At 67.7% G+C, this 57,122-nt stretch carries 55 protein-coding genes (2 of these 55 only partly in view); 31 read left to right on the top strand and 24 right to left on the bottom strand.

The features are described 5' to 3' along the window. The 4 genes from JNB_RS01420 to JNB_RS01435 form a co-directional block, all read right to left on the bottom strand. A protein-coding gene (locus tag JNB_RS01420; RefSeq protein ID WP_009774604.1) for a ubiquinol-cytochrome c reductase cytochrome b subunit crosses the window boundary here: on the bottom strand, nt 1–467 show its 5' end (the start). The gene continues 1,333 nt to the left of window position 1, outside the view; 467 of the gene's 1,800 nt are visible here — the first part of the coding sequence; its start codon is at nt 465–467; the stop codon falls past the left edge of the window. Beyond that, entirely contained in the window at nt 464–1,594 is a 1,131-nt protein-coding gene (locus JNB_RS01425; RefSeq protein ID WP_009774605.1) for a ubiquinol-cytochrome c reductase iron-sulfur subunit, read from the bottom strand. Before JNB_RS01425 ends, JNB_RS01420 begins: the two co-directional genes overlap by 4 nt. Nucleotides 1,595–1,643: 49 nt before the next feature. After that, complete coding sequence (locus JNB_RS01430; RefSeq protein ID WP_009774606.1) at nt 1,644–2,447, bottom strand: c-type cytochrome; 804 nt, start codon at nt 2,445–2,447, stop codon at nt 1,644–1,646. A gap of 75 nt (nt 2,448–2,522) precedes the next feature. After that, entirely contained in the window at nt 2,523–3,191 is a 669-nt protein-coding gene (locus tag JNB_RS01435) for a heme-copper oxidase subunit III (RefSeq protein WP_009774607.1), read from the bottom strand. Nucleotides 3,192–3,299: 108 nt separating this feature from the next. Here JNB_RS01435 and JNB_RS01440 point away from each other — a divergent pair, with 108 nt between their 5' ends. Both JNB_RS01440 and trpD read left to right on the top strand, forming a co-directional pair. Beyond that, the gene (locus JNB_RS01440) at nt 3,300–3,758 is read left to right on the top strand and encodes a response regulator transcription factor (RefSeq protein ID WP_009774608.1); all 459 of its coding nucleotides are present in this window, start codon (nt 3,300–3,302) and stop codon (nt 3,756–3,758) included. 10 nt (nt 3,759–3,768) lie between these two features. Next, nucleotides 3,769–4,833 carry an anthranilate phosphoribosyltransferase gene (gene trpD, locus JNB_RS01445; protein ID WP_009774609.1) on the top strand — a complete coding sequence of 355 codons (1,065 nt, stop codon included), beginning with the start codon at nt 3,769–3,771 and terminating at the stop codon, nt 4,831–4,833. A 25-nt stretch (nt 4,834–4,858) separates the two neighbouring features. On the opposite strand, the gene JNB_RS01450 is transcribed toward trpD, so the two are convergent. Then, nucleotides 4,859–5,137 (bottom strand): Lrp/AsnC family transcriptional regulator, encoded by a 279-nt coding sequence (locus JNB_RS01450; protein ID WP_009774610.1) that lies wholly within the window; start codon nt 5,135–5,137, stop codon nt 4,859–4,861. Between the two features lie 251 nt (nt 5,138–5,388). On the opposite strand from JNB_RS01450, the gene JNB_RS01455 reads away from it, so the two are divergent. Beyond that, nucleotides 5,389–6,342 carry a hypothetical protein gene (locus tag JNB_RS01455; RefSeq protein WP_009774611.1) on the top strand — a complete coding sequence of 318 codons (954 nt, stop codon included), beginning with the start codon at nt 5,389–5,391 and terminating at the stop codon, nt 6,340–6,342. A 1-nt stretch (nt 6,343) separates the two neighbouring features. On the opposite strand, the gene JNB_RS01460 is transcribed toward JNB_RS01455, so the two are convergent. After that, a complete protein-coding gene (locus JNB_RS01460; RefSeq protein ID WP_009774612.1) occupies nt 6,344–8,062 on the bottom strand; it encodes a DEDD exonuclease domain-containing protein in 1,719 nt (572 codons plus the stop codon). Nucleotides 8,063–8,197: 135 nt separating this feature from the next. On the opposite strand from JNB_RS01460, the gene JNB_RS01465 reads away from it, so the two are divergent. Together JNB_RS01465 and JNB_RS01470 are read left to right on the top strand one after the other, a co-directional pair. After that, nucleotides 8,198–8,455: a hypothetical protein gene (locus tag JNB_RS01465; RefSeq protein ID WP_009774613.1), complete on the top strand. Its 258-nt coding sequence runs from the start codon at nt 8,198–8,200 to the stop codon at nt 8,453–8,455. Between the two features lie 24 nt (nt 8,456–8,479). Further along, nucleotides 8,480–9,493, top strand: coding sequence for a hypothetical protein (locus JNB_RS01470; RefSeq protein WP_148232271.1), 1,014 nt, complete (start codon nt 8,480–8,482; stop codon nt 9,491–9,493). Nucleotides 9,494–9,556: 63 nt separating this feature from the next. Here JNB_RS01470 and JNB_RS01475 read toward each other — a convergent pair whose 3' ends face one another. Further along, nucleotides 9,557–10,978 (bottom strand): hypothetical protein, encoded by a 1,422-nt coding sequence (locus JNB_RS01475; protein WP_009774615.1) that lies wholly within the window; start codon nt 10,976–10,978, stop codon nt 9,557–9,559. Then, a complete protein-coding gene (locus JNB_RS01480; RefSeq protein ID WP_009774616.1) occupies nt 10,959–12,749 on the bottom strand; it encodes a long-chain fatty acid--CoA ligase in 1,791 nt (596 codons plus the stop codon). The genes JNB_RS01475 and JNB_RS01480 overlap by 20 nt, the downstream gene beginning before the upstream one ends. 123 nt (nt 12,750–12,872) lie before the next feature. Here JNB_RS01480 and JNB_RS01485 point away from each other — a divergent pair, with 123 nt between their 5' ends. Genes JNB_RS01485 through JNB_RS01505 form a run of 5 tightly spaced genes read left to right on the top strand, consistent with a single transcriptional unit; the run spans nt 12,873 to nt 16,691 of the window. Further along, nucleotides 12,873–13,325, top strand: a complete 453-nt coding sequence (locus JNB_RS01485; RefSeq protein ID WP_040883465.1) for an SRPBCC family protein — start codon at nt 12,873–12,875, stop codon at nt 13,323–13,325. A 14-nt stretch (nt 13,326–13,339) separates the two neighbouring features. Further along, nucleotides 13,340–14,605 (top strand): ArsA family ATPase, encoded by a 1,266-nt coding sequence (locus tag JNB_RS01490; RefSeq protein WP_009774618.1) that lies wholly within the window; start codon nt 13,340–13,342, stop codon nt 14,603–14,605. Further along, a complete protein-coding gene (locus tag JNB_RS01495) occupies nt 14,595–15,032 on the top strand; it encodes a hypothetical protein (protein WP_009774619.1) in 438 nt (145 codons plus the stop codon). Before JNB_RS01490 ends, JNB_RS01495 begins: the two co-directional genes overlap by 11 nt. Then, nucleotides 15,029–15,991 (top strand): ROK family glucokinase, encoded by a 963-nt coding sequence (locus JNB_RS01500; protein WP_009774620.1) that lies wholly within the window; start codon nt 15,029–15,031, stop codon nt 15,989–15,991. Before JNB_RS01495 ends, JNB_RS01500 begins: the two co-directional genes overlap by 4 nt. A gap of 22 nt (nt 15,992–16,013) precedes the next feature. Then, nucleotides 16,014–16,691, top strand: a complete 678-nt coding sequence (locus tag JNB_RS01505) for an endonuclease/exonuclease/phosphatase family protein (RefSeq protein WP_009774621.1) — start codon at nt 16,014–16,016, stop codon at nt 16,689–16,691. Nucleotides 16,692–16,696: 5 nt separating this feature from the next. Here the strand turns inward: JNB_RS01505 and JNB_RS01510 are convergent, their stop codons facing one another. Continuing rightward, the gene (locus JNB_RS01510; RefSeq protein ID WP_009774622.1) at nt 16,697–17,218 is read right to left on the bottom strand and encodes a hypothetical protein; all 522 of its coding nucleotides are present in this window, start codon (nt 17,216–17,218) and stop codon (nt 16,697–16,699) included. A 163-nt stretch (nt 17,219–17,381) separates the two neighbouring features. Between JNB_RS01510 and JNB_RS01515 the strand changes: the two genes are divergently transcribed. The 5 genes from JNB_RS01515 to JNB_RS01535 all read left to right on the top strand — a co-directional run bounded on the left by JNB_RS01515 (nt 17,382) and on the right by JNB_RS01535 (nt 22,615). Continuing rightward, nucleotides 17,382–18,215: a 1-acyl-sn-glycerol-3-phosphate acyltransferase gene (locus JNB_RS01515; RefSeq protein WP_009774623.1), complete on the top strand. Its 834-nt coding sequence runs from the start codon at nt 17,382–17,384 to the stop codon at nt 18,213–18,215. A gap of 4 nt (nt 18,216–18,219) precedes the next feature. Then, a complete protein-coding gene (gene macS / locus JNB_RS01520; protein ID WP_148232272.1) occupies nt 18,220–19,392 on the top strand; it encodes a MacS family sensor histidine kinase in 1,173 nt (390 codons plus the stop codon). Nucleotides 19,393–19,400: 8 nt separating this feature from the next. Next, complete coding sequence (locus tag JNB_RS01525) at nt 19,401–20,099, top strand: response regulator transcription factor (protein WP_009774625.1); 699 nt, start codon at nt 19,401–19,403, stop codon at nt 20,097–20,099. Between the two features lie 79 nt (nt 20,100–20,178). After that, on the top strand, nt 20,179–21,525 hold the full coding sequence (locus JNB_RS01530; RefSeq protein ID WP_040883467.1) for a class II 3-deoxy-7-phosphoheptulonate synthase: 1,347 nt from the start codon (nt 20,179–20,181) through the stop codon (nt 21,523–21,525). A gap of 46 nt (nt 21,526–21,571) precedes the next feature. After that, entirely contained in the window at nt 21,572–22,615 is a 1,044-nt protein-coding gene (locus JNB_RS01535; RefSeq protein ID WP_009774627.1) for a low specificity L-threonine aldolase, read from the top strand. Between the two features lie 95 nt (nt 22,616–22,710). Here the strand turns inward: JNB_RS01535 and JNB_RS01540 are convergent, their stop codons facing one another. The 3 genes from JNB_RS01540 to JNB_RS01550 all read right to left on the bottom strand — a co-directional run bounded on the left by JNB_RS01540 (nt 22,711) and on the right by JNB_RS01550 (nt 26,772). After that, complete coding sequence (locus JNB_RS01540) at nt 22,711–23,646, bottom strand: DMT family transporter (RefSeq protein ID WP_009774628.1); 936 nt, start codon at nt 23,644–23,646, stop codon at nt 22,711–22,713. Between the two features lies 1 nt (nt 23,647). Then, nucleotides 23,648–25,594, bottom strand: coding sequence for a Stk1 family PASTA domain-containing Ser/Thr kinase (gene pknB, locus JNB_RS01545; RefSeq protein WP_009774629.1), 1,947 nt, complete (start codon nt 25,592–25,594; stop codon nt 23,648–23,650). A 62-nt stretch (nt 25,595–25,656) separates the two neighbouring features. Next, nucleotides 25,657–26,772, bottom strand: a complete 1,116-nt coding sequence (locus tag JNB_RS01550; RefSeq protein ID WP_158306111.1) for a LysM peptidoglycan-binding domain-containing protein — start codon at nt 26,770–26,772, stop codon at nt 25,657–25,659. A 125-nt stretch (nt 26,773–26,897) separates the two neighbouring features. Here JNB_RS01550 and JNB_RS01555 point away from each other — a divergent pair, with 125 nt between their 5' ends. From JNB_RS01555 to JNB_RS01575, 4 genes are all read left to right on the top strand, one after another. Then, nucleotides 26,898–27,287 carry an Rv2175c family DNA-binding protein gene (locus tag JNB_RS01555; RefSeq protein WP_009774631.1) on the top strand — a complete coding sequence of 130 codons (390 nt, stop codon included), beginning with the start codon at nt 26,898–26,900 and terminating at the stop codon, nt 27,285–27,287. A 405-nt stretch (nt 27,288–27,692) separates the two neighbouring features. Then, entirely contained in the window at nt 27,693–28,433 is a 741-nt protein-coding gene (locus JNB_RS01560) for an AbiH family protein (RefSeq protein ID WP_009774633.1), read from the top strand. A 44-nt stretch (nt 28,434–28,477) separates the two neighbouring features. After that, a protein-coding gene (locus JNB_RS01570; protein ID WP_237700583.1) for an IS3 family transposase occupies nt 28,478–29,670 on the top strand; the annotation gives its coding sequence in 2 pieces (ribosomal slippage) (nt 28,478–28,756 and nt 28,759–29,670; 1,191 coding nt in all). 65 nt (nt 29,671–29,735) lie between these two features. Then, on the top strand, nt 29,736–30,146 hold the full coding sequence (locus JNB_RS01575; protein WP_009774636.1) for a hypothetical protein: 411 nt from the start codon (nt 29,736–29,738) through the stop codon (nt 30,144–30,146). A gap of 145 nt (nt 30,147–30,291) precedes the next feature. Here the strand turns inward: JNB_RS01575 and JNB_RS01580 are convergent, their stop codons facing one another. Continuing rightward, entirely contained in the window at nt 30,292–31,461 is a 1,170-nt protein-coding gene (locus JNB_RS01580) for a protein kinase family protein (protein ID WP_009774638.1), read from the bottom strand. 319 nt (nt 31,462–31,780) lie between these two features. Here JNB_RS01580 and JNB_RS01585 point away from each other — a divergent pair, with 319 nt between their 5' ends. Then, nucleotides 31,781–32,392: a hypothetical protein gene (locus tag JNB_RS01585; RefSeq protein WP_148232273.1), complete on the top strand. Its 612-nt coding sequence runs from the start codon at nt 31,781–31,783 to the stop codon at nt 32,390–32,392. A 107-nt stretch (nt 32,393–32,499) separates the two neighbouring features. Here JNB_RS01585 and JNB_RS01590 read toward each other — a convergent pair whose 3' ends face one another. Further along, on the bottom strand, nt 32,500–33,447 hold the full coding sequence (locus JNB_RS01590; protein WP_148232274.1) for a DUF6615 family protein: 948 nt from the start codon (nt 33,445–33,447) through the stop codon (nt 32,500–32,502). 79 nt (nt 33,448–33,526) lie between these two features. Between JNB_RS01590 and JNB_RS01595 the strand changes: the two genes are divergently transcribed. Continuing rightward, nucleotides 33,527–33,979: a hypothetical protein gene (locus JNB_RS01595; protein WP_009774641.1), complete on the top strand. Its 453-nt coding sequence runs from the start codon at nt 33,527–33,529 to the stop codon at nt 33,977–33,979. Nucleotides 33,980–34,012: 33 nt separating this feature from the next. On the opposite strand, the gene JNB_RS01600 is transcribed toward JNB_RS01595, so the two are convergent. Continuing rightward, the gene (locus JNB_RS01600; protein ID WP_148232275.1) at nt 34,013–35,098 is read right to left on the bottom strand and encodes a polyprenyl synthetase family protein; all 1,086 of its coding nucleotides are present in this window, start codon (nt 35,096–35,098) and stop codon (nt 34,013–34,015) included. 71 nt (nt 35,099–35,169) lie between these two features. Between JNB_RS01600 and metF the strand changes: the two genes are divergently transcribed. Next, nucleotides 35,170–36,057: a methylenetetrahydrofolate reductase [NAD(P)H] gene (gene metF / locus JNB_RS01605; protein ID WP_009774643.1), complete on the top strand. Its 888-nt coding sequence runs from the start codon at nt 35,170–35,172 to the stop codon at nt 36,055–36,057. A 190-nt stretch (nt 36,058–36,247) separates the two neighbouring features. Here the strand turns inward: metF and JNB_RS01610 are convergent, their stop codons facing one another. Further along, nucleotides 36,248–36,769 carry a YbaK/EbsC family protein gene (locus JNB_RS01610; RefSeq protein WP_009774644.1) on the bottom strand — a complete coding sequence of 174 codons (522 nt, stop codon included), beginning with the start codon at nt 36,767–36,769 and terminating at the stop codon, nt 36,248–36,250. Nucleotides 36,770–36,904: 135 nt separating this feature from the next. On the opposite strand from JNB_RS01610, the gene JNB_RS01615 reads away from it, so the two are divergent. The 4 genes from JNB_RS01615 to JNB_RS01630 are packed head-to-tail and all read left to right on the top strand — an operon-like array spanning nt 36,905 to nt 42,009. Then, complete coding sequence (locus JNB_RS01615; protein ID WP_009774645.1) at nt 36,905–37,222, top strand: DUF6504 family protein; 318 nt, start codon at nt 36,905–36,907, stop codon at nt 37,220–37,222. A 5-nt stretch (nt 37,223–37,227) separates the two neighbouring features. Further along, entirely contained in the window at nt 37,228–37,638 is a 411-nt protein-coding gene (locus JNB_RS01620; RefSeq protein ID WP_009774646.1) for an SAV_6107 family HEPN domain-containing protein, read from the top strand. Continuing rightward, nucleotides 37,635–41,483: a DNA polymerase III subunit alpha gene (locus JNB_RS01625; RefSeq protein WP_009774647.1), complete on the top strand. Its 3,849-nt coding sequence runs from the start codon at nt 37,635–37,637 to the stop codon at nt 41,481–41,483. Before JNB_RS01620 ends, JNB_RS01625 begins: the two co-directional genes overlap by 4 nt. Nucleotides 41,484–41,535: 52 nt before the next feature. Further along, a complete protein-coding gene (locus JNB_RS01630; RefSeq protein WP_009774648.1) occupies nt 41,536–42,009 on the top strand; it encodes an iron chaperone in 474 nt (157 codons plus the stop codon). Nucleotides 42,010–42,037: 28 nt separating this feature from the next. On the opposite strand, the gene JNB_RS01635 is transcribed toward JNB_RS01630, so the two are convergent. Next, the gene (locus tag JNB_RS01635) at nt 42,038–42,628 is read right to left on the bottom strand and encodes a carboxymuconolactone decarboxylase family protein (RefSeq protein ID WP_009774649.1); all 591 of its coding nucleotides are present in this window, start codon (nt 42,626–42,628) and stop codon (nt 42,038–42,040) included. A 17-nt stretch (nt 42,629–42,645) separates the two neighbouring features. Here JNB_RS01635 and JNB_RS01640 point away from each other — a divergent pair, with 17 nt between their 5' ends. From JNB_RS01640 to JNB_RS01650, 3 genes are all read left to right on the top strand, one after another. Further along, nucleotides 42,646–43,581 (top strand): methyltransferase domain-containing protein, encoded by a 936-nt coding sequence (locus JNB_RS01640; protein ID WP_237700584.1) that lies wholly within the window; start codon nt 42,646–42,648, stop codon nt 43,579–43,581. A 6-nt stretch (nt 43,582–43,587) separates the two neighbouring features. Then, nucleotides 43,588–44,841: a DNA polymerase IV gene (dinB, locus tag JNB_RS01645; protein ID WP_009774651.1), complete on the top strand. Its 1,254-nt coding sequence runs from the start codon at nt 43,588–43,590 to the stop codon at nt 44,839–44,841. Nucleotides 44,842–44,948: 107 nt separating this feature from the next. Beyond that, on the top strand, nt 44,949–45,347 hold the full coding sequence (locus JNB_RS01650; protein ID WP_040883488.1) for a DUF3040 domain-containing protein: 399 nt from the start codon (nt 44,949–44,951) through the stop codon (nt 45,345–45,347). A 180-nt stretch (nt 45,348–45,527) separates the two neighbouring features. On the opposite strand, the gene JNB_RS01655 is transcribed toward JNB_RS01650, so the two are convergent. Continuing rightward, nucleotides 45,528–46,022, bottom strand: coding sequence for a DUF456 domain-containing protein (locus JNB_RS01655; RefSeq protein WP_009774653.1), 495 nt, complete (start codon nt 46,020–46,022; stop codon nt 45,528–45,530). An 11-nt stretch (nt 46,023–46,033) separates the two neighbouring features. Continuing rightward, nucleotides 46,034–46,252, bottom strand: coding sequence for a hypothetical protein (locus JNB_RS01660; protein WP_040883490.1), 219 nt, complete (start codon nt 46,250–46,252; stop codon nt 46,034–46,036). 271 nt (nt 46,253–46,523) lie between these two features. Between JNB_RS01660 and JNB_RS01665 the strand changes: the two genes are divergently transcribed. Together JNB_RS01665 and JNB_RS01670 are read left to right on the top strand one after the other, a co-directional pair. Further along, a complete protein-coding gene (locus JNB_RS01665) occupies nt 46,524–48,671 on the top strand; it encodes a type IIA DNA topoisomerase subunit B (RefSeq protein ID WP_009774655.1) in 2,148 nt (715 codons plus the stop codon). A 161-nt stretch (nt 48,672–48,832) separates the two neighbouring features. Next, nucleotides 48,833–50,329, top strand: a complete 1,497-nt coding sequence (locus JNB_RS01670; RefSeq protein ID WP_009774656.1) for an APC family permease — start codon at nt 48,833–48,835, stop codon at nt 50,327–50,329. Nucleotides 50,330–50,380: 51 nt separating this feature from the next. Here JNB_RS01670 and JNB_RS01675 read toward each other — a convergent pair whose 3' ends face one another. The 5 genes from JNB_RS01675 to JNB_RS01695 form a co-directional block, all read right to left on the bottom strand. Next, nucleotides 50,381–51,421 (bottom strand): LacI family DNA-binding transcriptional regulator, encoded by a 1,041-nt coding sequence (locus JNB_RS01675; RefSeq protein ID WP_148232276.1) that lies wholly within the window; start codon nt 51,419–51,421, stop codon nt 50,381–50,383. Between the two features lies 1 nt (nt 51,422). Next, on the bottom strand, nt 51,423–52,376 hold the full coding sequence (locus JNB_RS01680; RefSeq protein ID WP_009774658.1) for a carbohydrate ABC transporter permease: 954 nt from the start codon (nt 52,374–52,376) through the stop codon (nt 51,423–51,425). After that, nucleotides 52,376–53,401, bottom strand: coding sequence for a carbohydrate ABC transporter permease (locus tag JNB_RS01685; protein ID WP_009774659.1), 1,026 nt, complete (start codon nt 53,399–53,401; stop codon nt 52,376–52,378). Before JNB_RS01685 ends, JNB_RS01680 begins: the two co-directional genes overlap by 1 nt. 95 nt (nt 53,402–53,496) lie before the next feature. Continuing rightward, nucleotides 53,497–54,876, bottom strand: coding sequence for an ABC transporter substrate-binding protein (locus JNB_RS01690; protein WP_040884077.1), 1,380 nt, complete (start codon nt 54,874–54,876; stop codon nt 53,497–53,499). A 240-nt stretch (nt 54,877–55,116) separates the two neighbouring features. Beyond that, nucleotides 55,117–57,122, bottom strand: the 3' portion of a protein-coding gene (locus JNB_RS01695) for a DNA topoisomerase (ATP-hydrolyzing) subunit A (protein ID WP_009774661.1). 445 nt of this gene lie beyond the right edge of the window; only the last 2,006 of its 2,451 coding nucleotides appear in the window; its start codon lies off the right edge, out of view — the gene reads right to left on this strand; its stop codon occupies nt 55,117–55,119.

Genomic DNA, 57,122 nt, shown 5'->3' on the forward strand with positions numbered 1-57,122 from the left:
GCGCCGGTGAAGAACACGCGGAACATGTGGACCGTGAGGCCGACGATGAACATGAGCGCGGCCCAGTGGTGGATCTGTCGGATGAGCAGGCCACCGGGGATGTCGAACGAGATGTCGAGGGTCGAGGCGTAGGCCTCGGACATGCCCTGACCACGCAGTGGCACGAACGAGCCGTCATAGACGATGTGCCCGGCGCTCGGGACGAACCAGAGGGTCAACAGTGCACCCGAGAGCAGGCAGACGATCAGCGAGTACATCGCGATCTCGCCGAGCATGAACGACCAGTGGTCGGGGAAGACCTTGCGCAGGAGGTAGTTGACGCCCTTGGCAGCGCTGGTGCGGTCGTCGATCCAGCCAGCGACGCCGCCGGCCTTGCGGGCCGCAGCGCTCGAGCCGGGGGTGACCTCGGTGTCGCCGTCGCGCAGACGGTCTGCGGGACGATCGGTGGGGAAGGCCTCGGTGCTCATGCGGAACCACGCTCCCAGAAACTCGGTCCAGTGGCCTCTTTGAAGGGGCCCTTGGAGATGAGGTAACCCTCGTCATCAACTGTAATGGGCAGCTGCGGGAGCGGACGCTTTGCTGGTCCGAAGATCACCTTGCAGTCCTGCGTCACGTCGAAGGTCGACTGGTGGCAGGGGCACAGCAAGTGGTGCGTCTGCTGCTCGTAGAGACCCACGGGGCAACCCACGTGGGTGCAGATCTTGGAGTAGGCCACGATGCCCTGGTGACCCCAGTCCTTTTCCTTCTGGGACTTGATGTCGTCGGGGTCGAGCCGCATGACGAGCACGGCCGCCTTGCCCTTTTCCTCGAGAAGGTGGTGCTCGAGGTCGAGCAGGCCCTCGGGCATCACGTGGAAGACGGAGCCGATGGTCACCTCGCTCGCCTTGATCGGCGTGTTCTGTGGGTCACGCATGAGGCGGAGCGGCTTGTTGGGGTACTTGCCGTCCTCCTCCTTCTCGCCGTTCCAGAAGGTCACCGAGAGGGCGTCGCCGGGCATCGGGCCGAGGCCACCGATGAGCGGCAGGACGACGGGGACGGCGAAGAGGCCGAGAGCGCCACCCATGGCGTACTTGATGAGGGGACGACGGTTGAGGTGCGAGGTCTCCGCACCGTCGCCCAGGATCGCGACGAAGCCTTCGCGGTGCTCGTCGGCCGAGCGCATCGGGTGACGCATCTCGACCTCCTCCTCGTCGGGCATGAGGGTCTTGGCCCACTGGACGGCGCCGAAGCCGATGCCCAGGAGGGAGGCGGCCATCGTCACACCGAGAACGAGGTGCAGCGCGTTGGTCTGCCCGATGCCGGGGACGAACATCGTGACGCGCTCGTCGATCGCGAAGTAGGCGACGATGAAGCCGAGCGTGCCGAGGATGGAGATCACGAAGAGGCCGCCGACGGAGCGTTCGGCCCGCTTGGCGGCGACCTCGTCGAGGTCGGCGCCGCGGTGGATGTGCGGCGCGAAACCGGGGTTCTCAAAACGTTCGGGGATACCGCCGTCACCGACGACGTGACCCTCATCGAGGCGTACGGCACTGGAGCCGAACTCACCCGTGGGGGTGACTTCTCCTCCGGTGGAGTGGCTGTCCTGCTCGTTCATCGGTCGTTCGATCCTGTCGACGGAGAGTGGGAAGCGGCAGTGCGCATGATCAGGCCGACTTCTGGCCGAGCCACACGGCTGCGGCGACCAGGAGTCCGAGTCCGAAGAACCAGGCGAACCAGCCTTCGGTGACGGGTCCAAGGGCACCCAGGGCGTGTCCACCCTGCTGAGGTGTGTCCTCGACCGACTTGAGGAAGGCGATGATGTCGCGCTTGTCCTCGGGAGCGATGTTGCCGTCGTTGAAGACGGGCATGGACTGGGGGCCGGACTCCATGGCCTCGAAGATGTGCTTTGACTCGACACCCATGAGCGACGGGGCGTACTTGCCCCGGGTCAGGGCGCCGCCGGAGCCAGCGAAGTTGTGGCACATGGCGCAGTTGACGCGGAAGAGCTCGCCACCCTTGGCCGGGTCGCCCTTGGCCGGGTCGACGTCCTCCTCGGAGGGGACGGCGGGGCCGGGGGCCAGGGACGCGATGTAGGCGCCGACCTTGTCGATCTCGTCCTGGGTGAACTGGACGTCGCCACGCTGCGCCTGGAGGCCAGGAGCGCGCATCGGCATGCGACCGGTGCCCATCTGGAAGTCGACGGCTGCGGCTCCGACGCCGGCGAGCGCGGGTCCGGCGATCTTGTCGCCGTTTCCGGTCGCGCGTCCCTCGGCGTTGACGCCGTGGCACGAGGCGCAGTTGGCCTGGAAGAGCTTCTTGCCTGCGGTGACGTCCTGCGCGGTGCTCGACTCGGCCGTCGCCTGCTGCGGCGCGACGGCGGCATAGGCAAAGCCCGTGACGAGAAGGCCGAGCATGAGCAGGATGGCGATCGCTGCCGGGTGGCGGCGGCGGGCTGCCAATGCGTTCACGGTGCGGTCCTGTCGGGGGTCTCGGGGATGTGTTGTCCGGGGGAACTGGTCAGGCTAGTGGTCAGGGGAAACACGTCACTTCAGCAGGTAGATCATCGCGAACAGCGCGATCCACACCACGTCGACGAAGTGCCAGTAGTAGGAGGTGACGATGGCGCCCGTCTCCTGGAGGTGCGTGTAGCGGCGCGTCGTGAACGTGCGCCCGATGATGAGGAGGAAGGCGATCAGACCGCCGGTGACGTGCATGCCGTGGAAGCCGGTGGCGAGGTAGAAGATCGAGGAGTACGAGTTGGTGCTGAGGGTGACGCCCTCGGCGACGAGGTGGGCGTACTCGTAGACCTGTCCGGCAATGAACGTCGCGCCGAAGATGTAGGTGAGGACGTACCACTCACGCATGCCCCACTGCTTGAACTGCAGGAACGAACCGGTCCGGGCCACCTGGCCGCTCTCGGCCTTCCAGACGCCGAGCTGGCACCACACGGACGAGATCACCAGGACGATGGTGTTGCCGAACGCGAACGGGACGTTGAGCAGGGCGGTCTCGGTGTGCCACTGCTCGGGCAGGTTGCCACGCAGCGAGAAGTAGAACGCGAACAGTGCCGCGAAGAACATCAGTTCACTGGCCAGCCAGACCATTGTCCCGACCGCGACCATGTTGGGTCGGGTCGCCGGACCGTAGTCCGGGATGCTGGGAACCGGACCGGACACTCGAGTCGTTGCTTCTGCGATCGCCACGAGCGTCATTATTGCGTCATTCGTCTGCGAATGCTGCACCGACCCCCGGGTTGGTGGTGTTGGCCCAAGGAATGCCCGACGAAACCCACGGGAAACCCGCGTGGCTAGGATGCAGGCATGACCTCAGCGCACTCGGTTGACCACGCGACGTCGGCCTCGGCGACCCCTGGAAGCGACTCTGTCCACCAGGTGTCGGTCCTCCTCTACAGCGACGACATCACGACGCGCGATGCCGTGCGTGCCGCGGCGGGACGTCGTCCTGCTCGCGACGTCGAGGTCACCCGGTGGCTCGAGTGCGCCACTGCTTTCGCCGTCACCGAGGCGCTCGACGCCGGTGGCTGGGACATCGTGGTTCTCGACGGTGAGGCCGCCAAGAACGGCGGCCTGGGTCTGTGCCGCGAGATCAAGAACGAGATCTACAACTGCCCGCCGGTCCTCGTCCTCACCGGACGCCCGCAGGACGGTTGGCTCGCGGCGTGGTCGCTCGCTGACGATGCCGTGCCGCACCCGCTCGACCCGATCAAGGTCGCCGAGGCGATTGCCGGGTTGGCGCGCACGCGCGCTTCGGCGCTGTAACCGACTCGTCGTGGTGTCCGTGGCAGTTCCGACGTGGCCCGATCTGCTCACTCGCCTCCTTGCCCGTGAGGACCTCTCCCTCGACGAGGCTCGCTGGGCGATGACCCGGATCATGGGTGGCGAGGCGAGCTCCGCCCAGGTCGCGGGATTCCTCATGGCCCTGCGGTCCAAGGTCGAGTCCGTGGCCGAGGTGCGTGGTCTGGCCGACGTCATGCTCGAGCACGCCCACCGCATCGAGGTGCCGGGCGAGAGCATGGACATCGTCGGCACCGGTGGAGACCGCTTCGGCACCGTGAACATCTCGACGATGTCGTCGGTCGTCATCGCCTCGACCGGACTGCGCGTCGTCAAGCACGGCAACCGGGCTGCCTCGTCGAAGTCTGGCTCCGCCGACGTCCTCGAATCGCTCGGGGTCAACCTCACCCTCACCCCTGAGCAGGTGCGTCAGGTCGCCCTCGACGCAGGGATCACGTTCTGCTTCGCGCAGACCTTCCACCCGTCGATGCGCCACGCCGGTCCGGCACGCGCCGAGCTCGGCGTCGCCACGGCATTCAACCTTCTCGGACCACTGACGAACCCGGCACAGCCGAGGTATGCCGCAGTCGGCGTTGCCGACGTCCGTTTCCTTCCGATCATCGCGGGTGTCTTCGCAGACCGCGGCACGACGGCGGCGGTGTTCCGCGGCGACGAGGGACTCGACGAGATGTCCATCGCTGGCCCCACGACGCTGCTCTGGGTGCGTGACGCTCAGGTGACCGAGATGTCGGTGCAGCCGTCCGACGTGGGCCTGACGGTGTCGACGATCGACAGCATCAAGGGCGGGCTCGCCGACCAGAACGCCGAGGTGGCCCGTTCGGTGTTCGCGGGCGACAAGGGTCCGGCACGCGACGCGGTCCTCCTCAACACCGGCACGGCCCTGGCGGTCGCGGCAGGTGCCGCTGGCACGTCGGCAGCGGAGATCCACGAGGCGATCCGGTCAGGCGTGGAGCGGGCTGCCCACGCGATCGACTCCGGTCAGGCTGCCGCGCAGCTGGAGCGGTGGGTCACCGCAAGCCGCACCGTCGCCGACAACTGAGCGGGACGGCATACGCCGTTCTTGTTCACTCCAGGCCGAGGCTGAAGGCTGCTTCGAGGTCGTGCTTGGAGTAGGTCTGGAACGCGATGTGCGTCGCCGTGCCGGTGACTCCCTCGACCTTGTTGAGGCGGTCGGCAATGACTTTGGCGAGCTCGTCGTGCTGGCGGACCCGCACCATGGCGATGAGGTCGGCGTCCCCGGCGACGGAGTAGACCTCGCTCACGCCGTCGAGCTCGGCGACCTCCTGGGCCACTTCGGGGATGCGGTTGACGTCGGCAGTGATGAGGACGATGGCGGTGATCACGTCTCGAAGCGTAGTCGGCTCGGTCCTCGTCCCAGAAGGTGTCGTGGTCGGCCATGAACTCTGCGTGTTGTTCCGCACTCATCGCGGCGACTCCGCCGTTGTGCGCGAGACCCTCGAAAGCCCTCCCTCTCGACGGGGAGTGCTCCCCATCGCCAGCGGTTGCAGCACCACAGTGCCCGACCTAGCCTCACTTCGGGGGGCTTCGGTCCGGGGTCTCACTCGACAGGCACGACACAAGGTGGGGAAACATCATGACGCTGTTCACGACACGACGAACGTTCCTGGGTGGGGCTGTCGCAGGGGTGGCGCTCGGGGCCGCGCCCGCTGCCCAGGCCGCGTACTACAACACGTACAGCGACATCGCGAGCACGCCGACGGCCTACGAATGCACCGGCGCGCAGGCCTTCGCCGCCGGGAGCACCTATCTCTACTCGGTCAAGAACCGCACCACTGACGACGGCCGGGCGATCATCTATCGCGTCAACAGGACCACCGGCGCCAAAGAGATCATGACCAACACCGCTGGGACCGACTCGAAGTACATCTCGGGGCTGGGGCACGCGAACGACATGTCCATCGTCGACATCAATGCGGTCCACCACTTCTTCGTCGTCACCATGTCGACCACCGGGGCGCAGCTCGTGAAGCTGCGCTACAGCGGCAGCACCTACTATCAGGTCGGTTCGTACTCCGTGCACCTCGGTGGCGTGGCCAAGGCGGTCTCTGGGATCAGTCGGATGTCGATCTCGTCGTCAGCGATCACGTTCTTCTTCAAGAGCGGTGCCACGGTCTACAAGGGGAGCCTCCCGCTGACGGCCAACTCCGGCACGATCAACATCACCAAGGCCTTCGACCTCAAGACCTCTGGCGCCCTGGTCAACGGCGTGGCGACGGACTTCACCGGCTTCGCCCACCAGGGTTTCTACTACCACGAGGCTGCGGACACGGTGTACTGCCCGCTGACCAAGGAGAACGTCAGCATCGTGCTCGTCTATCGCAACATCACGTCCGCGACCACGGGCACCGTCACCTCGGACCCGAATCTGTCGTTCCGGATCACCTCTGGGGTGTATGCGGACAAGTTCGAGATCGAGGGCGTCGGGATCAGCGGTGGCAACTTGTACTTCAACACCAACCGGGCCAAGACGGCGGCCGATGCCGGCTGGGATGGCGTGCACCTCTTCAAGGGCTACACGGCAACCTGAGTCAGCCTGCCGAGCGGAACCCCGGGGTCGCGCGCTTCGACGCCTCGATCGGCTCGAGGGCATGACGCACGCCCGTCGCGCCGCCGACGGGACACGTCCACGCACCGTCGATGTCGACGACACGCACCCCGGGAGCATCCAGCCAGCGCAGGATCCGCTCGCTCTCCTCGGGCGTCGCCGAGGTGGCAGGTGGCAGGGGAGCGGGGACGACCTCGGCGCTGGCTCGCAACGCCTCGACATAGGGCATGGGATCCGCGCCGCGCGGTGACAGGGTGCTCCCGGCGAGGCGGCCGTGGCGGATGCACATGACCTCCCAGCCGCCGGTCTCGCTGCGTCGGGCGGCCACCAGCTCGGCGGTGCGGGACAGCGGGTCGAGTCGCTGGGCGCGGGAGGCTCCGCGCACGAGGCTGAGCATCCGGTCGCGCACGATCCCGGCGTCCTCGAAGCGTTCCTGCTCGGCGAGGTGGTCCATGCGCTCACGCCACGTCGACACCGCCGAGCTGGCGTCGCCAGCGAGCAGGGCGACGGCTTCGGCCACCACGGCGGCATAGTCCTCGACACTCTGTGCACCGGTGCAGGGGGCGCCGCAACGACCCATGTCGGCCAGGGCGCACGCGGAGCGCGGCTTGGTGGCAGACAACCGTTCGAGGCACTGGCGCAGGGGCAGCACCTCGTGCACGGCAGCGACCGCGTCGTCGGCCGACCCGCGCGACGCGAACGGCCCGATGTAGCGGGTGTCGTCGTCGGCGACGTCGCGCACGATCGACAGCCGGGGGAAGGGTTCGACGGTGAGCTTGACCCACCAGGAGCGTTCGGGGTGACGAGACTTCCGGTTGTAGCGGGGCTTGTGCTCCTTGATGAGCCGCAGCTCACGCACCTCGGCCTCGAGGGGGGTGGCGCACACGATGGGCGTCACGGACTCGGCGATCCGGACCATCTCGGACATGCGGCGACGCTTCTCGGACGCCGTGAAGTAGCTGCGCACCCGAGTCCGGATCGACACCGACGTGCCGACATAGAGGACGCGCCCCTGACCGTCCTTGAACAGGTAGACGCCAGGCGCCTCGGGCAGCCCGTCGGCGAGATGACGCTTGCGCCTCGTCGCGGCCGGGACCCTGGACGAGTAGGCCTTGAGCTCCTCCAGGGAGTGCACACCGAGCGACCCGACGCGTGCGATGAGTCCGTGGAGCACGTCGACGGTGGCACGGGCATCGTGGAGGGCTCGGTGATCGGGAGTGGTTGTCGCGCCGAAAAGCACTGCGAGAGAACCCAACCGGTGGTTGGGTGCCTCGTCACGGGTCACGAGCTGGCGGGCGAGGTGGACGGTGTCGACGACGGGGAAGCTGGGCCAGTCACGTTCGGCCCGGCCGCACGCCGCCTTGAGGAACGACACGTCGAACCCCGCGTTGTGGGCCACGAGCACCGACCCGGCAGCGAACTCGAGGAACGCGACGAGGGCGGGCTCGACGCGCGGTGCGTCGCGCACCATCGCGTCGGTGATGCCGGTGAGGACCGAGATGAACGCCGGGATCGGCTGGCCCGGGTTGACGAAGGTCTGGAACTCGCCGAGCACCTCGCCGGCGCGCACCTTGACGGCGCCGATCTCGGTGATGCCGCACTCGCTCGGGCTGCCACCCGTGGTCTCGAGGTCGACGACGACGAAGGTCACGTCCGACAGGGGTGTGCCCAGGTCATCGAGAGTGCCCTGGACCATCTGCATGTCAGCGAGGCTAGGTGTGAGGTCCGACAGCCAATGGGAGGCGCAGCGGCGCGGCGTTGTCGGGGGTGGCGGCGCGAGAGCGTTGTCAGTGGGGTCTCCTAGCGTGAGCAGTGCCCACACGAAAGGGGTGACGACATGACCCACGACCTGACCCACGACAGCCTGACCATCCTCTGCGCGCGCTGCCCGGTGCGCGACATCCAGTGCGGCGACTGCATGGTGACCGCCCTCATCAACCCGGCCTCCATGGGGCTCGACAGCGACCTGCCGCTCGACCTCGACGAGCGGGCGGCGGTGACGGCGTGCGTGCGCGCTGGCCTCATCACCTCCGAGTTCGCAGCGACGGTGCGCTCCCAGCGTGTGCCGTTCGACATCGGGATCGCCACCGGCTGAGTCCCGCCTGACACCATGGGGCACGTGCCCCTGACCGACCACCAGCCGCGTATGCCGCGACGCACCTCGCGTGCCCGCCGCGCCGCTCTCGTCGTGGTCGGTTCCCTTCTCCTCACGCTCGTCACGGCCTGTGACCGCGACGAGCCGACACCCACGACCTCGGCGTACGCGAACCAGACGCCGGCAGGTCCAGAGGTCCCTCAACCGGCCCCGAACGCGTCACCGACGATCGCCGCATCCCCGCCTACGGGCGAGCAGACCCCGACGACGATGTCCGGCGCGATCACCGTCAAGGGCCGGTTCAGCACGGTCACCGGCACCGTCGACAAGGCGACCCTCACGGCATACGCAAAAATGGCCGACACCGCCGTCGCGGAGGTGAGCAAGCGCTGGAAGCGCACCTGGCCACGCAAGGTCACGATCATCGCCCCGGCTGACGCCACGACCTTCCGGGACCAGGTGGGACGGGCCGATGACCTCAGCCAGGTCGCGGCCATCACCGACGGTCCGATCGGTGCGTCCGGGCTGGCGACGGGGGATCGGGTCGTCCTCAACCCCGACGCCTTCGCGAAGCTCACGCCCGCCGGCCGACAGTTCGTCATCACCCACGAGAGCACCCACGTCGCCGTCCGCAGCTCCCTCTCGGGGGCCGCACCGCTGTGGCTCGTCGAGGGTTTCGCAGACCACGTCGGTTATGCCGGATCGGGCCGCCCCAGAGCCGAACTGGCGGCTCCGCTGCTGGCCAAGGTCGCCGAGCGCACGGGTCCGACGCGGCTGCCGACCCAGGGTGACTTCGATCCCAGCCAGGGTGAGATCGGCCCGACCTACCTCGCGGCGTGGCTCGCCGTGGACCTCATCGCCCGACGACACGGCGAGGAGGCACTGCAGCGTTTCTATGCCGCGTCGAGGGACCCGAACTCACCGGCACTGGCCGACGCCGCCATGGACAAGGCGTTCGTCGCTGTCCTCGGCACGACCCGCGCTGCGTTCACGAAGCAGTGGTTGGCCGAGCTGAGCCAGCTCGCAGCTCCGAAGTAGATCACCAAGGGTGAACGCCGGCCGCAACTTTCGATCCACTGTCCGCAACCTTCGACCAATAGGTCACGAAGTGCTGCGCGGCTCGGCCTCCGAGGCGCGCATTTTGTGACCTATTGGTCGAGAGTTGGTGCCCCGGGCTTGAGCTGGCACAGCGAGCGAGATCGCGACGAGCGCTGCGCTGAGCCAGTACTGGTTGTAGAACGCCTGCTTGTTGACGAGGTTGGCCGCGAGCAGGACGAATGCGAACCACCGCAGCAGCTCGTCGATCGCGGGCTGACGTCGGTGGATGAGCCACGCGGCCACGCCCAGCGCGCCGAAGACGACGAGCCCCGTGATCCAGAACGGCAGCGTGATGCCGTGCTCGTTGAGGAACCAGAGGTACCACGTGTTCGCGAACCTGATCGGGTGGAAGCCGACGAGCAGCGTGATCGTGTCGTGGACGAAGTCCGAGGGCGAGGCGAGGAACCACGGCGCGATGAGCACACCCGTGAGGGCCCCGGTCGCCACCGCACGCCGCGCGCCGAACGGCTGCCACAGCAACAGCAAGGGAAGCAACAGGGCCAGGTGCTGCTTGCTCGCACACGCCAGAGCGAGCGGCACGATGGCCCACCATGCGTGCCCACGCCGGACGAGAACGGCCCACCACACGATTCCCGCAGCCAGCAGCGGCTCGGTCCAGGCCTGGTCGATCTGGGTGAGGGTGCCGGGTGCCACGACGAGCACCGTCACGGGGATGGCGGCACGCAGCGCCGTCGCGCACGCCGTGGTCGGCTCGTCACCAGGACGCGGCTTCGCGAGCGCCCAGATGCCCGCAAAGAGCACGACCGACCAGAACGCGATCGCCCACCGGACATCGCCACCGATCCACCGCCCCGGCGCGAGCAGCACCGTCGTCCACGGCAGGTAGGTGAACGCATCCTGGATCCCGGGGGAGTTCGTCCAGTTCATGTCGTAGAAGTTCTCGCCCCGAGCCAGCGCATCACTCGCCTGCTGCAGGGTCACCCACACGTCGATCCTGGGTGCCGGGTCGCCGATCGTCGCGATCGCTGCGGTCGCGACGTGGCCCACGACCGCGAGCAGGTATGCCGCCCGCGAGCGTGCCGCTGTCGGTGCGGCCAGGAGCCCAGCGGCACCGACGCCGACGACGGTGAGGACCGTCAGGGCCGCGGTGAGCGAACCACCGCGCAGATAGCTGAAGAGGGGCACGGCCCACGTGATCGCGACCGACGCGAGCAGCACCACAGGCACGAGCCACGGTGGGGCAGAACGGATCTCGGTGCGTCGCCACAACCAGACGCCCAGCCCGATCGCGCCCACCGTGAGGGTGAGCACGATCGAGAAACGGAACCGGACGACGCTCCACTGGAGCACGCCGAGGTAGGCGAGCCAGAGAGCGGCAAGGGCGCACGCGGCATACCCGGTCGTGGCGAAACTGCGGGTGATGCGCGTCGTGCGTGAGGTGAGGTCAGCCGCCGTAGAGCGCATCGACCTCGTCCGCGTAGTCGCGCATGACGATGTTGCGCTTGAGCTTGAGCGACGGCGTCAGGTGGCCCGACTCCTCGGTGAAGTCGGACTCGAGCACCGCGAACTTGCGGATCGACTCGGCCTTGGACACCGCAGTGTTGGCGTCATCAACGGCCTTCTGCAGCTCGGCGAGGATCTTCTCGTCGGTGCGTGCCCGGGCCGGGGTGATGCCTTCGAGGCCGTTGTTGGCGGCCCACCCCGGAAGCATTTCCTCGTCGATGGTGAGCAGCGCTGCGATGAACGGCTTCTGGTCACCGACGACGATGCACTGGGAGATGAGTGGGTGGGCGCGCAGCCGGTCCTCGAGGACGGCGGGTGCGACGTTCTTGCCGCCCGCGGTCACGAGGATCTCCTTCTTGCGACCGGTGATCTTGAGGTAGCCGTCTTCGTCGAGCTCACCGATGTCGCCGGTGTGGAACCAGCCGTCGCGGATGGACTCGGCCGTGGCCTCGGGGTTGTTGCGGTAGTTCGCGAACACCTGGACGCCCTTGACGAGGATCTCTCCGTCGTCGGCGATGCGGATCGTAGCGCCGGGCAGCGGCGGGCCGACGGTGCCGACCTTGAGGCGCTCGGGCAGGTTGACCGTGATCGGCGCGGTCGTCTCGGTGAGGCCGTAGCCCTCGAGGATCGTGACGCCGATGCCGCGGAAGAAGTGGCCGAGGCGCGTGCCGAGAGGGGCGCCACCGGACACGGCGTACTGGACCTTGCCGCCCATGGCGTCGCGCAGCTTGCCGTAGACGAGCTTGTCGAAGACGGCGTGCTTGGCCTTGAGCCCGAAGCCGACCGACCCGGCCTGCTGGGCCTCGGACCACGCGATGGCGGTCTCGGCGGCCTTGGCGAAGATGTTGCCCTTGCCGCCAGCAACGGCCTTGGCCTCGGCGGAGTTGTAGATCTTCTCGAAGACACGCGGCACGGCGAGGATGAACGTCGGCTTGTAGGCCGCAAAGTCGTCGAGCAGCGTCTTGATGTCGGCCGAGTGGGCCATCTTGGCGCCTGCCTGCAGGCAGAGGACCTCGATGAGGCGCGCGAAGACGTGGGCCAGGGGGAGGAAGAGCAGGGTCGAGGCGCCATCGACGGCGACGACGTTCTTGAGCTTCTCGACAGTGTTCTCGGTCAGGTCGAGGAAGTTGCCGTGGGTGAGCTCGACACCCTTGGGGCGACCGGTCGTGCCGGACGTGTAGATGATCGTCGCGACCGAGTGACGGTCGATGTTGGCCCGGGCGGTGGTCAGCGTCGCGTCGTCCGAGGAGGCACCGCTCGCGGCGAGCGTGTCGAGGTCGCCGTTGTCGATGAGCCACGTGTGGGCGAGGTCGGGCAGGTTGGCCGACACGCTCGCGAGGGCGCTGGCGTGCTTCTCGGTCTCGAGGACGACCCCGATGGCGCCGGAGTCCTTGAGGATCCACTCGACCTGGTCGGGGGAGGAGGTCTCGTAGATGGGGACGGGGATCGCACCCGCGGCCCAGAGGGCGAAGTCGGTGAGGGTCCACTCGTAGCGGGTGCGGCTCATGATGGCGACCGCGCTGCCGGGCGTGACGCCAGCGGCAATGAAGCCCTTGGCCAGGGCGTCGACCTGGTCGGCGAACTCCTTGGCGGTGATGTCGCGCCAGACGGCACCGTCGCGCACGCCGAAGAGGTGACGGTCAGGGGTGTTGCTGCGATGCCGCAGGGGGAGGTCAGCGAGACTGCCCTCGGTGGTCGCGGGGGCGAGGGCTGGAGTGGTCTTCTCGTGCAACGTGCTCTCCTTCGACCGGGCGCGACGTCATCGTCGCCCCAGTTCACCGGCGGCTGGACGGCGGACGCGACATCCACCGTGCTCTGATCCTAGAGGCAGCACCGCGCCCGGTAGCCTGCGCCCATGACAGATAGCACGTCTTCCTCCGTCCACATCGCCGCAGACCCGGGCGCCGTGCTCGACGTGATCGCAGACTTCGAGGCCTACCCCGAGTGGGCCGAGCAAGTGAAAACCGTGACGATCCTCAGTGAGGACGGCGATGGATGGGCCGATCAGGTCGAATACGTCCTCGACGCAGGGGCCATCAAGGACACCTACGTCCTTGAGTACAACTGGGACGGGATCGCCGAAGACGGCTCCGGTTCCGTCTCCTGGAAGCTCGTGCGGGCCGGCATCCTCAAGGCCCTCGACGGCACCTACACCCTCACCACCGACGGCGACGGCACTCAGGTGGACTACGCCCTCGCAGCGGACGTGAAGATCCCGATGATCGGCATGCTCAAGCGCAAGGCCGAGAAGGTCATCGTCGACACGGCGCTCAAGGAGCTCAAGAAGCGCGTCGAGTCCCTCAACTGAGCGGCGACGACCTCGTGTCGACGGCCGTGCCCGCCACGGCTGCGGAGTCCGTCGCCTCGGCGCCCGTTGGTCCGCGGGTCGTCCTCGTCACCGGTAAGGGCGGGGTCGGCAAGACGACGACCGCTGCGGCGATGGCCGTCGAGTCAGCCCGCGCGGGCCGGCGGACCCTGGTCATGTCCACGGACGTCGCGCACAGCCTCGGCGACGCCCTTGACGTGGACCTGCGCACGTCTCCCTCGTGGGAGCAGACGCTGAAGGTCGAGGAGCGCCTCCACGCCCAGGCCGTCGGATCGCGCACGAGCGTGGCCGCGGACTGGGGGACCCTGCGCGACTACCTCCTCACCGTCCTCGACTCCGTGGGCGTCGACCCAGTCGTGGCCGAGGAGTTCACCGCGCTCCCGGGTGCCGACGAGATCAGCGCGCTGCTCACGCTCGGTCACCACGCGACGAGCGGCGAGTGGGACGTCATCGTCGTCGACTGTGCGCCCACCGCCGAGACGCTGCGGCTGCTCGCGCTGCCGGAGGTGCTGGGCTGGCACCTCGACCGCCTCATGCCGGCCCAGCGCCGACTGCTCACGGCGATGCGCCCCGCGGCTGCTGCTGCGGCGGGCCTGCCCATGCCCAACGGAGCCGTGCTCGACGTCATCGCGACCTGGCGGGCGCACATGGCCGACATCCGCACCATGCTCACGTCCGAACGGGCGAGTGTGCGCATCGTGCTCACCCCCGAGAACGTCGTCATCGCCGAGGCCCGGCGCATCCTCACCTCCCTTTCACTGCACGGGTATGCCGTGGATGCCGTTGTCGTGAACCGCGTCATCCCTGTCGACGACGATCCGTGGCGGGCCGCCTGGAACACCGCGCAGGCCGCCGGCATCACGACGATCACCGAGTCGTTCCACGGCACCCCCGTCCTCACGGCGCCCTATCTGGCCGGTGAGCCGACCGGCGCCGACGCGCTGGCCGAGCTCGCGGGCCAGACGACGGCGCTCGACGGTGAGCTGCCCAAGCTCGACGCGCCGGTGCGGTCCCAGGGCCTGCGGGTCGAGGCCGAGGGCGTCGAATTCGTGCTCATCCTGCCGCTGCCGCTGGCCCGCTCGGGTGACGTCGACCTGGCCCGTCGCGCCGACGACCTCGTCGTCGACGTCGGAGGTGTGCGCAGAGTCATTGCCCTGCCGTCGGTGCTGCGGCGCTGCATCGTCAAGAATGCAGGGGTGCGATCCGGTGAGCTCCGGGTGAGATTCGTGCGCGATGAGGAGGTGTGGCCCCGTGGACGCTGATGCGCGACTCGACGCCGCCGTGGGTTCGGTGGCCGACGAGGCAGCAAAGCTGCTCGAGGCACTGGGGCGTTCTCAGGGGTCTCGTGGCCAGTTCTCCTCTGCCACAGCCGAATCCGACGAAGAATCTGAGTCGTCCGAGGGGTTCGATGACGCGTCCGTGCCCTCGGAACACGTCCACGTGGCCATGGGTGACGCCGAGACCTGCACCTGGTGCCCGGTCTGCCGCTCCGTCACCCTGCTCAAGGGCGTGAGTCCCGAGACCCTCGGTCGTCTCGCCGACCTGGCGACAGCGGCAGCGACGCTGCTCGCGGACATGGCGACCCGGCATACCGAGTCGTCGTCCTCTGCCACTGCGGAACGAGCGCCTTCAGAACGCTCGCCGCGCACCGAACCAATCGCGGTCGTCGACGAGGAGGAGCTCTCATGAGTCTGGCCATCGGCATCGACATCGGCGGGACCAAGGTGGCCGGGGGAGTCGTCGACGAGAACGGCGAGATCCTCGCTCGTGCCCGCCGCGACACTCCCCACCGCTCCAAGCGTCCGCAGGTCGTCGAGGACACCATCGTCGACGTCGTCGAGGAGCTGCGGGCGCAGCACCCGGGCGTCGAAGCGGTGGGCATCGGGGCCGCCGGCTTCGTGGCCGCCGACCGCGCCACGGTCGTGTTCGCGCCGCACCTCTCGTGGCGCGACGAACCCCTGCGTGACGCGCTGAGCAAGCGCATCGACGCACCGATCCTCGTCGACAACGACGCCAACGCCGCGTGCTGGGCCGAGTGGAGATTCGGTGCGGCACAGGGCGATTCGGACGTCGTCATGGTCAACCTCGGCACCGGGATCGGTGGTGCGATCCTCATGCACGGTGAGGTCTATCGCGGCCGCTTCGGCATCGCGGGCGAGTTCGGCCACATGCAGGTCGTCCCCGAGGGTCAGCGCTGCGAGTGCGGCAACCGGGGCTGCTGGGAGCAGTACGCGTCCGGCAACGCCCTCGTGCGTGAGGCCCGGGCGATGATCCTCGCGAACTCGCCCGTCGCCACCGACCTCGCGGCCCGCGTCGAGGGTCGCGCCGATGACCTCACCGGACCGATCGTCACCGAGGCGGCTCGTGACGGTGACGCGACCTCGATCGAGCTGCTCGCCGAGATCGGCCACTGGCTCGGCATCGGCATCGCCAACCTCGCGGCCGCCTTCGACCCCGGCACGTTCGTCATCGGCGGTGGTGTCTCGGCCGCCGGCGAGCTCCTGCTCGGACCGGCGCGCGACACCTTCCGTCGCCGCCTCACGGGCCGCGGCTACCGGCCTGAGGCCCGCATCGTCGCCGCGAAGCTCGGCAACGAGGCTGGCCTCATCGGGGCCGCCGACCTCGCCCGCAACGACTCGCGGTCCTGAGCCTCGCGGGGGTGGGCCGGGCATGACGACGATCCGGATCGCGAGCTACAACACCCGCGACTTCCTCGAGGACCCGTATGCCGCGGCGCGGGTCGTGCGCGCCATCGACCCGGATGTGTTGTGCCTCCAGGAGGTCCCGCGGCGGTTGTTCTCGACGAGGCGAGTCGCGAACTTTGCGCGTCACTGTGGGATGTCGTGGTCTGGCCGGCACCGGGGGAGCGGCGGCACGACGATCTTCACGTCCCAGCGGGTCGACGTCGTCGAGTCCATCCACCACCGGCTGCGGGTCGCGCGACTGCAGCGCACGCGTGGCTTCGCCGTGGCCCGGGTCGCGGCACCCGGGTGCGAACCCGTCGCCGTCGCAAGCGTGCACCTCAGCCTGGACGCCCACGAGCGCGCTGCCCACGCCCAGGTCATCCTGCAGACGATCAACGTGGGGGGTGAAGTGATCCTCGCCGGAGATCTCAATGAGGGGGACTCCGGAGACGCGTGGAAGGCGTTCGCCGGTGTGATGCGGCTCGTCTCGCCCACGACGCCGACCTATCCGGCGACGCGACCACGCAAGGTCCTCGACGTGATCTTCGCCTCGGCCGGGCTCCAGGCCGAGCCGCACGTCGACCTGCCCATCGCGGAGGCCGACCTCATCGCCGGCAGCGACCACCGACCCACGTGGGTCGACATCAGGCTCCAGGAGACGTAGGTCGCTCAGACGCGGGCGCCGTCGTCATCGTGCGGATCGCGCAGTTTCGGCGACCGCATGACGAGCAGGGCGAAACCGCCGAGGAAGAGCACGATCGAGCCGAGGATCCACCAGCCGCGATAGAACGGGCCGGTCAGCGCGATCCACACCATGAGCAGCGGGCCACCCACGAGGCCGACGATCGCGCCCCAGTAGCCGAGGTCCTCGCCCGGCGGGAGCTGCACCGGGCCGGGCTCGAAGTGGTCGTCGTCCTCGGCGTCGATGCTCGGACCCTCGCGCCAGATCTCCGGAGGCTCATGGGGCGCAACGACGGCCGGCTCAACGTTGACGACCTTCTGGTCATCGACCTCGGTCCCGACGTCGTCGGACTCGACCTCGGGCTCGGGTGAGGGAGTCTCGGGACGGGACAGGGCGGCATACGCCGTCGTGATGTCCTGGACGGTCCGCGGCTTGGGCGGCTGGATCGAGTCGTCGTCCCACCGGGCGATGATCGCGTCGAACTCGGCGTCGATGTCACGCTCGCTCATGGCTGCCTCACGGGAATGGGGAAGAACAGTAGAAATGGTGCCACGGACCTGACCTGGCGCGCACCGGAACCTCTGTCGCAACGTTGTCCACGATCGGATTAGTCCGACCGGTATGTCGCAACCCGTGCACTAGAGTCATCGAAACTCGACGGAAAGGACGACGGTGTTCTACTGGGTGCTCAAAACGGTGATCTTGGGACCGCTGCTCAAGATGCTGTTCCGCCCTTGGGTCAAGGGTGAGGAGCACATCCCGGAGACCGGGGGCGCGATCTTCGCCAGCAACCACCTGTCGTTCTCGGACTCGATCTTCCTGCCGCTCGTCGTTCCGCGTCGCATCACCTTCCTCGCCAAGGCCGACTACTTCACCGGGGTGGGGCTCAAGGGCCGGCTGACGGCCGCCTTCTTCCGCGGCGCGGGCCAGGTCCCCGTCGACCGCTCGGGCGGCAAGGCCAGCGAGGCTGCGCTCAACACAGGGCTGAAGATCCTCCGGAAGGGCGAGCTGCTGGCCCTGTACCCCGAAGGCACGCGTTCGCCCGACGGTCGCCTCTACAAGGGCAAGACCGGTGTGGCGCGCATGGCCCTCGAGGCGGGCGTCCCCGTCATCCCCGTGGCGATGATCGACACCGACAAGGCGCAGCCCACCGGTCAGGTGGTCCCCAAGATCATGCGGGTCGGTGTCCGGGTCGGCAAGCCGCTCGACTTCTCCCGCTACAAGGGCATGGAGGACGACCGTTTCGTCCTGCGGTCCATCACCGACGAGGTGATGTATGCGCTCATGGAGCTCTCCGGCCAGGAGTACGTCGACATGTATGCCGGGTCCATGAAGGACCGCATCACCCGCGCCAAGAAGATCCTCCAGCGCGAACAGGCCGAGGCGGCCAAGCCCGGCCGCGCCGCCGATGAGCTCGAGCGCGAGCTTGAGGGCGACTCGGGTGCTGACGGTGCTGACCGCGCTCACAACAGGTCTCGCGGCACCGACGAACAACGTGCTGGCTGAACCCATGAACCGCCGGGGGGCCCTGTTCGGGGTGACGTACCGCTCGGTGCGCACCGGGCGTTCCGAACCCGTCATCATCGAGGCGTTCTCTCGCGGGCTCGACTACTTCCGTCCCGCAGCTGCCCTGTATGCCGGGTTCCTGGTGTGGGAGCGCTACCAGACGATGGCGCGGCCCTGGGTCGCGTTCACGACCATCGCCGTGCTCATGGGCTTCAGCCTGCTGCTCCTCGTGTTCCGCCGTCGCACGACCTGGCTGCTCGGCATCGAGTTGGGGCTTGCCGTGGGTGGCATCTTCGCGACGCTCCTCGCTGACCACCCCGAGGATGTTGCTGGGGGCACGCTGACACTGCCGACGATGTGGGCGGCAGGAGGTGTCGCCGGAGCCGCCGTCCTGCACGGGCGCATGGGCGGCCTCATCGCTGCGGGCATCGTCGCTGCCGCCGACCTCATCGAGATCGGCACCCCCAACGGCGGCACGTGGCACAACATCATCCTGCTCTTCCTGCTCGGCGGCCTCATCGGACTGGCCGTCGACCTCGCCCGCGGCGGGCTCTACCGCTACGAGCAGGTGCTCGCCGAACGCGAGCGGCTGCGCGAGCGCGAGCGCCTCGCCCGAGTCGTCCACGACGGGGTCCTGCAGACCCTGGCCTTCATCCATCGGCGCGGGGGAGAGATCGGGGGAGAGGGCGCCGAGCTCGGAGCCCTCGCCGCCGAGCAGGAGCGCACCCTGCGACGACTCGTGGCACAGGATGTCGTCGGGTCCCGCCTCGCCGAATCCGTCGAGGGAGAGCTCCGCCGAGACCTGCGGGTGCTGCTCGGTGCACACGAGGGCGAGCGGGTCAGTGTCTCGCTGCCGGGTGGCCCTGTTCCGTTGGAGCAGAACCGTGCTGAGGAACTCGACGCAGCCGTCGCGGCAGCTCTCGACAACGTCGCGCGGCACGCCGGTGAGGACGCCGAGGCCTGGCTCCTGCTCGAGGACCACGGAGACACCGTCACCGTGACCGTGCGCGACAACGGCGTCGGCGACGAACCCACTCACCTGCTCTCGGCGGCCTCGCGGGGCCGGCTCGGCGTGAGCCAGTCGATCATGGGGCGCGTGCGCGACCTCGGTGGCACGGCCGAGATCATCACCCGTCCTGGCGCCGGCTGCCGCATCGTCATCACCGTCCCTCGCTAGGAGTCTCCTTGACCCAGGATCCGCCCCGCACGACCGTCCTCGTCGCCGACGACCACCCCCTGTGGCTCGGCGCCCTGGAGCGTGACCTCGCGCAGGCTGGCCTCGACGTCGTCGCCACCGCAGCCGACGGGCCGTCGACGGTGCGCCGGACCCGGGCCACGCGGCCCGACGTCCTCGTGCTCGACCTCAACCTGCCCGGGATGCGCGGCGACGAGGTGTGCCGGGCCCTCGGCGACCTCGAGACCCGTGTCCTCATCCTCTCGGCGAGCGGCGAACAGCTCGACGTCCTGGCCGCCATCAAGGCCGGAGCCACCGGCTACCTCGTGAAGTCGGCGTCGAGCGAGGACATCGTCGCGGCCGTCCTCGCCACCGCCCGGGGTGAGGCCGTGTTCACCTCGGGTCTCGCGGGTCTGGTGCTCGGTGAGTTCCGCCGGATGGCCGCCGATGACGGTGAGGCCGTTGCGGCGCCCCAGACGGCCGACCGGCCCATCCCGGAGCTGACAGATCGCGAGACCGAGGTCCTGCGCCTCGTCGCCACCGGGATGTCCTACAAGGAGATCGCCGCCGAGCTCTTCCTGTCGCATCGCACGGTCCAGAACCACGTCCAGAACACCCTTGGCAAGCTGCACCTCCACAACCGGGTCGAGCTCGTCCGGTTCGCCCTGGCGCGTGGTCTGGAGGACGGACCCAACGGCACCGACACGTGAGTCACGGGGCTCGGTGACTGACCGGCATACGGGCGCCGCAGGCCATCACGGAAGACGCGCCTATCCTTGGCGGGTGAGCATGACCACCAATCCCGACCAGCGCACTCATCTCGAGGCGACTCCTGACCTCCCGGCTGCCCAGCAGCCGCTGTGGCCGGATGCTGCCGCCCTCGACGCCGCCGTGGCCGAGCTCGCGACCTATCCGCCTCTCGTGTTCGCCGGTGAGTGCGACGTCCTGACCAGCCGCATGGCCGCCGCCAGCCGCGGTGAGGCCTTCGTGCTCCAGGGCGGCGACTGCGCCGAGACCTTCGCCGGGGCGACCGCGGACAGCATCAGGGACCGGATCAAGACGATCCTGCAGATGGCGGCCGTGCTGACCTACGGCGCATCCGTGCCGGTGGTCAAGGTGGGTCGCATGGCGGGGCAGTTCGCCAAGCCGCGCAGCAGCCACACCGAGACGCGCGAGGGCGTGACCCTGTCGGCCTACCGCGGTGACATGGTCAACGACTTCGAGTTCACCGAGGCCGCACGCAACCCCGACCCGCAGCGGCTCGTCCGGGCGTACCACACGAGCAGCGCGACGCTGAACCTCGTGCGGGCGTTCACGACCGGTGGTTTCGCCGACCTGCGTCACGTCCACGACTGGAACCGCGGCTTCGTCGCCAACTCCGCCAACCAGCGCTACGAGAAGATCGCCCGCGACATCGACAAGGCCATGAAGTTCATGGCTGCGTGTGGCGCCGACTTCGAGGCGATGAAGGGCACCGAGTTCTTCGCCGCGCACGAGGCCCTGCTCCTCGACTACGAGCGGCCGCTCACGCGCGTCGACTCGCGCACCGGCAACCTCTACGACACCTCGGCCCACTTCGTCTGGATCGGCGAGCGCACCCGCGATCTTGGCGGGGCGCACCTCGACTTCGTCAGCAAGATCCACAACCCGATCGGCATCAAGGTCTCGGCCAAGGCCCAGACCGACGACCTGCTGCGGATGATCGACCTCGTCGACCCCGAGCGCACCCCCGGCCGACTGACCTTCATCACCCGCATGGGCGCCGGCCAGATCCGCGAGGCGCTGCCGCCCATCGTCGAGAAGGTCACGGCGAGTGGCGCGGCCATCACCTGGATCTGCGACCCGATGCACGGCAACACGTTCGAGTCGGCCTCCGGCTACAAGACGCGTGACTTCGACGATGTCGTCGACGAGGTGCGTGGCTTCTTCGAGGTGCACCAGGGACTCGACACGGTCCCCGGCGGCATCCACGTCGAGCTCACGGGCAACGACGTCACGGAGTGCATCGGCGGTGCCGAGAAGATCCTCGACGCCGACCTCAACAAGCGCTACGAGACGGTCTGCGACCCGCGCCTCAACCACCAGCAGAGTCTCGAGCTGGCGTTCCTCGTTGCCGAGATGCTCAGCCGCGACTGACGTGGCGGCTTCGGAAACGACGAACGACACAACGCAAGACGCCGGTATGCCGCGTCGCTGGGTTGCGGACCTTCTCTCGGACACGCTGACCCAGCCGACGCAGGCCATGCGTTCGGCGATGGCGCAGGCGCCCGTCGGGGACGACGTCTTCGGTGAGGACCCGACGGTCAACGAGCTGGAATCGCGAGTGGCGGCTCTGCTCGGGCACGAGGCGGCTCTGTTCGCCCCGACGGGTTCCATGGCCAACCAGCTCGGCATGCGCCTGCACGTCGAGGCCGGTCAGGAGATCATCGCCGACACGCTGGCGCATGTGCTTCGGGCCGAATTGGGCGCCGCCGCAGTGCTTTCGGGCATCTCGTCACGGACGTGGCCGAGCGAGCGTGGCCGTCTGGTGCCGTCCGGACCGCTCGGTCTCATGAGTGTCGGCGCCGGGCCGTATCAGGTTGGCACAGCGCTCATCGTCGTCGAGAACACGCACAACTTCGGCGGCGGCACGATCCAGTCCTTGGACGCCATCCGTGAGGTGCGGTCGGTCAGCCGTGAAGCCGGTGTCGCCATGCACCTCGACGGTGCCCGGCTCTGGAACGCCCACGTCGCGACCGGCATCCCGCTGTCCGACTACGGTCGCGAGTTCGACACCGTGAGCGTCTGCCTGTCCAAGGGCCTTGGCGCTCCGGTGGGCTCGGTTCTCGTGGGGTCGGCGGCGCTCATGGAGCGAGCGCGCATCTGGCGCAAGCGTTTTGGCGGTGGCATGCGTCAGGTCGGCATTCTCGCGGCCGCTGGCCTGTACGCCCTCGACCACAACATCGAGCGGCTTGCCGATGACCACGCGCGGGCCAAGCGCTTCGCCGCCGCCGTGGGTGAGGTTGCTCCTTCGGTCGTCAGCCCGGACCTCGTCGAGACCAACATCGTCATGCTCGACGTCAGTCAGACGTCGTTCACGCCGGCCGAGCTCGTCGACGCAACGGGAGCACGCGGCATACGCACGTATGCCGCGGGGCCGTCGGCTGTGCGACTGGTCTGGCACCTCGATGTCGATGACGCGGCCACGGATGCCGCGACCGACGTCGTCGCCGACCTCCTGCGCTGACCCCAACTGCCGACATCGTGCCCCGTACGGACACATCGGTGGGGCCTTCGGCCGGGAGATGCGTCCGTACGGGGCACGAAGTCGCGGGGTGTGACTCAGACGTCGTGGTGCAGGATTTCCGCCGGGGGGTCCTCGAGCGCTGACACGTCGTCCTGGTGGGTGCTGCCGCGGAGCTCGACGAGATACATGGCGCCCAGGACGAGCCCACCACCGAAGAGCAGTCGCCACGTGACTCCCTCGTTGCCGAAGAGCACCGCGAACGTCGCTGCGAAGACGGGCTCCATCGCCATCACGATGGCGGCACGAGTTGCGGTGAGGTGTGCCTGCGCCCACGTCTGCGCGATGAGGGTGCCCGCACCGGCCACGACTGCCATGTAGATCAGCGAAGTCCACTGGCCGCCCGTCGTCGGCAGCGCCACCCCATCGGGCAGGGCTGCGACGAGGCAGATGACGGCGATGACGGCCGCCTGGATGGTCGACAGGCCCAGAGCCGTCGATCCCTTGGACCAGCGGCCCAGGGCCAGGATGTGCAGCGCGTAGATCACGGCGGAGCCCAACGTGAGAGCCGAACCGAATCCCATCGACAGCCCCTGAAGCGACAGGACCGCGATGCCGATGGTGGCGATGCACGCTGCGATCCAGGCAGCCCGTGGGATGTGGTCGCGCAGCAGCAACGCGCCGAGGACCGGGGTCAGGACGATGTAGGTGCCCGTGAGAAAGCCGGACACCGACGCCGGGGTGGTCTCGAGTCCGACGGTCTGCAGGAGCTGCGCCACGGCATACAGGACACCGAGACCGGCGCCGAGCGCGAGCTCGCGGCGGGTGAGGGCCAGGGTCTGCCGGTGGAAGAGCGCGAACATGAGCACCGCAGCGATGCCGAACCGCACGCCGAGGAAGTCCGCCGACGGAACGTGCTCGACGAGGTCACGGATGAGGAAGAACGTCGAGCCCCAGACGGCCGTGACGGCGAGGAGCAGGAGAACGGCGAGCCGGGCCCGCCCGTCGTGGGCGAGCGAAGAGGGTGCGGTCACCTCAGACCGTCGTCACGACGATCTCGGAGCCCTTGGGCACCTGATCTCCCTCGCCCGGGTTGAGGCCCTGGACCGTACCGAAGTTGATGCCCGGGATGGCCTGGCGCTCGGTGACCTTGAAGCCGAGCCCACCCAGGATGCCCTTGACCTCATTGAACTGCTTGCCGATGAGCCCACCGGGGACCGCGACGAGCACGGGTCCGTCGGACACCACGACAGAGACCTTGTCGCCCTTGAAGAGCGTGCCCCCGGCCGGGTCCTGACGGATGATCGAGTCCTTGGGCACCGTGTCGCTGTTCTCCCTCGGACCACCCTCTTCGACGACAAGACCGGCCTTCTCGAGAGCTGCCTTGGCGGCGTCGAACGGTTTGCCCGTGAAGTTCTCGACCGAGATCGGCTTCTGACCCTTGCTCACGGTGAGGGCCACGGACGTCCCGCGCTTGGACTGCACGCCAGCCTTGGGATCGCTGGCGATCACCTGACCGCTGGGGACGTCTTCGCTGAAGGTCTCGGTGACCTTGCCGACGACAAGGTTGGCTCCGGTGATCTGGGTCTTCGCCTCGTCCAGACCCACTCCGGCCAAGGTGGGCACGACATAGCGCTCCGGCCCCTTGGAGACGACGAGAGTGACCGTGGTGCCGCGACGGACCTCCGCGTTGGCCTTGGGCGTCGTCGAGATGACAAGTCCCTTGGCCACGCTCTCGCTGAACCCGTCCTGGCGCGTGGGGGCAAGGTGCTGGGTGCGCATGGTGGCCTCTGCGGCGACGACGGGCTTGCCGACGACCGCCGGGACAATCGTCGGGGCGCCGGGGCCGGCGATGAAGAACCACGCCGTGGCCGAGGCGATCGCAGCGGAGACGATGACGAGGATCCACGGCCACACGGCCCGGCGACGCGTTCGCGGTGGCACGGTGCGCGCAGTGCGCGCGGGCAACCCAGCGGTCGCGGGAGGTGCGCCGCGCACCTGGTCGCGCAGCGACGGCCCGGCATACGCAGGGTTGGGGCTTGGGATCGGCCGCTGGACCGGCAGTGCCGTGGTGCGGGTGATGGTGGAGGCTGCGGCGTCGACCGCCGACGGCCGGTCGTCGAGCTCGTCAGCGGTCAGCTCGCGGCGGGCGGTGCGCATCAGGGTCGCGAACGCCGCTGCATCGGCCGGACGTCCGTCGGGGTCGAGTGAGGTCGCGGCAGCCACGAGCTCGTCGAGGATCTCGGGGGACTCGGGGGAGCGGCTGCGCAGGCGCGGGGCTCCGTTGTGGACGTGCTGATAGGCGACGTTGATCGCCGTGTCGCCGTCGAAGGCCTTGGAGCCGGTGAGCATCTCGAAGAAGACGAGCCCCGCGGCATACACGTCACTGCGAGCGTCGGCGATCCCGCGCTCGACCTGCTCGGGCGACAGGTAGGCAACGGTGCCGAGGAGCAGCCCCGACGAGGACGTCACGGTCTGCGAGGTCACGGCGCGGGCCAGGCCGAAGTCGGCCACCTTGACCGCGCCGTCCTCACGCAGGATGACGTTCTCGGGCTTGATGTCGCGGTGGATGATGCCCGCATGGTGCGCCGCGGCGAGGGCGTCGAGCACCGGGACCATGATGTCGAGTGCGGCCCGCGGGGTCAGGGCACCTTCGGTGTCAATGACCTCACGCAGCGTCTGGCCCGGGACGTACTCCATCGCGAGGAACATGAGTCCGTCGTCCTCGCCCTGGTCGTAGACGGCCACGACACCGGGATGCGACAGGCGGGCGGCGGACCTGGCCTCGCGGTGGAAACGCGAGCGGAACGTGGCGTCCTGGGCGAGGTGCGCCCGCATGACCTTGAGCGCGACTTCGCGGTCGAGCCGGGTGTCCAGCGCGAGGTAGACGGTCGCCATTCCACCGTCGGCAAGGCGCTCGATGACGCGGTAGCGACCGTCGAGGAGCTCGCCGACGAGGTCGTCGGTGGGGGCGGTGGACACCCGTTGAGTGTACGGACTGCGCGGACGCAGCCCGTGGACCCCGGTGTCGGACGCTCCCGGTGTCACATACGACCCTTGAGCGCCTTCACCGTTGCGACGTAGGTCTTGGTGTCGCTGTACATGCCGCGCTTCTTCACCGATGACAGGCCCTGGTAGTAGCCCGCGATCGCGATGTCCTCGGACGCTGCAGAGCGGGTGAGAGCGCGGAGCATCACGACGCCGGCGGTCGCGTTGTCCTGCGGGTTGAGCAGGTCGAGCTTGCGGCCGACGAGCGAGGAGGCCCACTCACCACCGGACGGGATGACCTGCATCATGCCGACGGCGTTGGCGACCGAGACCTGGCGCTGGTTCCAGCCGGACTCCTGCATGGAGATCGCGAGCGCCAGCTTCGGGTCGACCCCATGACGTCGGGCGGTCGCCGTGATGAGGGCCTTGGTCTGCGAGCGGGTCGGCACCTTGCGGTCCGCGAGGATCGCGCGGTTGCGGGCGGCGTTCGCGACGACCTTGGCGGGGTAGGTGCGTCCGGCGAACGAGTTCGCGGCGGGCGCGGCCTTGCGTGCCGCCGTGGCGGGGATGACGAGGCGCTGTCCCGTGTAGATGACCGTGCCGCGCAGTCCGTTGGCCTTGACGACCGACGAGACAGTGCGTCCGAACTTTGCCGCAACTCCCAGCAGGGTGTCGCCGCTCTTGACCCGGTATGCCGTCTGCGGGGCTTTTGCTTTCGTGCTCGCCTTGGCGGCGGGGGACGTGGCGGCGGCATGCGCGGAGCCGGTGAGGCGCAGTTGCTGGCCGGGGTAGATGAACGACTTCGGGGAGATGCCGTTGGCCTTGGCGATCGCGGGCATCGTTGTGCGGTAGCGCGCTGCGATGCCGTAGAGAGTTTCGCCGGCGGTGACCGTGTGGATAGCGCTCGTGCGCGTCGTACGGGGAGCGGCCTTGGCGGTCGAGGTGGCTCGGCCGGGCACCTGGATGGTCGAACCGGTCCAGAGGCGGCGGGCGTCACTGATGTGGTTCTTGGCGGCGAGCGCCCGGGGCGTCGTCCTGAAGGTCGCGGCGAGTCCGATGAGGGTGTCGCCGTCCTTGACGGTGTAGGTCGTCCAGCCGTGTGGTGCTGGGCTCGAGTGGGTCGAGACGGTTGTCGGGATGAGGGCGGCGGGTGGGACCGTCGCGGGGGGCATGGCGATGACCATGTGGGCCGTCCTTTCCGAGACGACGAGCTGGGGGAGCCGTCGTGTTGTCTGTGTGACTGCTGTGATAGGCGATGCCAGAGTAGCGGGTGTGACTAGTTCGTGGGGGATTGAGGATGTGGCACGCTGGCCTCGTGACTGCTCAGCACCCTGAACTCGAGTCCCTCGTCGGCCAATGGCTGACCGTTCCTGACCTCGCCGAACGCCTCGGACTCCCGATGTCGACGGTGCGTCAGCTGATCGACGACCGCGAGGTGCTGGCAGCCCGCATCGGCGAACGCAACGTCATCGCCGTCCCCGAGAAGTTCCTCGACGACGAAGGCATCCTGCCCGCGCTCAAGGGCACGTTCACCGTGCTCGGCGACGGCGGTATGAACGACACCGAGATGCTCATCTGGCTCTTCACCCCGGATGCCTCACTGCCCGTCGAAGGCGCCCCCATCGACTCGCTCCGTGGCGGTTTCAAGACCGAAGTCCGACGCCGAGCCATGGAACTCGCCTTCTGACGCTTCCCCGTTGAGGCCCGACGCGGTCTGTCGCATAGACGGGGGTTTCAGTTCATCCTTCGTTCGAGCGTGCGGTCAGGCCGACTACCGGCAAACGCCGCACGGCGTGACGGAAGGTCTGAACTGCATATGAGCGATTTATGGGGTGCGGCCTTCCGCCCATAGACCCACGGTCGAAGCGTCCCGAAGGACGCCCCACACCGGCCAGACTGTCCGTGCACAAGAAAGTGGCGCTCGACCTAGTCGGTTACAGGCTGGCGACCACCGCTCGGCCGACGTGTCGGAGAACCATGTGCCGTCGGTCGCCACCATCTTCCGCGAGGGCCACCCACTTAAGATCACCAACATGGCCGCGGCGCACACCAGGCGCATACGCCTAGACCGCGAAAGGTAAACAGGACCGGGATGGGCTATCGCACGTTCACGACTGCCGACTACCGGGCGCTGAGGCGCCAGCACAACATAATGGTGCTGGTGGGCAACGGCTTCGACATCCAAGTCACCCGGCGCTACGAGTCTCGGTTCTCTCCACGCTACCCAGCCTTTTACCACTACCTCTTGTCTCGGGTCTTCGACTCCTCGAACCTTGTGGTCCGGCAGATGGCCACCGCCAAGGAGGATGGTCAGGAGAACTGGAGTGACGTCGAAGCAGCGATCGGTCGCCTCATCACAATTGAGGGAGGCTGGCACTCGGCTGACGCAGTCTACGAGGCGACGCTCGCCATCCAGTCAGCATTCTCGGAGTACCTGGAGCTCGTCGCACCGCCCGACCTACTCGCCCGAGTCGGCGAGGACTCAGCGAAGGGATCCTTGGCCGTAAAGTCAATGGCGGACTTTATTGGGGACGTCGCCAAGGGGTCTTCGACCTTCGACTCCTTCGCCTTTCCCGAAGAGACCCACCACTACGACCTGTTCAACTATCTGTTCGTCAACTTCAATTACACACCTCTGCTAGACGACTACGTCTTCCGCGACGCCCAACAGTTCCGACCACAGGCGCACAAGTATGCCGACCGGAACTTCCAGTTCTGGCCCAACCCAACTAATCATCCGGATGGGTTTGGAAACCACGAGACCAGCTGGTCCAGCTATGTCCGCAGCGAAGTCATCCATCCCCACGGACGGGTCTGCCCAGAGTTTGGTTGACACCTGACCTGTGAGGATTCGTCCTCGCTGGAAGGATGTTCACCATGGCGAAGGCATATCCCAAGGAGTTCCGCGACGACGTCTTGGCAGTGGCCCGCAAGGGCGACGCTGCGATGTCCCAGATCGCGAAGGACTTCGGAATCTCCGAAGGCACGCTGTCCAACTGGCTCAAGCGGGCGGACATCGAGGACGGCAACCGTCCCGGCGTGACCGACGCCGCCCGTATGGAGTCTCGGGAGAAGGACAAGCGGATCCGGCTCCTTGAGCAGGAGAACGAGGTCCTGCGGCGTGCCGCTGCCTATCTGTCGCAGGCCAACCTGCCGGGAAAATAGTCTTCCCTCTCGTCCGCGAATTGGCCGCGACCGGTGCCCGCATCAGGGTGCCGGTCGCGGTGGCGTGCAGGGTCCTGGGCTGGTCGACCCAGGGGTACTACAAGTGGCTCAACGCCCCCGTCAGTCAGCGGGACTGGGATGACGCGCACGTCATCGAGGTGATCCGGGGGATCCACGAAGACGACCCCACGCTGGGCTACCGATTCATCGCCGACGAGCTCGAGGACCACAACGTCCAAGCCTCAGAGAACCGTGTGTGGCGGCTGTGCTCGACCGCAGGGATCTTCGCCTCGCACCACCGGCGCAGGGGCAAGGCCGGCAAGCCCGGACCGGCCGTGCACGATGACCTGCTCGCCAGCGTCGACGAGAAGGGCCGGGTCACCCACGACTTCACCGGCGCTGCGACCGGACCGAACCAGGTGTGGCTGACCGACATCAGCGAGCACCCCACACGTGAGGGCAAGCTCTACCTGTGCGCGGTCAAGGACGTGTACTCCAACAAAATCGTGGGCTACTCCATCGACTCACGGATGAAGTCGTCCCTGGCCGCATCGGCGCTGCGGAACGCGATCGCGCTGCGCGCACCGGTGAGCACGATCGTGCACTCGGATCGGGGCAGCCAATTTCGTTCGAAGAAGGTCGTGCGCCTGCTGAAGAACAACGGCCTGCGCGGGTCGATGGGTCGCGTCGGATCATCCGGTGACAACGCCGCCATGGAGTCGTTTTTCTCACTGCTGCAAAAGAACGTCCTGAACACGCGGCGTTGGGAAAGCCGCGATGAACTCCGGCTCGCGATCGTCATCTGGATCGAAACCAAGTACAACCGCCGCCGTCGCCAGCGGGCCCTGGGCAAGCTCACCCCGATCGAGTTTGAGATGATCTACGCAGCCGCAGAAGCGGCCTGAGAATCATCAACCCCGAGTGTCAACCAGACCGGGGGCAGTCCCGACAGCAGCCGATTCCACGGTCGTTGCTGTTCGGGATCGACGCCCCCGACAACCTCGCCCAAGGCATCGACCCCCATCGGCAACTCATGAAGCCGTACTGGGCGATGAACCGAATCGAGTACGGCCACCTGTTCTCCGACACCCGGCTGTTCATCATCTTCGGGTGCTCTCTTGGCGAATCGGACGGCTGGTGGTGGCGACGCGTCTACGAAGTGCTACACCTCCAGACCGACGCCGGAACGCCCCTGAGCGAACTCATCATCTACTGGTGGAGCCCTGTCGCCAGCCCCGACACTAGGGAAGAAATACTCGACACCTTCTTCGCCGTCGCCGCAGGAGAGTCGGACGAACTCGAGCGCGCGAGCGTGGAGGACCGGATCCAGGTCGTGCTGTACTACGACGCCAGCCCGCCAGCCTTCCTCGCTACGCCGTGAGGTCGACTGACCCGGTCAGCGACCGGGTCAGCGACCGCCGAACTGACTGGGCGGCGTTGCTCTCCTCAGCCGCGACCCTAAATTGGTCCACGGCCACCACTGTGCGAGAACCACCCTGACCAGCCAGCATCGAGACCTGAGCGACCTACGCGGTTGTCTGAATAGGAGGAGCATCTAACTTCTCGACTTCGGCAATCAATTCGGTGACGGCTTGGTAGCGCTGGCCGACGTCGTTGACAGCGCATCGATGGATGATGCGGCCTACCTCGTCCGTCGCCGGCGGAAGAGACTCTCGCCCGGTAAAGATGTAGGCGAGGACGTGCCCGATGGCGTATATCTCGTTCACTACCCCGTAGTCCTTGAAGCTACTAAGTGTGGGATCGCGAACGGTCCCTTTCATCTCGGTTTGCGTCCGAGTGAACTCGCTCGTCTGGTCCTTTACCAGTCCGAAATCCGACAGTTTGACCAGGACTGCGCCAGAGTCGAAGACTTTCAACAGGATGTTCTGAAGGCTGACGTCGCGGTGAAGCAGGCCCTCGTGATGCAAGTAGTTCAAGCCGTAGAGGAACTGCAACGCAATGCGCTTCCGCGCGGCGAAGGACATGGTGCCATTCTTTTTGCGTATGTAATCGCGGAGCGTGGTGTCGCAGAACTCCATGCGGTACTCGTTGCGGGCCTCGTCGTAGCGATAGACCTCCACCACGTACGGGAAGCTCAGCCTCTTTAAGACCGCGAACTCCTGCTTGAAGCGTTCGAGGTCTCGTTCGTTCAGGTCCCTCTTGGCCCTCTTCACAGCGAAGTTGATGTTGTAGTCAGGGTCGACGTAGGAGTAAACGTGGGCGAAGGACCCGCTGCCAACCATCTTCAGCTCCACAGGCTCCTGGTGCTTATTCAGCTTGACGTGCTTGGCCGCATGGACGAACACCGGCTCGTAGGCGATGACCCCGATGGTTTCGAAGTCGTCAGGCACGGTACTGCCACCACTCGGGGAAAGCCAAGGGCGGCAACGCTCCAGTGCATCCTGGTAAGTGTCGGCAAACTCGACCTCCACCCCGGCCCGCTTCAAAGTGTGGAGGTCGGCCTTGATCTCTTGGATAAGGGACAGAAGGGCACGGCTGTTTTCGGCCCAGTAGTGCTGCGTGGTCTCGGCCCGTCCGTTGATGTCGGTGAAGTGCTCGTTCAGCCGTTCGTGGAGGACCGCGAACATGTGACCCCACTCCGGGTCCTCATAGAGGCGATCGAACGCTCGTGACGAGGGCACAGCCTCGTACTTCTCACGTAGATCGGTCAGCATGAACTCGACCGCGTTGGCCATCGATCCCCCTTTCTGAAGAAGACCCTATGCCCCGTCCAATCTCGGCAGGAGCACTTCCAGTGGCGTAGGGCCAACCGTGCCGCCGGACGATCGCCCGCTGTCGGCACCTCAGAACCGCTGATGAGACGCCATGCCGCCCGAATGCGCGTCGACTGTAGAGCTTCCTGGGGGGACCGGCTTCAGACCGCCGGGAGTCGGAATCCTGTCGGTTGGTTGCTTAAGCCAAACCTGCCTGGCGGGAATCGCGACTGGTGACAGAGCTTGGTGGCAAACTCGCATCCTCACGTGCGCGCACGGCCAGACACGGATGGGAATCACGATGACCCGCGAAAATGAAGGCATCCTCGAATCGGGTGAAGCCACTTACAGGGAGGCGCGCGAGGAAACGATCAGTCGCGGGCCATCACCCGAGACCGAAATGAAGTTGCGCCGCTCCCTGGCAGTCCTCAGATCCGCCATGGACCACCTCGAAGACACGCCGCTATTCGAGGAAGCTCACCGAGTGCTCGACGAAGCGGGCGAATTGGCGCGGACCGCCTACCCCGACGGGTGCCATCTCGAATACCGCGATAACGGCTACTTTCACGGATGCCCGGTCGCCCTCGCACACAGTCGAGTCGCGTTAAGCCCCGAACTACTCGTACGGGAAGCGGAGTGCTCCGTTTGTCATGGCGATCCTCGTACCTGCGACCACATTCCGGGAGAGATCTACAACGGACAGGTCTGCCACAGGCGGATCACTCGAGTCGACATTCTGGACATCATGCTCGTCGGGCGCCCCGCCACACCTGATGCCCGCATCCAGGAAATCTCGATCCCGACCCCTGAGATCGCGCGATCAATTGGTGAAAAATTCAAACCAGGCATCCCCGTCCTGTGCGACCGATGCCTCAAGCCCTGCAGTGGGGTTGCCCGGAATTTCGAAGACTGATGACTCCTTTGAGCTCGTCACCCTCTCGGCCCCTCGGGACGACTCAAGCCTCCGTGATCCCGTTCATGCCACCCGGCTCGAACTGTTCTCGGCCCGCCGACTCGCCGTCACATAGCAATAAGCACGACCCCAGCGACAGCCTCAGAAACCTCCGATGGTACGGACATGCCAGCCAACAAGTCGCGCACGTAGTTGGGTGGGTTCATTCGAAGCCCGCGCAACACGTGAGGAAAGTACGGAACGCCGAAGTGTCCTCGGTCGCCTGGAAGGTCTAGGAATACCTGTTCCCCAACTATTTGCAGACGTTCCGCCACTGCAGCCGACTTCTGATTCGCACGTCGGATCGAAACCGAGCGGAAGATTTGCTTCGCAATCTCGGACGGCCCTCTTTGCTCTTCAGTCAGGAATGCCCGAAGTTCGCTGCCTTCCGCCAGCTGCCTGAAGTTGACGTCCTTCACCACCCCGGCAGGTCGGGCAGTGTCGCCAAGATCCTCGAGCGGGACTCCCTCTGCCACGGTTAGGTCAAATAGCTGCAGTTTGGTCCTCGACAATGGCAGCGATAGTGCCGGCATCAGCGTGATCGCCATCCTTGTGCAACCCTGACACGGCACGACACCGCCATGTGTGCAGCCCATGCCCTCACGGAGGCTCGGCCCGCCCATGTAGACGCAGTAGACCGCCGGAACCTCGAACAAATCGGCGACAGCCATCAGGCTCTCCCGCTGCACACCACCACCGTGCGAAACGTCGACCGTCCACTTTCCGGCCCCACCCTTCACCCGCTTCGCCTGCACCAACATCCCGAAGCACACGCCCGACGAAAGATCCAACCACCACCACAACCAGTCCGCCCCTACCGCCGACTCCTGCGGCCGGTTGAACACCACCGGCTTTACATACGGCAACCCCGCCGGAAGGGAGATTTCCGTAACGGTCTCCTCTGACCACGTCAGACCAGCAAGGTCCATCTCTTCCATATGCGCCTCAGCACGCACGCGGACACGCGTTAGCGCTTCTAATAACGATGCCGACTTGAGCTGCTCCTCAGTAGTCACGAGGACAGTCTTACCAATGAGGTTCGGTCGCGTGCGAGACAGGCGGGCCGGTGGCCGCACTCGCTGAGATGATCGGCTGATGAGCCCGGAAAGTGAGCCCTCAGACCCTGCCGCCATCCGTCGACGCGAGGCGCGGGAGAACGCTGAGTACCACTACGCGGCCGCAGCGCGGGCGGCCGAGGCCGAGGCGCGACGTACGGCCCCGATGGTGGCGGCCTTCGCCGAGGCGATGCGGTCGGCGGGCGTCGAACCCTCCCGGCTGCGGGCATTCCCCTACAGCGGCCGCGGGACCCTTCGCACCGACGTCGTCGGCTGGTACGTGCGACGGGACCACCGGGCTGCCGTTGGTACGGACGGCCGCTGGTACGTCCTCGTCGTGGCGCCCAGCCTGCGCGGACGGTTGGCCGGCATCCACGTCGAGCCCAGCGACGCCCCACTCCAGGTCGGAGCGGGTGGCCGGGACGGTGACTCGGTGGCTCTGGACGTCCTGCTCCAGCTGCGTCTGGATGCCGGGCCCGACTTCCCCTCCTGACGCCTCAAAGCAAGGGAATTGGCACAGAGCCAGTCAGGCGGTGCGGGCGGTGCTGATCTCGACGAGCTGGTCGAGGACTGCTGCCGCGTCGGGGGCCACGCCAGTTGCGGCGGCGAGGGAGGCGCGGGCGCTCGTGGCGAGGCGGTCGATCTCGGCCTCGACCGCGTCGACGGCTCCGGAGGCGGTGATGAGCTCGCGCAGCGTGTCGATGGCGGCCGCGTCGAGTGACGCATTGCCCAGGGCGGTGCGGAGGAGTTCGCGGCCGGCGTCGTCGGTGCCGCTCAGCGTGTGTGCGATGAGGACCGTGCGCTTGCCCTCGCGCAGGTCGTCGCCGGCCGGCTTGCCGGTGGCCTCGGGGTCACCGAAGACGCCGAGCAGATCGTCGCGCAGCTGGAAGGCGTGACCCAGATCAAGACCATAGGACGAGAGGTGAGCAAGGTCAGCCTCGCCGAGTCCACCAGCCGTGGCGCCGATGAGGAGCGGGTGCTCGACGGTGTACTTGGCGCTCTTGTAACGGATGACCCGCTGGGCGCGCTCGATGCGTTCGCTCGCAGGCAGGCCGTCCCACGGGCGGACCGAGTCGACGACGTCGAGGAACTGCCCGGCCATGAGCTGGGTACGCATCCGGTCAAACACGACCCGACCGCGCGCCAAATCCTCGACACCCAAGCCGCTGGTGGCGACCAGTTCGTCGGTCCAGGTGAGGCAGAGGTTGCCGGCGAGGATGGCGCCCGCGACGCCGAACCGTGCGTCGTCGCCACCCCAGCCACGCTCGGTGTGGACGGCTGCGAGCGCTCGGTGAGCGGCCGGCATACCCCGTCGTGTGTCCGAGTCATCCATGACGTCGTCATGGATGAGCGCGGCGGCCTGGAAGAACTCCATGGCCGTCGCGAGGCGCACGAGCTCGTCGGAGTCGGCGCGACCGGCGGCGCGGTGTCCCCAGTAGAGGAACGCGGCACGCAGGCGCTTGCCCCCGGCCAGCAGGGAGCCCACGCGGTCGAGGAGGTCGGTGACATCGGGGCCGAGTTCGTGCAGGACGACGGCCTGGTGTCGCAGCTCTCCGTCGATGCAGGTCTGCACACGGGTGCGGAGATCTGCCTCGTCCAACGGGCTGGTCACGAACGCTCCTCGCATCTCACGGTGTGTGAGACCTGAGCCTACGGCCTGTCTGCTGGACTAATCTCACCCGCATGGCACCCCGCTCCATCCCCGGACTCCTCGCTGGCGAGCGACCCTCGGTGAGCTTCGAGTTCTTCCCGCCCAAGGACGACGCGTCCGAGGCGGCGCTCTGGGATGCCATCCGTCGGCTCGAGCGGGTGCGGCCCGATTTCGTGTCGGTGACCTACGGCGCGGGCGGGTCCACTCAGGACCGCACGGTCCGCGTCACCGAGCGCATCGCCCGCGAGACGACCCTCACCCCGTTGGGCCACCTGACCTGCGTCGGTGCCTCCGTCGAGGACATCCGTCGGGTCATTGGGCAGTATGCCGCAGCCGGGGTGCGCAACATCCTCGCCCTGCGTGGTGACCCGCCGGGCGAGCCCGGTGGCGAGTGGGTTGCCCACCCTGAGGGGCTCAACCACGCGACCGACCTCGTGGCGCTCATCCGCACGCTCGGCGACTTCACCATCGGCGTTGCTGCATTCCCCGACGTGCACCCGGCCTCGCCGAACCTCGACCACGACGTCGAGGTCATGATCAAGAAGGCCGACGCGGGTGCGAGTTTCGCCGTGACGCAGATGGTCTTCGATGCCGACAGCTATCTGCGGCTTCGCGATCGGGTCGCCGAGCACCGCGACCTGCCGATCACTCCCGGGCTCATGCCCGTCACCAACCTCAAGCAGATCACCCGCATGACCGAGCTCATGGGGACGCCACTGCCCGCGGCCGTCGTCGACCGGCTCCAGGCCGTGAGTGAGGACCCTGCCGCCGTGCGCTCCGTCGGTGTCGAGATCGCGACCGAGATCGCTCAGCGGATGCTCGCCGAGGGCGCGCCGGGACTGCACTTCATCACGATGAACCGTTCCACCGCGACGCTCGAGGTCTACGAGAACCTCGGGCTGTCGGCCGGCGCTCGCTGATCCTGCTTGCGCGGCTCCGCGGGATCTGAGTATCTCGGGCTCACCGAATCTGAGTATCTGTACTGATCCGGCCCCACCCGGTTGCCGCGAGAGTAGCCATGCGGCCGCGTGGCCAGGTCGGTGAGCGTGGAGGGGCGCTCGTCATCCCGGAAACGCGGCCGCGTTGCATTCCCTGAGGCGCCCAGTGCAGCTAGTCGACTTGGATGGCCTTGCCGCCCGTGACGCGAAGCAGCTCGTCGTAGGTCGTCCTGAAGACGGAGTGGCTGTGCCCGGCCGCTGCCCACACGTGGTCGTAGCTGCTGAGCGTCACGTCAACGACGGTGCGCAGGGGAGTGGGGTGCCCCACGGGGGCGACGCCGCCGATGGCGAAGCCGGTCCATTCGCGCACCTGCTCGGGGGTGGCCTTCTCGACGGCGGCAAGGTCGAGCAGCCCGGCAATGCGGTCCTGGTCGACCCGGCGACCACCCGAGGCGAGCACGAGCAGCGGCTCGATCGAACCGTCGTGACCACGTCCGGCGAAGACGAGTGAGTTGGCGATCTCGGAAGGGCTGATGCCGAGTGCTTCCGCAGCGGCCCGGGCGGTGCGGACAGCGTCGGGGAGGTATCGCACGACGGGCCGAACGTGGTGTGCCGCAAGGGTGCTCAGCACGGCAGCGACCGAGGGATGGTTGCTCAGGTCTCGTTCAGAGACCGTGTCCCCGGGCTGGCTCATGTCGTCAGCGTAAGGGCTTGACGGCGCGGTGTCCGGCGGTTGTACAGTGGAGTCATCGAACAGATGTTCGAACGTTTGGTGGTCGTCGTGATCGACCCACTCACTCCATCCCATCCTGCCTGAGGAGGCCATGTCGTGGTGCGCCGGTACGAAGAACGCGTCGAGGTGCGAGTCGAGGCGGCCGTGCCCGGCATCGATGGCTCGCTCGCCGTCCGATGCCGCCCACGGGCATTCGTCTGGCGCGGCCGCATCCTCGTCGTCCGTGAGGTCCTCGACGACTGGAGCGAACGTCGGTCGTGGTGGCGCGACCTCGGTGACCTCGGCGAGCGTCCTGAGCGGCACGTCTGGCGGGTCGAGGCCGGCAGTGCCGCGGGCACGGGTGTCTATGACCTCGCCTCCGACTCCGCCGACGGCTGCAGCGACCCCTGGGTCCTGCTCCGGGCGCAGGACTGATCGCCATGGGTGCCGCTCCCGCTCTTGCCCTCCTCGAACAGTCCCGACAGTGCCTTGCCGAGGCGTATGCCGCTGAGCTGGCTGCCGCTCGTTACGTCACCTCCCAGGATGCCGCGATGCGCGCTGCCGCGGCTCTCGTCGCCGGTCATGCGCGCCGCGGTCGCAGCCCTCGCCAGGACCTGTGGCCGCTGCTCGCGAGCCAGGCCCCCGAACTGGGGGAGTGGGCCGACTTCTTCGCGCTCGCGGCCGTGCGCCGTGAGCAGATCGAGTCACGCACGGCCCGGGTGTCGGTGCGCGAGGCCGACGACCTGCTGCGTGCCGCCGAGACGTTCGTCGAGGCCATCACCATCACCTTGGGTATGCCGCGTGGCGAGCGCGCTGCCCGCCGTCTCGCTGCCGCTCGCGACACCGCATGAACCCTGACTTCGTCCACCTGCATGTCGCGTCGGGCTACTCGATGCGGTTCGGGGCCTCGACCCCGGAGGACCTCGTCGAACGGGCCGCCGACGACGGGCAACCCGCGCTCGCGCTCACCGACCGCGACGGGCTCTATGGCGCGGTGCGGTTCGCGATGGCGTGTGGCAAGGCCGGTATCGCCCCCATCCTCGGGGTCGACCTCGCTGTGGGTGCGGAGCCGGTGCCGGGGCGGCCCGTGCGCAAGGTCCGCACCCCGGTGCGCGGTGGCGCAGTCGTCGACCAGCGACTGCCGCGGGTCACGGTCCTGGCGCGAGGACGCGCTGCCGGCACTGGTCGTGGGCTCGGGTGGGCGGCCCTGTGCCGGCTCGTCACCGACACCCACCTGCGGGGTGAGCGTGGACAGCCGGTGACGTTGCCGGACCTGCTCGCCCGCTGGTGCCGCGGCGGAGACCCCAGTTCAACGACCGACTTCGTGCCCCGCACGGACAACTCGCTGGCGCTCGCCGTCCGTGCGGGGCACGAAGTCGAGGAGCCGAGCCGGCTGCGGGTGCTGCTCGGGCCAGATTCCGACGTCGGGCGGGCGCTGCTGGCCCGTCGCCCCACCGAGGCCCGGGCCCTGCTCGAGAGGTGGCGCGCCATCCTGCCGCCCGACGCCCTGGCCATCGAGATCGTCGGCAACGGCGGACCCGAGGGCACCCCCGGCTCCCGCGTGCATGCCCGTCACCTGCTCGGCCTCGCCGACGAGGCTCGCGTGCCCGCAATCCTCACTGCCGCGGTCCGGCACGCCGACCGCGACGGCGTCCGCACCGTCGACATCCTCGACGCGGCCCGTCGGTTGGTCGTCCTCGACTCCCGCCACCTCGACCGGGTCACCGACGCCGGGCACCTCGCGACCAGTGAGGAGATGTGGCTGCGGGCCCTCGAGGTCACCGGCGACAACGGCCGGGCCGCCCAGCTCATCGGCGCCACCCTGGCGCTGGCCGACGAGTGCGTCCTGGACGCCCGAGCCGACCTCGGCATCGGTGCCGTCCACCTGCCCGAGCCGAGCATCCTGGGCATCGAGGCCGGGGTCGACCCGCACCAGGTCCTCACCGAGCGTTGTCGAGCCGCGGTCAACGGAAGGTTCCCCGCGCTGGGAGACGCGGCACGGCATACCGTGCTGTCGCGTCTTGACGACGAGCTGCGCGTCATCGCGGACCTGGGGTACCCCACCTACTTCCTCACGGTCGCGGAGGTGACCGACCTCATCAAGGCGAGGGGCGTGCGTGTCGCGGCTCGTGGCTCGGGTGCGGGGTCGCTCGTCAACTACCTGCTCGGCATCAGTGGGGTCGACCCGATCCGGCACGACCTGCTCATGGAGCGGTTCTGCTCACCGCTGCGCGCGGAGCTGCCCGACATCGACATCGACGTGGAGTCGGCGCGACGGACCGAGATCTATGAGGCGATCCTCGACCGCTTCGGTGGCGAGCGGGTGACGTGCGTGTCGATGATGGACACCTACAAGGTGCGGCACGCCGTCCGCGACGTCGGCGCAGCGCTCGGGATGCCGCCCATCGAGATCGACGAGATCGCCAAGGCGTTCCCGCACATCCGCGCCAAGGACGCCCGCAGTGCCATCGCGGATCTGCCCGAACTGCGTTCTCGCGGGCTGGATGCGCCCCGACTCAACACCTTCTTCGAACTCGTCGAACGCCTCGACGGACTGCCCCGACACATCGCCCTGCACCCGTGCGGTGTCGTCCTGTCCAACGCCGGCCTGCTCGACCGCACGCCCGTCGAGGCGAGCTGGCTCGGCTTCCCCATGAGCCACTTCGACAAGGACGACGTCGAGACGCTCGGGCTGCTCAAGCTCGACGTCCTCGGGATCCGGATGCAGTCGGCGATGGCCCACGCGGTGGCCGAGGTCCGGCGCGTCGACGGCGTCGAGGTGGACCTCGACGACGAGACGCAGGTGCCGCTCGAGGACCCGGCGACCTATCGGCTCATCCGCTCGACCCACACCCTGGGCTGCTTCCAGATCGAGAGCCCCGGGCAGCGCGAGCTCATCGGCAAGTTCGGGCCCGAGCGGTTCGGCGACCTCATCATCGACATCTCGCTCTTCCGGCCCGGACCGGTGAAGTCCGACATGATCCGGCCGTTCCTCGAGAGCCGGCACGGCTGGTCCAAACCGCAGCTTCTCCACCCGACTCTGGTGCCGGCCCTCGCCGAGACCGAAGGCGTCGTCGTCTTCCACGAGCAGGTCCTGCGGATCGTCGCCGAGACGACCGGGGTGACGCTCGCCCAGGCCGACGAGGTGCGCCGCACCATGGGATCGCCCAAGGGTCAGGAGGAGATCGAGGCGTGGTGGCGACCGGCGGCTCGGGCGCGGGGATACGCGCCCGCCGACGTCGACCTCATCTGGTCGGTGCTCAAGTCGTTCGCCTCGTTCGGGTTCTGCAAGGCGCACGCCGCGGCCTTCGCGCTGCCGACCTATCACTCGGCCTGGCTCAAGACGCACCACCCGGCGGCGTTCCTCGCGGGGGTCCTCACCCACGACCCGGGGATGTATCCCAAGCGCCTCATCCTCGACGACGCCAGATCGCTCGGCATCGCCGTCCTCGGGCTCGACGTCAACGGCTCGGGCGACACCTACCGCATCGAGCGGCTCGAGTGCGGTGGGGAGTCCGACTTCGTTCCGGTGCACCCTGATCTGCCCGATGCGAGTGACTACGGCATCCGGCTCTCGCTCACCGACGTCAAGGGCATCAGCGGGGCCGAGGTTGCGAGCATCGTTGCAGCACAGCCCTTCTCGAACCTCGGCGACTTCTGGTCGCGCGCCACCGTGAGTCGCCCGATCGTCGAGCGTCTCGTCATGGCCGGTGCGTTCGACTCCATGCACGGCATCGGAGGGTCAGGTTCCGGGCTGGGACGGCGCGGCCGGATCACCCGCCGTGACCTGCTGCTCCACGTCGGTGAGCTCGACCGGTGGGAGCGGGCGAGCACCGGACGGTCGTCGCGTCGGCGGATCCCACCGCCGGCTCTCGCGAGCGACCAGGTGCGCGAGCGTGCGGCCGCCCAGTCGCAGGCAGCCCGGCCGGTCGTGGCCGCCGCGGACCAGTCGGTCCAGCTCACCCTCGATCTCGGTGACCGACCCGAACTCACCCCCGGCACCGGTCTGCCCGAGATGACCGGCACCGAGCGGGTCCGGGCAGAGCTCGACGTCCTCGGGCTCGACGCCTCGGCGCACGTCGTCGAGTTCTACGGGCCGATGCTCGACGCGCTCGGAGTCGTCCGCAGCCGCGACCTGCTCCGGTCGCGGAGCAACAGCGAGGTGTGGGTCGCCGGGGTCAAGGTCGCGACCCAGACCCCACCCATCCGGTCGGGGCGCCGAGTCGTCTTCCTCACCCTCGACGACTCCACGGGTCCGGTCGACGCCACCTTCTTCGAAGACGTCCAGGGCCCTTATGCCGCAACGGTCTTCCACTCCTGGCTCCTGTTGGTGCGTGGTGTCGTTCGTCGAACGGGGTCCCGCGGGATCTCGGTCCGGGCGACCGGGGCCTGGGAGCTCGCGGGCCTCTGGGAGGCCTGGCGCGATGGTGGGCACGCGGCGGTCGTGCGCGCCCTCGAGAACGCCGATGCCGAGGCGATTGCCCGGGCACAGGCGGGGGAGAAGGAGGCCGATGCCCAAGGGAGGCGTCGAGTGCTCGTGCACGCGTCCGGGTTCAAGCAGTCGCCCTACGCCGACATCAAGCCGGCTGGTGCGCCCGCCAACGACGGGCACCTCGTCGCCTCGATCGCCGTGCCCGACCACGGCACGCCGTCACGCAAGCTGTGGCACTCCAGCCCCGGCAGCTCCGGCCACTGAGGTGGTCAGGAATCGAGAAGCACCTTCTGAGGCGCGTCCCTACGGTGAATTCATGACAACCACGACAGCAACCACGAAGACCGCATCCACCACGAGCACCACCACCGACGGATTCACCGCCGACGAGCGGGCCGCCATGAAGACGCGCGCCAAGGAGCTTCGCGCCGAGGCGAAGGGCGCCAAGGACAGGGCCGCCGGTGAAGCCGACCTGCTGGCCAAGATCGCCGAGATGCCCGACGCCGACCGCGTGCTGGCGCAGCGCATCCACTCGCTCGTCAGCGAGACCGCGCCGGAACTCATGCCGAAGACCTGGTACGGCATGCCGGCATACGCCAACGCCGAAGGCAAGGTCGTCCTCCACTTCAAGGCAGCCGCGAAGTTCGGCTCGCGCTACGCCACCCTCGGCTTCAGCGACTCCGCGCTCCTCGACGAGGGGACGGTGTGGCCGACCGAGTTCGCGATCACCCGGCTCACCGACGCCGACGAGAAGATGATCACCGCCCTCGTGACCAAGGCCGTGGCCTGAGGGTCTCCCGCCCCGAAGCCCGGTGGCCTCAGGTCCCGGCGACGGGGCGCCCGACCAGCATCGACTGGAGCTGCTCCACCGGGAACGCTCCGGCGGTCTGCGGGTCGGCCTGGACGCCGAGGGCGTCGAGGACGGCGGTGAAGAAGCACCTGGCCCCGACCGCGAGTGCCACATCCGTGATCTCCGCGTCCGAGAGCCCCGCCGCGTGCAGCCGGTCGATGTCCGACCGTTCGACCGACGCCGCGTCCATGGCCACCTTGGTGGCGAACTCATAGACCGTCCGGTCCTGATCATCCAGACCAGAGCCGTCCGGGTGCTCACAGATGGACGACAGGGTGGCTCCGTCGCCCGCGACGTCCCTGAGGAACTTCGAGTGGGCGACCGTGCACACGGTCGAGCGTCGGGCCCGGGCCGCCGCGATGGTCGCGATCTCGAAGCGCCGCCGGTCCATCCCTTCGCGGATGGTCTGGTTGAGGGAGGCCCAGGCCTGTGCCACGTCAGGCCGGTGGGAGAAGGCGCCTGCATAGTCCGGCAGGAAGCCCCACATGGTCTGTTGGGACGCGTACCACGTGCTGAGGTCATCGTCGGCCCGGTCGGGCTCGATTCGGGGGATGAACATGTCTCGAGTGTCCGACCGTGAGCCGGGCCGTGTCTGCCAAACGTGGGGACGCGCTGCGGCCGCGCCGCACCGCTCGGGAGGGCACGACGGTGTCGTGGCGGGCAACTAGGCTGGTGGGCGCGCGAGGCACCCTGCTGCGCGCGCTGCCCCAAGGGCACCTGACGAGAGGTGGATCCGTGACCGAGGACGCGACGATCGCACGCCGCACCGGGGTCTCGACCTCACCGCGCACCGCGGCGATGTGGGCAGCCGTCGATGAGGTCGTCCGCGCCCGCAGCGCCGAGCTCGAGCGCCCCCTCCGGGTCATCGACCTGGGTGGCGGCACGGGCGGCCTGGCGGTTCCGCTCGCCGTTGCCGGTCATGACGTCACGGTCGTCGACCCCAGTCCCGACGCGCTCGCGTCCCTGCGCCGCCGGGCCGCCGAGGCCCAGGCATCGTCACGGGTCAGCGCCGTCCAGGGGGACGCCGACACCCTGGAGTCCCTCGTCGGACGCGATCGGCCCGACCTCGTGTTGTGTCACGGCACCCTCGAATACGTCGACGACCCGCAGGCGACGCTCGCCCAGATCGCCGGCGTCCTCGCGCCGGGTGGCATCCTCAGCCTCGTCGTCCCGCAGCGTTCGGCCGCCGTCATCGCGCGTGCCCTCGCCGGCCAGTTCGTCCAGGCCCTCGCGGCCCTCGACCGACCCGACGGGCGCTGGGGCGACGCCGACCCCGTGCCGCGTCGCTTCGACCGCGCCGGTGTCGTCGGCCTCATCGAGGCCAGCGGACTCACGATCACTGGAGCACACGGCATACGCATCTTCAGTGATCTCGTCCCGTCGGCCCTCGTCGACTCCGACGCGGACCGGGCCGCGCTCCTCGACCTCGAGCGGGCCGTGGCAGCGCACCCGGAGTTCGCGGTCCTCGCCGACCTCGGCACGTCGCTGCACGTCATCGCCAGCCGACCCTGAGAGCGCATGAGCCGTCGCCAGTTCAGCCTCCCCAACCGATCCTCGAGCGAACCGCCCGACGACACCGGGTGCACCATCCTGCACGTCGACATGGACGCGTTCTATGCGATGGCCACCCTGCTCTCGCATCCCGAGCTCGTCGGGACACCCGTCATCATCGGCGGCGGCAACAGGGGCGTGGTGCTGTCGGCGACCTATGAGGCGCGCAAGTTCGGGGTGGCTTCCGCGATGCCGATGACGCGCGCCCGTCGACTGTGCCCGCAGGCGACCGTGCTGGCACCCGACCACAGTTTGTATGCCGCGATCTCGTCTGCCGTGATGGAGACCTTTCGCGCGGTGACGCCTGACATCGAGCCGCTGTCGCTCGACGAGGCCTTCCTCGACGTCTCGGGAGCGATTCGCCGGCTGGGCTCGCCGGCCACCATCGGTGCCCAGATCCGCGACACCATCCACGACGAGCAGGGCATCACCTGCTCGGTCGGAGTCTCGTCGACGAAGTTCGTCGCCAAGATCGCCTCCGGGCTCGCCAAACCCGACGGCATGGTCGTCGTCCCCCGGGACGAGGTCATCCCGTTCGTGCAGCAGCTTCCCGTCGGCGCACTGTGGGGCGTGGGGGAGAAGACCGAGGAGCAGCTCACCCGACTGGGGCTGCGCACCGTCGCCGACATCGCGCACACCCCGCTGCCGACGCTCATCCGTGGACTGGGCGAGGCGACCGGGAACCATCTCTACGAGCTCGCCTGGGGACGCGACCCGCGACCCGTGGCGCGCGAGCAGCGTGAGAAGAGCATCGGCGCCGACGAGACGTTCGAGTACGACATCGACGACCCGCAGGAGATCCATCGCCACCTGCTCAAGCTCAGTGACCGGGTCGCCGCCCGGCTGCGAGGTGCGCGGCTCACCGGCCGCACGGTGTCGATCAAGGTGCGGTTCTCGGACTTCACGACGATCACCCGGGCGCGCACCCTGCGGGAGCCGACCGACGGCAGCCGCGAGATCTATGAGACGGCGACGTCGCTGTTCGACGCCCTCGGATTGCAGCGAGCCCGGATCCGCCTCGTCGGGGTCCGCCTCGAGAAGCTCGTGGCCGTCGAAGAGGCCCCGATCCAGGGGATGCTTGGAGAGGCCGACTTCGGCTGGCGCGACGCAGATCGGGCCGTCGATCGGGCCAGCGCCCGCTTCGGAGCGGGGTCCGTGCGGCCCGCGAGCCTGATCGACCGGGGCCGACCTTCCCCCAGCGGCGATCGCGACCTATCCTGAAGGAACCAGCACCGACGCTGGCGAAGCAACGAAACAGCGGTCTCGAACGTTGTTGTTGGTGGAAGATCAATGACACGTCGCATCACACCGCACACCAGGAGGACGCCGTGCCGCTGTCAGAGCACGAGCAGCGAATGCTCGAGCAGTTGGAGCAGGCCCTGGTCGCCGATGACCCGAAGTTCGCCTCCAACATGGAGGGAACCCGGCGAGGCGGCCCAACGCGCCTGCGCTGGATCATCGGTGTCGTCGGAGCGCTTGCCGGTCTCGGCCTCGTCCTCGTCGGCATCCAGACCACGATGTGGGTCGGTGCCGCAGGGTTCGCCGTGATGGTCGCTGCTGTGGCCTACGCCCTCACACCTCCGCGCCGTGGCGGCAAGCTGGCCGTCGTCCGCGAAGACGGCACGAAGGGTCCAGCCACTTCCGGTCGCAAGCAGAAGAGCGGCTCGGGGTTCATGGACAAGCTCGACAACCGGTGGGACCGCCGAGGCCAGGACGGCTGGCACTGACCTGACCCGCTTCGACTCCGTGCCCCGCACGGACTTGTCGTCGGGCCGTAGGCCCTCCCGCATGTCCGTGCGGGGCACGAAGTCGGGGTTGCGCTGTCCGTGCGGGGCACGAAGTTGGTGACACGTGTCCGTGCGGGGCACGAAGTTGGTGACGTATGTCCGTGCGGGGCACGAAGTCGGTTACGTGGCGAGGACGCCGATCACCCAGGTGACGGCGATGAGCACTCCGGCGCACAGCTCGATGCCCATGCTCGTGAGCACGGCGACGAGCGCGCTCTTGGTGCGCGACCAGGCCTGGGCGCGATCGCGCGTCCGGCCGTGCTCGATGACATAGATCCCCAGCACGAAGCCGATGATGAAGCCGATGACCGGGATGACGAACATCCCGATGATGCCGAGCACGACGGCCAGCAGCAACGTCGACGTCTTCACCCCTTGCTCGCGCAGCCGCTTGCCGGGGATGAGGAACTGGATGATCACCCCGGCGGCGTAGATCGCCAGGCACACGCCGAAGAACGTCCAGGCGGTCGTGCCACCGGTCTCGTAGGCCCACAGCAACACGCCGAGAACCGCGAGAAGCAGTCCGGGGATGACGGGAATGACGATGCCGACGATTCCCACAAAAATGAGAATCGCCGGCACCCAGACGCTGGTGCCCTCCGGCAGGAGGTTCACGTAAGGGAGAGTCAGACGTCGATGTCCGCGACGGTCGGCGGCTCCGTCAGACGGTCGCTCTCGTCAGTGATGTCCGCGTGGTCGCGGAGCTTCGGCAGGTGCTCCCGGCCGTGGTGAGCGCAGAAGAGCAGCTCCCCACCGACGTGGAGGGTCGCCCGAACGTAGGCCTGGGCACCACAGCGGTCACAGCGGTCCGCGGCGGTCATGGTGGGTGCCAGTGCGGTTGTCACATCGGCCTCCTCGGCTGATCTCGTCAATGGGCCCACGCGGATACGTGGGCGTCGAGCGTTGTAACAGTCAAACATGCCGAGGTGTTCCTGCGGGGGAGGTGCTCGCGTTGTGACCGATCCGATGCCGACGACACGATCATTCCTCACGTCACCGACAGCGCGCCTCGGCGGGGTCGTCAGAGCCCGGAGCTAGCCTGAGGCGAACGCACCACGCACGACGTGAGCACACGGCATACCCCTCACGTCTCACGCACGAAACCCGAAGGAACGCATGAGCCCCACGTCCACGGCCAAGAAGGCCGCGACGACCAAGTCCTCGACCGACTACAGCGCGCACCACCTCCAGGTGCTCGAAGGTCTCGAGGCCGTGCGCAAGCGACCGGGTATGTACATCGGGTCGACCGACAGCCGCGGGCTCATGCACTGCCTGTGGGAGATCATCGACAACGCGGTCGACGAGGCGCTCGGTGGCCACGGCGACCGGATCGAGGTCATCCTCCACAAGGACGGCTCGGTCGAGGTCCGCGACGTCGCCCGAGGCATCCCCGTCGACATCGAGCCCCGCACCGGGCTCACAGGGGTCGAGGTCGTCTTCACCAAGCTGCACGCCGGCGGCAAGTTCGGTGGCGGGTCCTACACCGCGTCCGGTGGGCTCCACGGTGTCGGCGCGTCCGTCGTCAACGCCCTCTCCGCGCGCCTCGACGTCGAGGTGGACCGCGGTGGCAACACCTACGCGATGAGCTTCCGACGCGGCGAGCCCGGCTACTTCCCCGACGTCGCAAGCGCCGACAAGAGCCCCGACCACGAGTTCACGCCCTACGAGCGCACGAGCGAGCTCGCGATCATCGGCAAGGCGAAGCGCGGGGTCACGGGCACCCGCATCCGCTACTGGGCGGATCCGCAGATCTTCATCAGGGACGCCGAGTTCGACTACGACGGGCTGCTCGGCCGAGCCCGGCAGACGTCCTTCCTCGTGCCCGGTCTCGCGCTCGTCATCCGCGACGAGCGTGGCCTGCCCGGCACCGCGGGGGAGAGCGGGCCGCACGAGGAGGTCTTCCTCCACGACGGCGGTATCAGCGAGTACGCCGAGTTCCTGGCGCCCGATCCGGCAGTGACCGACGTCTGGCGACTTCAGGGCACCGGCAACTTCACCGAGACCGTGCCGGTCCTCGACGCCAAGGGGCACATGTCCCCGCAGGAGGTCGAGCGCGAGTGCGAGGTCGACGTCGCCGTGCGTTGGGGCACCGGCTACGACGCCAAGGTCAGCTCGTTCGTCAACATCATCGCGACGCCCAAGGGCGGCACGCACATGGCCGGCTTCGAGCAGGCGCTGCTCAAGGTGTTCCGCAAGCAGCTCGAGGTCAACGCCCGCAGGCTCAAGGTCGGCAGCGACAAGGTCGACAAGGACGACATCCTCGCGGGCCTCACGGCCGTCGTGACGGTGCGCCTCGCCGAGCCGCAGTTCGAGGGCCAGACCAAGGAGGTCCTCGGGACCAACGCGGTGCGGGCCATCGTCGGGCGGGTCATCGAGAAGGAGCTCACGGCCAACCTCACATCGACCAAGCGTGGCGAGAAGCAGCAGGCGGCCATGCTCCTCGAGAAGGTCACCGCCGAGATGAAGTCGCGCATCAGCGCGCGCCTGCACAAGGAGACCCAGCGCAAGAAGAACGCGCTCGAAACCTCCTCGCTGCCGGCCAAGCTCGCGGACTGCCGCAGCAACGACGTCGACAGGACCGAGCTGTTCATCGTCGAGGGTGACAGCGCCCTGGGCACGGCCAAGCTGGCCCGCAACTCCGACATCCAGGCGCTGCTGCCGATCCGCGGCAAGATCCTCAACGTCCAGAAGGCCTCGCTCACCGACATGCTGGGCAACGCCGAGTGCGCCGCGATCATCCAGGTCCTCGGTGCGGGCTCGGGCCGTTCGTTCGACGTCGACGCCGCTCGCTACGGCAAGGTCATCATCATGACCGACGCCGATGTCGACGGCGCCCACATCCGCACGCTGTTGCTCACCCTGTTCTTCCGCTACATGCGACCTCTCGTCGAGGCCGGACGCGTGTATGCCGCCGTGCCCCCGCTGCACCGCATCGAAGTCGCGGGCATGGGCGCCCGCAAGGGCGAGCTCATCTACACCTACTCCGAGGGTGAGATGCGCAAGACCGTCGCCTCGCTCGCCAAGAAGGGCCGCAACATCAAGCAGCCCATGCAGCGCTACAAGGGCCTGGGCGAGATGGACGCCGACCAGCTCGCCGAGACGACCATGGACCCGCACCACCGCACCCTGCGCAAGGTGACGATGGCCGATGCCGAGGCCTCCGAGCGCATCTTCGAGCTGCTCATGGGCAACGAGGTCGCGCCCCGCCGCGACTTCATCGTCAAGGGTTCGGCACGCCTCGACAAGGAGCGGATCGACGCCTGACCAGGGCGGTCACGCAGGGTGAGGAGCCGCGAAGGCTTCCCAGCAAGCATTCGCCGAACTCACGGCATACCGGCGCGTTTGCGTTGCCCTCAGGCGTGATCTGGGCCACAGTGGGCCGTTACAGGCGCCGGGCACCCGGCGCCGAATCAGGAGGCGTGCAGATGAGTGGTCACATCGACGAACGCGGTGGCACTGATGTCATCGATGCGCCCAAGGGCGGCGAGCCAGAGCTCAATCGGGTCATGGGCCCCAAGCTCCTGCTGCTGTTCATCGTCGGCGACATCCTCGGGACGGGCGTCTATGCGCTGACCGGGTCGGTGGCCGGTGAAGTCGGTGGCGCGGCCTGGGCTCCCTTCCTCGTGGCCTTCATCGTCGCGACGATCACGGCGTTCTCCTACCTCGAACTCGTGACGAAGTACCCGCAGGCAGCCGGCGCCGCGCTCTACACGCACAAGGCGTTCGGGATCCACTTCTTCACCTTCCTCGTGTGCTTCACCGTCATGTGCTCCGGCATCACGTCGGCCTCGACGGCCTCCAACGCCTTCGCCGGCTTCCTGCGCGATGGCTTCGGGATGAAGGAGGAGTGGCCGGCTGGGTCGAACCCCATCCTGTTCATCGCCCTCGGCTTCATGGCGCTGTGCGCAGCGGTCAACTTCCGTGGCGTGGGCGAGAGCGTCAAGGCCAACGTCGTGCTCACCCTCGTGGAGCTCTCCGGTCTGCTCCTGGTCATCTTCATCGGCCTGTATGCCGTGACCCAGGGCAAGGCGGACTTCTCCAAGACGATCATCTTCGACAGCCCGAGCGACAAGAGCACCTTCTTTGCCATCACCGCGGCGACCTCTCTGGCGTTCTTCGCGATGGTCGGCTTCGAGGACTCGGTCAACATGGCCGAGGAGACGCACGAGCCCGCCAAGAACTTCCCGAAGATGATGCTCACCGGTCTCGGAATCACGGGCGTCATCTACATCCTCGTGTCGATCACCGCGGTGGCGCTGGTGCCCGTGGGGAAGCTCGCCGACCCGAACGAGGCGTCCGCCCTCACCCAGGTGGTCGCCGCGGGCGCGCCGAACTTCCCGTTCGACAAGATCTTCCCGTTCATCGGAATGTTCGCCGTGGCCAACTCGGCCCTCATCAACATGCTCATGGCCAGCCGGTTGCTCTACGGCATGGCCAAGCAGGACGTGCTCCCGCCGTTCCTCGGCAAGGTGCACCCCACGCGTCGGACCCCGTGGGCGGCCATCCTGTTCACGACGGCCATCGCCTTCGGACTCATCATCTACGTGGTGCGTGCCAACGGGAGCAAGGAAGGCGCTGGGACGGTCACGCTGCTCGGTGGCACCACGGCGTTGCTGCTGCTCTGTGTGTTCACGGTCGTCAACATCGCTGTGCTCGTTCTGCGCAAGGATCCGGTGTCCCACAAGCACTTCATTGCTCCCTCGATCCTGCCCATCTTCGGCGCCGTGTTCTGTGCTTTCCTCGCGGGGCCGTGGGCGCGCAGCGACGATCAGCAGGAGCAGTACAAGATCGCGTTCGGCCTGCTCGTCGTCGGCGTGGTGCTGTGGGCACTCACCTGGGTGGTCAACCGCTTCTTCTTCGCCAAGAAGACCTACATGCGTGACCCCGACGAGCTCGGTGACCCCGACCACGAGCACCACTGAGGTCGCACCGCTCGCACCCCGACCAGCACGAACCTTGCGCCGTCCGTCCTCTCAGGAGGCGGGCGGCGCGGTGCTGTGCCGGATGATGAGCTCGGTGGGCACGACGACCTGGCTCGCGCGGCCACCGGGGGTGTCGACACCCAGGCCCCGCAGGAGGATCTCGGCGGCCTCGCGACCTTGCGCCGCAACGTCCTGACGGACCGTTGTGAGGCCCATGACACTGCTGAGGACGTGGTCGTCGATGCCGATGATCGAGAGGTCCTCAGGGACGCGAAGTCCTTCGGCTCGGGCCGCCTGCATCGCGCCGATCGCCATCTCGTCGGAGGCAGCGGCAAGGGCAGTGGGCCGGTCGTCCGAGGCCAGGAGCGCCCGAGTGTCGGCAGCGGCGCTGTCCGCGGTCCAGTCCGACTCCAGGATCCAGTGCTGGCGCTCAGGGAGGCCGTGCTGGCGCATGACGTCACGGAAGGCGTCGAGGCGTGCCTGGGGAGTCTGGATGTGCGCCACGTTGGAGGGCACCGTGCCGATGTAGGCGATGCGGGTGTGCCCCAGCGCGACGAGGTGCTCGGTGGCGGTGCGCATCGCGAGGTCCTCATCGATGCGCACGTTGGGGCGGTCCTCGACCGGCGTCCCGATGGCGACGAGCGGCAGACCGAGGCGGTCGACGAGTTCGAGCTCCTGCTCGGTCAGGGGCAGGTTGAGGGTGATGACACCGTCGACGCGCTTCCAGAGCATGTTCTGTGACAGGGGGAGGCGCTTGTCGTAGTTGTCGTCCTCGAGGTCGAACAACAACACGTGGTGCCCGTGCTGGCGCAGGGTCTTCTCGATGGCGCTCACCAGGGTGGCGAAGAACCAGCGGGTGAGGAACGGGGCCACGACCCCGACGACCTGGGTGCGCCCAGAGGCAAGGGACGTCGCCGTGGGGCTGGCGACATAGTCGAGCTCGGTGGCGACCTTGAGGACCCGTTCGCGGGTACGCGGACTCACCCGATCGAGTCCGCGAAGTGCGCGGGAGACCGTGGCCACTGAGACCCCGGCCTCCCGCGCAACATCCGTGATCGTGCTCATCCGCCGACGGCGGTCTGGAGCAGTCATGTCAGCCCTTCGTACCTCCGGACAGCAGTCCACGGACGAAGTACCGCTGCAACGCGAGGAACACCGCCACGGGCAACGCGATGGAGACGAACGCTGCCGGAGCCAGGAGGTACCACCTGTTGCCCAGGGTGCCGCTGATGGTCGTGAGGAACATCGTCAGCGGTGCCAGGTCAGGCTTCCCGCCCAAGAACGACAACGCCACGAGCAGATCGTTCCAGACCCAGAGGAACTGGAAGATGCCGAACGAGGCCAGCGCGGGAGCAATCAGCGGAAGCAGCACCTGGAAGAAGATGCGCACGTGTCCCGCACCATCGACTCGGGCAGCCTCGAGCAGCGACGCCGGGATCTCCTTCATGAAGTTGTGCAGGAGGAAGACGGCAAGCGGCAACGAGAACGCCGTGTGCGACAGCCAGAGTGACCAGTACGAACCACCGAGGCCGATGTCCTGATACATCGAGACGAGAGGCAGGAGAGCGACCTGCAACGGCACGATCTGCAGCGCGAACACCGCGACGAACAGGGCGTTCTTGAAGGGGAAGTCGATCCACGCGAAGGCGTAGGCCGCCAACGATGCGAGCAACAACGGCAGCAGCACCGACGGGATGACGATGACGATGGAGTTGATGAAGAAGTCGGTCAGCGGAAGCTGACCCTCGGCGCCGTTGAGAACGCCCGTGTAGTTGTCGAGCGTGAAGCCGCCGTGGGTGAGGGCGTTCCACCAGCCGGACTGCTGGATGTCCTCCTGCTTGCGGAAGCTCGTGACGAACAACCCGAATGTCGGAATCGTCCACAACACGGCCATGACGAGGGCAAAGAGGGACGCCCACCGTGAGGAGACTGCCCGAGCTGCGTTCCCAGCTGCCGACTTCTGCTTCCTCTTGAGTGTGTGACCAGCGTCGGCGACCGCGACGTCGGCCACTGCAGCCGGCACCGGTGCGGGAGTTGCGGTGCTCATCAGGCGTCCTTCCGGAGCTGGATCACGTTGAACACGATGATCGGGGAGACGAGCAGGAAGATGACGATCGCGATCGCCGCACCGAGCCCGGGCTCCTGCGTGACGAAGGAGCGGTTGTAGAACTCGTTGGCCAGGACGGAGTCGCCCAACTTGCCGCCGCTCGACGTCTGGACGATGTCGAAGGCCTTGAGCGTGGCGATGCCGATCGTGGTCATCACGACAATGACCGATGCGCGAATGCTCGGCAGGGTGATGAATCGGAACATCTTCACGCCCGAAACCCCGTCCATGTTGGCTGCCTCGAGGATCTCGTCAGGGATGGCCTTGATGGCTGCCGAGAGGATGGTCATGGCAAAGCCGACCTGGATCCAGATCATGATCGCGATCATGGCGAAGGTGTTGCCCGGCGCGTTGCCCAGGAAGTCGATGGGATCCATGCCGAGCTTGGTGACGATCGTGTTGAGCAGACCCACCTGCTGGGCCCCGGGGTCACCGATGAAGAAGTAGACGAACTTCCAGATCAGCGTCGCGCCGACCATGGAGATCGCCATGGGGAGGAAGATCAAGGCCTTGGCCACGGCCTCGCCCTTGGCGCGATCGATCAGCAGGGCGTAGAGCAGACCCAGCCCGGTCGAGACGAGGGGGACGAGGACGACCCAGAAGAGAGTGTTGCGGAAGACGTCCGGAAGTCCCGGGGTGGTCCACAACCTCTGGAAGTTGTCCAGCCCGACGAACTCGCCACGGGTGCGGGCCGTGCCGAAGTTCAGGTCGAAGAACTTGCCGTCGTAGAAGGCTCGACGGATCGTGAGGAGGAACGGGTAGATCAGCGCGATGGAAATGAAGATCAGGGTGGGACCGACGAAAGCGGCGGCCTGGATCTTCTCGCCGATGCGACCGTTGAAGAGCGAAGCAAGGAGCAGGATGCCGAGGAAAACGGCGCCGAAAACGACGAGACCGAGGAGGAGCGTCAAGAGTTTGCCGCTGTTGGTGTCCGTCGATATGGCCGTGAACGAGGTTACGAGCATTTCACCTCCAGAAGAACGGGGGCACCAGTGGGTGAGGCGAGGCAGCGTGCCCCGCCTCACCCACTGAGGCCAAGGAGTGGTGAGTCAACTGCTACTTACTTGGCCGGCCAGGACTTCTCAATGTTGCCGAGAGTGGTCGCGTCGTCCTGACCCTTGATCCAGTTGGTCATCTCCGACCAGAAGGTGCCGGCACCCACGGCGGAGGGCATCATGTCCGAACCGTCGAAACGGAAGACGGAGGCCGGGTCCTGGAGGATCTTGGCGGACTGCTGGTCAATCGGGGAGACCAGGTTGGCCGGGTCGAGCTCCTTGTTGGCGCTCACCCATCCACCACCGGTCGTGGCCTTGGCCTTGGCGTTGGCCCATTCGGGCGATGCCAGGTAGGCCGCGAAGGCCTTGACCTCGGGGGCGTCACGGAAGGTGGCGACGAACTCGCCACCGCCCAGCACCGGCTTGGTGGTCGCATCGACCGACGGCAGGTAGAACGCCCACGCGTCGCCGTCCTCGGCGACCTTGGTGCCCTTGGGGAAGTTGGCCGCGTAGAACGAGGCCTGGCGGTGCATGAAGCACTTGCCCGTGAGGATCGGCTGTCCACCGTCCTGGAAGGTGGTGGTCGCGATCGACGACGGTGCTCCGAAACCACCGTTGGTGAACTTCGGGTCCTTGAGGATCGCGGCATCCTTGCCGAGGGCGTCGAGGACCTTCGGGTCGTTGAAGGGGATCTTGTGGGTGACCCACTGGTCGTAGACGTCCTTGCCAGCGGTGCGCAGGAGCGTGTCCTCGAGCCAGTCGGTGCCCGTCCATCCGGTGGCGGTGCCCGAGCTGAAGCCGGCACACCACGGCTTGGCAGCCGGGTTCTCCGTGGCGATCTTCGCGGTGAGCGTCATCATCTCGTCCCACGTCTTGGGGATCGTGTAGCCCTTGGCCGTGAACGCCTTGGGGGAGTACCAGACGTAGGACTTCACGTTGGCGCCCAGGGGTGCGGCGTAGAGCACGCCGTCGTCGCCGGAGCCGTACTTGCGCCAGTCGGGCCCGAAGTACTTGTCGACCTCGTCGCTCAGGGTCTTCGAGGCGGGGATGGTCTTGCCGGTGTCGACCATGGTCTGGAGCAGGCCCGGCTGCGGGATGAACGCGACGTCCGGGAGGTTGCCGCTCTGGGCTCGCTGCGGCAGGTTCTTCTCGAAGTCCTTGTCACCTTCGTACTTGATGGTGATGCCGGTGCACTCTTCGAACGGCTTGTAGGACTCCTTGTGGGGCGCGTCCTCGGGGGTGACGATCGAGGTGTAGATGCTGACCGTCTTGCCCGTGAGTTCGGACTTCATGTCGCACCACTTGGAGTAGTCCTTGGTGTCCTCGGCGGCCGTGCCGCCGTCTGAGTTGTCGTCGCCGCCTCCACCGCATGCGGTGACGCTGAACGCGATCGCTGCAATGCCGGTGAGGGCCAACACCTTGCGACGTTGTGATTTGTGGGCCATGCCCGCCTCCATCTTTTCCAGGGGACGCGCCGTGGCCTGTTTCTAGACCTCGACGCTGAGGGATCCGCTTGGAGTGTAAAAGCGGTTACATCGCCAGTGGAACGGTTTCCCCGTGATTGCCCGGTCACGATCACGTAACGTGCTCGAAACGGAGCATTGGGTATGCCGTCCGCTCACATTCGCGCACCCGTTGCCCGTGAGTGCCACGCCCGGAACCGAGGGTGACGGCGCAGTAACGGGTCAGGCCGGTGGCGCGCCGATCCCCGTGATCACGGCCGAGCCCTGAACGCCCGAGCCATCACGCCTGCCGTTCGCCTCTGGTAGTTCGAGGGCAACGCCGCCAGCGCCACTGGCGCGCGCCGGCATGGCTCCGACCCAGGCGAGCACGAGGGTGTTCTCGCCCTTGAGGAAGCGGTGGGCGCGCACGCCGCCCGTGCCACGGCCCTTGCCCGGGTACTCGGACAGAGGGGTGGCCTTGATCGCCCCGGGCTGGGTGCCGGGCAGGGCATCTGCAGACCCGCTCGCGGTGACGACGACGGCCTCGCGGGCCGGGTCGACGACGCCGAAGAAGGCCACCCGCTCGCCGGCTGTGAGGCGCACTCCGGCGATGCCGCCGCCCGAACGGCCCTGTGGCCGAACGGCATGGGCGGGGAAGCGCAGCAGCTGGGCGTCGGAGGTGACGAAGACGAGGTCCTCGTCACCGGTGACGACCTGGCCAGCCCCGACGACGGTGTCGCCGTCCTTGAGGGAGATGACCTCCCAGTCGTGGGACTTGGGCTGGTCGGAGGTGACGCGCTTCACGATGCCCTGGGCGGTGCCGAGCGCGAGGCCCGGACCGTCGGGGTCGAGCGAGACGACCGTGATCGGCTCCTCGCCCCGGGGCAGGTCGACGTAGGCCGCCAGGGGAGCGCCGCCGGACAGGCTCGGAGCGCCACCCAGTGGTGGCAGCGTCGGCAGCTCGAGGGCACTGATCCGGATCATCCGACCCCGACTCGTGACGAGGCCGACCTCGCCACGTGCCGTCGTGCGGACGGCAGAGATCACGGCGTCGTGCTTGGCACGTGGACCTTCGGCCGGGATGGGCTCCGCGTTGGAGGTGCGGGCGAGCAGACCGGTTGAGGAGAGCAGCACCCAACACGGGTCGTCACTCACCTCGAGCGGGGCAGCCGCGCTGACAGGGTTGCCTGCCGACTCGAGGAGCACGGTGCGGCGGGGCGTGCCGTACTTCTTGGCGACGTCGGCCAGCTCGGTCGAGACCATCCGCTGGAGCAGCTTCTCGTCGCCGAGGATCGCCTCGAGCTCCTGGATCTGCTTCTCGAGCTCGTCACGCTGGTTCTCGAGCTCGAGACGCGAGAACTTGGTGAGGCGACGCAGCTGCAGCTCGAGGATGTAGTTCGCCTGGAGCTCGCTGAGGTCGAAAACGTCCCTGAGGCGCTGGCGCGCGGTCGCCGTGTCATCGCTCGTGCGGATGAGCTGGATGACCTCGTCGATGTCGAGGATCGCGATGAGGAGTCCGAGGACGAGGTGGAGCTGGTCCTGGGCCTTGCGCAGGCGGTAGGCCGTGCGCCGACGCACGACAAGAATGCGGAACTCGACGTAGTGGCGCAGCAGATCCTTGAGCCCGAGCGTCTGCGGCTGACCGTCGACGAGCGCCACGTTGTTGATGCCGAAGGAGTCCTCCATCGGCGTGAGCTTGAAGAGCTGCTCGAGGACCGCCTCGGGGTTGAAGCCGTTCTTGACCTCGATGACCATCCGCAGTCCGTGCTTGCGGTCGGTGAGGTCCTTGACGTCGCTGATGCCCTGGAGCTTCTTGCCCTGCACGAGCGTCTTCATCCGCTCGATGACCTTCTCGGGGCCGACGAGATAGGGGAGCTCGGTGACGACGATGCCGGACTTGCGGGGCGTGAGCTTCTCGATGCGGGTCGTGGCGCGGGTCTTGAAGGTGCCCTTGCCGGTGAGGTAGGCGTCGCGGATGCCGTCGAGACCGACGATCTTGCCGCCGAGGGGCAGGTCGGGGCCGGGGACGAACTTCATGAGGTCGTCGAGGCTGCAGTCGGGGTGGGCGATGAGGTGACGGGCCGCACTGATGACCTCGACGAGGTTGTGCGGCGGCATGCTCGTCGCGAAGCCGACCGCGATGCCGCTCACGCCGTTGACGAGCAGGTTGGGGTAGGCCGCGGGCAGGACTCCGGGCTGGAGCAGCTGGTCGTCGTAGTTGGGGACGAAGTCGACGGTGTCCTCGTCGA

It is taken from the genome of Janibacter sp. HTCC2649 (assembly GCF_000152705.1).
GTDB lineage: Bacteria > Actinomycetota > Actinomycetes > Actinomycetales > Dermatophilaceae > Knoellia.

Bases quoted from the DNA above. Each gene is read 5' to 3' on its own strand.
- JNB_RS01510 (WP_009774622.1), bottom strand. From the start codon at position 17,218: ATGAGCGAGCGTGACATCGACGCCGAGTTCGACGCGATCATCGCCCGG.
- JNB_RS01475 (WP_009774615.1), bottom strand. From the start codon at position 10,978: ATGCGCTCTACGGCGGCTGACCTCACCTCACGCACGACGCGCATCACC.
- JNB_RS01670 (WP_009774656.1), top strand. From the start codon at position 48,833: ATGAGTGGTCACATCGACGAACGCGGTGGCACTGATGTCATCGATGCG.
- JNB_RS01550 (WP_158306111.1), bottom strand. From the start codon at position 26,772: ATGCCCCCCGCGACGGTCCCACCCGCCGCCCTCATCCCGACAACCGTC.
- JNB_RS01665 (WP_009774655.1), top strand. From the start codon at position 46,524: ATGAGCCCCACGTCCACGGCCAAGAAGGCCGCGACGACCAAGTCCTCG.
- JNB_RS01680 (WP_009774658.1), bottom strand. From the start codon at position 52,376: ATGAGCACCGCAACTCCCGCACCGGTGCCGGCTGCAGTGGCCGACGTC.
- JNB_RS01505 (WP_009774621.1), top strand. From the start codon at position 16,014: ATGACGACGATCCGGATCGCGAGCTACAACACCCGCGACTTCCTCGAG.
- JNB_RS01620 (WP_009774646.1), top strand. From the start codon at position 37,228: ATGGGTGCCGCTCCCGCTCTTGCCCTCCTCGAACAGTCCCGACAGTGC.
- JNB_RS01610 (WP_009774644.1), bottom strand. From the start codon at position 36,769: ATGAGCCAGCCCGGGGACACGGTCTCTGAACGAGACCTGAGCAACCAT.
- JNB_RS01485 (WP_040883465.1), top strand. From the start codon at position 12,873: ATGACAGATAGCACGTCTTCCTCCGTCCACATCGCCGCAGACCCGGGC.
- JNB_RS01435 (WP_009774607.1), bottom strand. From the start codon at position 3,191: ATGACGCTCGTGGCGATCGCAGAAGCAACGACTCGAGTGTCCGGTCCG.
- JNB_RS01455 (WP_009774611.1), top strand. From the start codon at position 5,389: ATGACGCTGTTCACGACACGACGAACGTTCCTGGGTGGGGCTGTCGCA.
- JNB_RS01460 (WP_009774612.1), bottom strand. From the start codon at position 8,062: ATGCAGATGGTCCAGGGCACTCTCGATGACCTGGGCACACCCCTGTCG.
- JNB_RS01440 (WP_009774608.1), top strand. From the start codon at position 3,300: ATGACCTCAGCGCACTCGGTTGACCACGCGACGTCGGCCTCGGCGACC.
- JNB_RS01675 (WP_148232276.1), bottom strand. From the start codon at position 51,421: ATGACTGCTCCAGACCGCCGTCGGCGGATGAGCACGATCACGGATGTT.
- JNB_RS01530 (WP_040883467.1), top strand. From the start codon at position 20,179: ATGACCACCAATCCCGACCAGCGCACTCATCTCGAGGCGACTCCTGAC.
- JNB_RS01535 (WP_009774627.1), top strand. From the start codon at position 21,572: ATGCCGCGTCGCTGGGTTGCGGACCTTCTCTCGGACACGCTGACCCAG.
- JNB_RS01465 (WP_009774613.1), top strand. From the start codon at position 8,198: ATGACCCACGACCTGACCCACGACAGCCTGACCATCCTCTGCGCGCGC.
- JNB_RS01585 (WP_148232273.1), top strand. From the start codon at position 31,781: ATGACCCGCGAAAATGAAGGCATCCTCGAATCGGGTGAAGCCACTTAC.
- JNB_RS01630 (WP_009774648.1), top strand. From the start codon at position 41,536: ATGACAACCACGACAGCAACCACGAAGACCGCATCCACCACGAGCACC.
- JNB_RS01685 (WP_009774659.1), bottom strand. From the start codon at position 53,401: ATGCTCGTAACCTCGTTCACGGCCATATCGACGGACACCAACAGCGGC.
- metF (WP_009774643.1), top strand. From the start codon at position 35,170: ATGGCACCCCGCTCCATCCCCGGACTCCTCGCTGGCGAGCGACCCTCG.
- JNB_RS01635 (WP_009774649.1), bottom strand. From the start codon at position 42,628: ATGTTCATCCCCCGAATCGAGCCCGACCGGGCCGACGATGACCTCAGC.
- JNB_RS01595 (WP_009774641.1), top strand. From the start codon at position 33,527: ATGAGCCCGGAAAGTGAGCCCTCAGACCCTGCCGCCATCCGTCGACGC.
- JNB_RS01580 (WP_009774638.1), bottom strand. From the start codon at position 31,461: ATGGCCAACGCGGTCGAGTTCATGCTGACCGATCTACGTGAGAAGTAC.
- JNB_RS01425 (WP_009774605.1), bottom strand. From the start codon at position 1,594: ATGAACGAGCAGGACAGCCACTCCACCGGAGGAGAAGTCACCCCCACG.
- JNB_RS01690 (WP_040884077.1), bottom strand. From the start codon at position 54,876: ATGGCCCACAAATCACAACGTCGCAAGGTGTTGGCCCTCACCGGCATT.
- JNB_RS01625 (WP_009774647.1), top strand. From the start codon at position 37,635: ATGAACCCTGACTTCGTCCACCTGCATGTCGCGTCGGGCTACTCGATG.
- JNB_RS01555 (WP_009774631.1), top strand. From the start codon at position 26,898: ATGTGGCACGCTGGCCTCGTGACTGCTCAGCACCCTGAACTCGAGTCC.
- JNB_RS01560 (WP_009774633.1), top strand. From the start codon at position 27,693: ATGGGCTATCGCACGTTCACGACTGCCGACTACCGGGCGCTGAGGCGC.
- JNB_RS01500 (WP_009774620.1), top strand. From the start codon at position 15,029: ATGAGTCTGGCCATCGGCATCGACATCGGCGGGACCAAGGTGGCCGGG.
- macS (WP_148232272.1), top strand. From the start codon at position 18,220: ATGAACCGCCGGGGGGCCCTGTTCGGGGTGACGTACCGCTCGGTGCGC.
- dinB (WP_009774651.1), top strand. From the start codon at position 43,588: ATGAGCCGTCGCCAGTTCAGCCTCCCCAACCGATCCTCGAGCGAACCG.